We start from the raw sequence: 57671 nt of genomic DNA on the forward strand, positions 1-57671 counted from the left end.
GCTTTCCAGATCACCGACCGGGCTGGTCCGTCCGCTCGACGAATCGTCCAGCGGAGCAGCTCGGTCTGGATGAGGATCGCGAAATCCTCATCGTATCCTTGGTGGGCCATGAAGGACTTGAACCTTCAGCCAATGGATTAAGAGTCCACTGCTCTACCAATTGAGCTAATGGCCCGAGTGAATTGTCAAACCGACTGAACCTGGAACGGCTCCCGGGATCTCGCCGGAACGCTTGAGTCGCCCGTTGAGCCCGGCACGCCCGGCCTGATTCGAACAGGCGACTTTCGGATTCGAAGTCCGACGCTCTATCCAGCTGAGCTACGGGCGCTCCTGCTCGCCCCTCGGCGGGGCTCGCGGAACGCTTCTAACCGCACCGGCGGCGATATGTCAAGGCGTTGTAGCGACATGATGCGCAATTTTTAGGCCGCCTCACTCCGCGGAGCCCGGACGGACGTGCGTGCCGGGTACATCGGGGCTCCTCCCCCGTGAGGCGCACCGTCGTCCACCGTCACCCGCCGCGCGGCCACGGCCAGCCAGCGGCACGCCCTCCCGGGCGCGCCTGGGCCGACGCGGCGGCGCCGGGCCCGGGGCGGCTGCCTCCTGCTCTCCTGCTCCCGGCGCGGCTGCGCCCTGCCCGGCCGGCTGTGAAAGAAGTTCTCTGTCCGCGGCGCCGCAAGGTAGGGTCCTGCCCCGTCATGCCGCTGCTCCGCCCGCTCTCTCGGCGCTGCCTCGCGTCGCGAGGCCCCCTCGCCGCGCTCCTCCTCGCCCTCTCGCTCGCCGCGCCAGCCCAGGGCGCCCCCGCCGCGGGCGCGCAGCCGGCCGCGGCCGAGCAGCAGCCGGGCAAGAGGCCGCAGAACAAGCGCCCCGCCGCGCGGCGGAGCTCGGCCGACGGCAAAGGCGAAACGCGGGCGGCGCGCAGCGCCCGAGCCAAGGAGAAGGCCAAGGAGCGCGCCGGCAAGAAGCGCGCGGCGAGACGCGACGAAGCGTCCCGCGCGGAGCGCGGCGGCACCGACGCCGGCGCCGACGAGCGGAAGCCGCTGTCGAAGGGCGCTCCCAACCGCGGGCGGCTGACCGGCGCCGTGCGGCTCCGATCGTCGAGGCACCTCAAGACGCGCGAGGGTGCCAGGACATGGGGGCTGCCCGTGCTCGTGAAGACCCTGCGGCGCGCCGCCTTCCAGGTGGCCAAGAAGCACGGCGACTCCGCGCTGCTCGTCGGCGACCTCTCGGCCAGGGCGGGCGGCGCGCTCGACGGGCACAACTCCCACCAGACGGGGCGCGACGCCGACGTCGGTTTCTACGTCGTCAACTCGAAGGGCAAGAACCTCCGCACGGACCGGTTCGTGGCGTTCGACGACGAGGGCAACGCCATCGGCCTCCCCGGCGCGCGGTTCGACGATGCCCGCAACTGGGCGCTCGTCCAGGCGCTGCTCGAGGATCGGCAGGCGGGCGTCAAATACCTGTTCGTGACCGACGCGCTGCGGGCGCGGCTGCTCGCCCACGCCGCGAAGAAGCGCGTCCCGGCAGACCTCCGGGCCCGGGCCGCGGCCGCGATGATGAGCCCGAGGGACGCCGACCTGCACAACGACCACTTCCACATCCGCGTGATGTGCCCCCCGTCGATGCGCGGCGCCTGCATCGAGGAGTCGCTGGCCCGCCCCGCGTGCGCCGCCGACGAACCGAAGAAGGCCCTCGACTCCGCGGCGCCCGCGGCGACGGAACCGGACATCTACGGCGTGCCTTCCCGCTGACGCCCTCCGGCGCTCAGGCCCCCGGCGCGACCCCGGGCGGCGCGTCGCCGTCCGCGATCTCCACAACGACCGGCGCGTGATCGGACGGGCGCTGGAGCTCCCGCGGGCGCGTGTCGATCGACACATCGGTGCACCGCGCGGCGAGCGGGCGCGTCACCAGCGCGAGATCGATGCGGAGGCCCTTGTTGCGCCTGAACGCGCCCATCCGGTAATCCCACCAGCTGTAGGCCTCCTTGGCGGGGTGGCAGGCGCGGAACGCGTCCACGAGCCCCCATTCCATCAGGCGGCCCAGCGCGGCCCGCTCGTCCGGATGAAAGAGCACCTGCCCCTCCCACTTCTTCGGCTCGGCAACGTCGATCGCCTCGGGCGCTACGTTGAAATCGCCGCAGATCATGATCTGCTGATCCGGGCGGTAGCGGGCCTCGAGCTCGCTCCGCAGCCGCTCCAGCCACGCGAGCTTGTACGCGAAGGCCGGCGTGCCCACCGCCTGGCCGTTGGGCACGTAGACGTTGATGACCCGGATCCCCTCGATCGTCGCCGCCAGCATCCGCCGGGCGACGTCCTGCTCGTCGCCGTCGAGGCCCTTCTTCACGTCGTCGACCGAGAGGCCGAAGCGCGTGGCGATCGCGACCCCGTTGTAGGACTTCTGGCCGAAGATGACCGAGCGATAGCCCACCTCGGAGAGCGCGGCCTCGGGGAAGCTGCCGTCCTCGACCTTCGTCTCCTGCATGCAAACGACGTCGGGCGCGGCGCGGACCAGCCAGCTCGTGAGCTGCTCGAGCCGCGTGCGGATGGAGTTCACGTTCCAGGACGCGATGCGCATAGGTCCTCCGGGCGATAGCGGATGAAAAGCCGGGCGGGAAGCCTGGTCCAGGGGCACGCGCGGGGTCCACGGCGCCCGATCACAGGGCCGCCCGGATCACGTCGAAGAGGCCCTCCGGATCGTCGACATGGAGCCAGTGGCCGGCGCGCGGCAGGACGTGGACCGAGAGCCAGGGCGCGCGCGCCGCGAGCGCCTCGAAGCGGCCGCGCGAGGCCGGCGAGATCGAGGCGGACCGGCCGCCGAGCACGACATGGATGCGCCGCGGTTCCACGCCCGGGCCGGCCGGCGCCGGCGGGTCCTCCAGGACGTGCCACAGATCGCGGGCGAAATAGTCGGTGAGCAGCGCGTCCAGGATGTCGAGGTCGAGCCGGATGCGAAAGCCGTCGCCCTCGCGGCGGACGTTCATCGCCAGCCAGTCCGCGATGCCGCGGCTGAACCCGGCGGCGTGCACCGCCTCGAGGAACGCCTCGCGCGACGGGATCGGCTGCGGGATCGCGCGGAGCATCTCGAGCACGCCGGGGCTCTCCGATCCGCTCTCGCCGGCGGGCCTGGCGCTCGGGTCGGCGTCGAGGATGAAGCCGCGCTCGATCCCCGTCGGCCGTCGCTCGAGGTAGGCGAGCGCCACCTTGCCGCCGAACGAATGGCCCATCACGCCGCGGATATCGAGGCCGAGGCGGTCGCCCAGCCGGAGCAGATCCTCCGCGGCCGCCGCGATGGTGTGGGGCGCAGGCGGGCTCTGCGACATGCCGTGGGCCCGCAGGTCGACAAGGATGAACCCCCACGGCCGGGCGGCTGCGTCAGGCGCGCCCCCGGCGGATTGCGCCTCGGCGAGGCGTCGGATGAAGGTGCGCCAGTTGGCGCCCGAGCCGAAGATGCCGTGCAGCACGAGCATCCAGCGGGCAGGCGCCGCGGAGGGGGCGGAGACGAGGGCGTGGTGGGGCACGAAGCCGTCGTGTGCGTTCATGGCTCTCCGGACCGCGCGAGCGCGCGGCCTGCGCCTAGCGCTAGCATGGACCCATGGCCAAGAAGCCCCCCATCGCGCCGCCGAGCGCGGACGCCACGGAAGACGAGCGCATCCAGCCGGCGAAGCCCGCGCGGTTTCACGGAGCGGCGCTCGCCGGGGCCAGCTTCGACGACGTCGACCTGCGCGACGCGCGCCTGCACAACGTCTCGCTCGCGGGGGCCGAGCTCGACGACGTCGACCTTCACGACGCGCGCCTGCACAACGTCTCGCTCGCGGGGGCCGAGCTCGACGACGTCGACCTTCACGACGCGCGCCTGCACAACGCGACCCTCGCCGGCGCCTCGCTCGACGACATCTCGCTCGCCGGCGCGCGCATCGACGACGCCGACGCCGCCGCGACCCGCTGGTCCGACGCGAGCCTGCGCCGCGCTCGCTTCGAGGGGTCGGACCTCCGCGAGGTCGAGATCGTCGGCTGCGCGATCGACGGGCTCACCATCGACGGCGTGCGGATCGATCGCCTGCTCGAGGCGGCGAAGGATCGATCACGCGCGAGCCAGGCCCCGAAGGCCACCGAGACCGAGAAGGAAGCGCAGACGAAGAAGCCGAGAAAGGGGCGGAAACCGTAGCGCCCCACCCGCGCAGCGAGCGGGCAGCGCCCCGCGCGACAGCGGGCGGTTACGCCTCGATGAGCCCGGTGCGGACCGCGATGCGGGTCAGCTAGACCGCGCTCTTGCACCCGAGCTTCGCGTAGATGCGCACGCGGTGGGTCTCCACCGTCTTCGGGCTGATCGTCAGCCGCGCGGCCGTCTCGCGCGTCGACACGCCGGCCGCGAGCAGCCGCAGGACCTGGCGCTCGCGCGGCGTCAGCGCGTCGAGACCACCGGAGCCCTCGCTCGCCGGCTTGCGCATCGCGCGCACCACGGCCCCCGCGATGCTCGAGGAGAGCGGCGCTCCCCCGGTCGCGATCCGGCGGATGCCCTCGATGACCTCCTCGAGCTTCGAGGTCTTCACGAGATACCCCTGCGCGCCCGCGCGGAGCGCCTCGGCGACGCGGAACTCGTCGTCATAGCCGCTCAACACGAGGAGCTTCGCCTGCGGCAGCTGCGCTCTCAGCGCCCCGAGGAGCTCGATGCCGTCCCGGTCGGGGATGTTGAGATCGACGAGCACGACGTCCGGCTTGCAGCTCGCCGTCTCGCGCAGGGCGTCGGCCGCCGTCCCGGCCTGGCCCACGACGACCATGTCGGGCTCGTCCGAGAGCGCTCGAGCGAAGCCTTCGCGAACGACGGGGTGATCGTCGATCAGATAGATGTGCAGCTTGCTAGCAGGGGTTTCCGCCATGATGACCACAGGGGGATTGGAGTGTCCTTCAGACCACAATTCGATACCCGTGAGCAGTTCAAGTCAAGCTGCTCGGGTCGTCCTGGGAGGAACCTTACAGGGGTATCAGGTGCTCAACGATCTGCAAGCAGCGGCGCGGCGGCAAGCCCAATTGGTGAGGAAAACTCCGTCCTGAGCGAGTTTCGGAGCTCGACGGAGATCCGCGCGGCGTGGAATGCGCAACGCAGGACGTGACGGAAGGTGCAACGATGCGCCCAGAGCGGCCTGCGCATGCGGTCGCGGCAACCGTCTGGTATCCTTCGCGCGCCTCATGCGCCGGAATGGCCAGCGATCCAGGGAAATACGATGAGCTCGCCGGTCCCCGCTCCCGGCCCGGCCGCCACCTCGCCCTCGCCGCGCGCGGCCGCGGAGATCTTCGTCGTCGATGACGACCCCGCCCTCGTCGAGTCGCTGCTCGACCTGCTCTCCGACGAGGGCTACCGCGTTCAGGGCTTCACGCGGCCGCTGGAAGCGCTCGATCGCCTCGCCCGCGGCGCGCGGCCACGGGCGGTCCTGCTCGACTACGTGATGCCCGAGATGACCGGCGAGGAGTTCCTCGCCGCGCTCGCCGCCGCGGGCGTCGAGGTGCCCGTCCTCCTGCTCTCCGGCGTGAACGAGCCCAACATCCGCGGCGCCGTGGCCGGCGTGCTGGCGAAGCCCTTCGACGTCGACCGGCTCCTCGTCGTGCTCGAGCGCCTGACCGGCGCCGTGCAACGCTAGCGCACCGGCGCCGCGGCCCCCCGATCCCGGCTCGCACAGGCGCGGCGGCACGCTCCTCGCGTCCCCTGGCCCCGAGGAGGAGCCGAGGATGTCGTCGCTGCGCGTAGAAGACAGCGCCACCGGGCCAGCCGTCCTCGTGCGAGGCGGATCGGGCAGCCCCGCCATCGCGAACGCGCCTGCGGCCGCGATCAAGCTGCCGGCCGAGCTGCACCACCGCTTCCGCTTCATCGCGATCGACGCGGGCCTCCTCGGGGAGGCGGCCGACGGCGCCGCGGCGCTGCTCGACGCGCTGCTCGCGATGGGGGTGCGCGTGGCGCTCTTCACCGACGATGCCATGCCCCACCTCGCGCGGCGGCTCGCTCGCGGCGTGCGCGCCGAGAACTGCAGGCGGCTCTTCCTCGGCTCGCTGGACGGCGCGGAGCTCCACGGCTTCGATCGCCGCGGCGCCGCGGTCGCGCTCGCCGCCCGCGCGGAGCCGGACGGGCGCTCCGCCGTCGCCGCGCTGCTCGCTCAGGTGATCGCGCCGCTCCGCATCGAGCCGCACGATCGGCTCGCGATCTCGCCGGAATCACTCGAATCACTCGAATCACTCGAATCACTCGACGGTGCGGCGGCCTCTGCGGCGCGCGGCCTCCGCGGCGCGCCGGAGCTCGCGGGCGCCGTCCACGCGACGGCCGGCGCGCAGCGGCTCCACGAGATCCTCGCGCTCCAGCGGGATCTCGAGGGCGAGCTCGGCTCGCTCGCGGCGCCCCGAGACGCCGCGTGGCTCATCGAGGAGCCAGGGTTCGACGTCGCGCGCGAGCACGAGATCGAGTCGCTGCTCGCGATCGCCAACGGCTACCTCGGCTCGCGCGCGTCGCTGCCGGAGGGCTCGAGCGTGTCGCGGCCGGCGACGTTCATCGCCGGCGCCTTCGAGCCCTCGGCCGACGTGAGCCGCGTGCCGGAGCTCGTCATCGCCCCCGACTGGGGCCGGCTGAGCGTCGCCATCGAGGGCGAGTCGTTCTCCGCGGAGACGAGCGGCGTGCTGCACCACCGCCGCGCCCTCGACATGCGGCGGGGCGTGCTGCTGCGCGAGTGCCTGCGGCGCGGCGAGGGAGGCCACCTCACGCACCTGCACACGCTCCACGCGGCGTCGCTCGCGAACCGCCACGTCCTCATGGAAGCGCTCAGCATCACCCCCCTCAACTTCACCGGGACGATCCGCGTCGACGCGATCCTGAGCGGCGACGTGAAGAGCGCGAGCGGCGCGGCGCACTGGGCCGGCTTCGCGGCGGACGCGGGCGCGAAGAGCCTGCTGCTCGTCGGGCACACGCACGGCGGGCTCGTGACCGCGATGACCTCGCACCTGCGCGAGCTCCCGGAGCAGGCCGCGGAGAGCTCGCCCCCGCTCGAGGCCCTCGAGGGCGCGCGCTGCGAGCGCACGACGGGCGCGCGATCCATCGCCGAGCGGTGCGACGTCGGCGTCCGCGTCGCCGAGCCGCGCCGCCTCTTCCGGACGACGACGCTGCACACGTCGCGCGACACGCCCGCGCCGCGCGAGGCGGGCCAGGCGCTCCAGGACGAGCTGTCGCGCCGCGCCATGGCCGACGTGCTCGGCGAGCACACGCGGGCGTGGGCGGAGCGATGGCGCCACGCCGACGTCGAGATCGACGGCGCCCCCAGGATCGAGCGGGCGCTCCGGTTCGCCCTGTACCACCTCATCGGCGCCGTGAACCCGGACGACCCGCGCTGCTCGATCGGCGCGCGCGGGCTCAGCGGGGAGGCGTACCGCGGCCATGTCTTCTGGGACACCGAGACCTTCCTCGTCCCGTTCTACACGCACTGCTACCCCGAGGCCGCCCGCGCGCTGCTCCTCTACAGGCACCGCACCCTCGCCGGCGCGCGCCGCAAGGCGAAGGTGCTCGGCTACGAGGGCGCGCTCTACGCGTGGGAGTCGGCGGACACGGGCGACGAGACGACGCCGCCGCTCGTCGTCACGCCGTTCGGCGAGGTGGTCCGGGTGCTCTCCGGCGAGCAGGAGCACCACATCAGCGCCGACGTCGCGTACGCGGTGCACGCGTACGTCCGCGCGACCGGCGATCTCGACTTCCAGCGCGGCGAGGGGGCCGAGATCCTGATCGAGACGGCGCGCTTCTGGGCGAGCCGCGCCGAGCTCGGGCCGGATGGCCACGCCCACATCCGGCGGGTGATCGGGCCGGACGAGTACCACGAGACCGTGGACGACAACGCGTTCACGAACTGGATGGCGCGGCACAACCTCCGCGTCGCCGCCGCGCTCGTCCGGCGCGACGCCGCGCGCGCGGACGTGCTCGCGCGGCTCGACCTCCGGCCCGACGAGCCCGACCACTGGTGCGACGTCGCAGGCCGCCTGCTCCTCGGGATCGACCCGCAGACCGGCCTGATCGAGCAGTTCGCGGGCTACTTCGGCCTCGCGCCGTTCTCCATCGCCGACTACGCCGTGCGCAGCGCGCCGGTCGACGTCCTGCTCGGGCGCGAGCGGACGCAGGCCAGCCAGGTGGTGAAGCAAGCGGACGTCGTGCAGCTCATCGCGATGCTCTGGAGCGCGGTGCCCGCGAGCGCCCGGCGCGACAACTTCCTCTATTACGAGCCGCGCACCGCCCACGGCAGCTCCCTGAGCCCCAGCGCCCACGCGCTCGTCGCCGCCCGGCTCGATCTCCACGCGCACGCCGAGCGCTACTTCGAGCAGACCGCCGACATCGACCTCGGCAACACGATGGGCAACGCCGCGGGGGGCGTGCACATCGCCGCCATGGGCGGCCTCTGGCAAGCCGTCGCGTTCGGCGTGGCCGGCGTCACGCGCGTGCCGCGGAGCGCGCTCTCGGAGGCGCTCCCCCACGCGCCGCCGTGCCCCGACGAGGACGAGGCGATCGGGATCGAGCCGCACCTCCTGCCGGGCTGGCGGCACCTCAAGATCCCGATCGCCTGGCGAGGCCGCGCCCTCGAGATCCACGTGGAGGACGGCGCGGTCGAGGTCGCGCTGGAGGGGAGCGCGCCGCTGCCGATCTGCCTGCTCGACGCGGGCGCGCCCGCCTGCGCCGTGCTGGCGGAGCCGGGCCGCCGCTATGCGACGCGGCTGCTGGGCGGCCGCGTCACGCCATGGGAGGAGGTCACGCCATGCTGAGCGCCGTACGCGACGGGTCCCCGGTCGGGCTCGGGGCACCCCCGGCCGAGCTGCCCCACGAGGCGCTCGAGGGGGCCGACGAGCGCCCGCCGCAGAGCGGCCTGCAGCGCAGGAGCGTGGTCGTCGCGCTCCACGGCCGCCGCGCCCACCTCGGCGCCGTCGCGCTCGGGCGGCTCATCGCCCGCGGGCTCGAGGCCCCGCTGCGCGGGCTGTGCCTCTCCACGGAGCCGATCGACGCGAGCGAGGTGCCGGCCCACTTCGGGATCGCCCCGGAGGCGCTGCAGGGCATGGTGCTGGACGTCGAGGCGAGCGACGATCCGCCCGGCGCTCTCGCGTCCGCCATGGCGAGCTACGGGGCAGCGCTCGTGATCGTGGCCTCGCACGCCGACGATCCCACCGACGAGCGCTTCGGCGTCGGCCAGCTCGCGGCGCGCGCGCTGGAGTCCACCGCGCTCGGCGTCGTCGTCCTCCGCGAGGAGCCCTCCCCGCCGCGGCTCCAGCGCATCCTGCTGCCGCTCGACGGGAACCCCAGCACGGCCAGCGCGATCACGCCCGTCGGGGAGGTCGCCCGCAAGCTCGGCGCCGAGCTCGACATCGTGATGGTGGGCTGCGCCTCGCCGCGGGAGGCTGCGGACGACGGGCCGCCCGTGTCGACGCCCGTGCCCTCCGAGCCGGGCGCGATGGTGGCACCCCTCTACGTCGACCAGCCCCAGCACGAGTGGCCCGCGTTCACCGAGGAGTTCCTGGCCCGGTTCCTGAGCGCGATCGGGCACTGCCCCCACGGCGTCGCCACGCGGTTCTTCCTCGGCAAGGGCGAGCCGGCGGCGGAGATCGCGCGCCTCGCCTGGCAGCTGGCGAGCGACCTCGTAGTGCTGGTCTGGCACGGGCAGCTCGCCGATCACCATGGCGGCGTCATCCGCGACGTGCTCGCCCGGGCGCCGTGCCCCGTGCTGGTCCTGCGGCGCTAGCGCGGCCCCACGTGACGCGCGGCGCGCCCCGGCGGCGGCGAGGCGCTCCCTCGGCCCTCGATCCGCGCGCGGGCGCCTCGCCGGGCGGGCTCCACGCCAACGACCGGCGAAAGGCGCTATGGTGCGCCGCCATGGTCTCCCGGAAGCTGCCCCCCAGCGAGTGTCGCAAGATCGTAGAGCCGCAGAGCTTCCGCTTCTCCACGACGGAGGAGGTCGCGCCGCTGTCGGCGGGCATCGGCTCGCAGGAGCGCGCCCTCGCCGCGCTCGCCTTCGGCCTCGACATCCGCCAGCCCCGCTTCCACGTCGTCGTCGTCGGCGCGCCCGGCACGGGCCGCACGTTCTGCGCGCGCGCCGTCGCGAAGCGCATCGCGGCGAGCCGCCCCACGCCCGACGACATCCTCCTCCTGCCGAACCCGCACCGCCCGAGCGAGCCGACGGTCCTGTCGCTGCCGCCGGGCGAGGGGCGCCCCTTCGTCGAGGCGATGGAGGAGCTCCACGAGAAGCTCGTCGACGCCCTGCGCGGCGCGACCGAGGGCGAGCGCTTCAAGCAGGCGCGCGGCAAGATCCAGCGCCGGGTGAACGCGGAGGAGCGGCGGCTCGAGGAGCAGCTCAAGTCCGCGGCGCGCGAGCTCGGCCTCGACCTCGTGCGCGGCGAGGACGAGGTGCAGATCACCTCGATCGAGGACGCCGCCAACGCGCCGGACGGCGAGGCGCTGCTCGCCATCGCCGGATCCATCGAGGAGTTCGAGATGCGGCTCGCCACCGTGCAGGACGAGGCCGACGTCGAGCTGCGCGGCGTCGTGAAGCAGCTGCTCAGCGACGGGGTGAAGGCCTGCTTCCAGCCCGTGCGCGCGCGCTTCGAGGGGCGCAATGACATCAGCGCCTTCCTCGCGGACGTCGAGACGGTCGTGTCGAAGGAGTTCCGCCTGCTCGTCGACGAGGCGCGCGGCGAGGAGGGCGGCGCCACCCTCCCGCGCGGCGTGGTCGTGCCGACGCTCCTCACGGAGCACACGCCCGACTCCGGCGCCCCGGTCGTCGACGTCCCCTACCCCACGCTGACCGCCCTGTTCGGCCGCACCCACGCGCCGCCCGACTCCGGCTTCCCGCCGGAGCCCGGCTTCGCCGTCGCGGGCGCCCTCCACGAGGCGGCCGGCGGCTTCCTCATCCTGCCCGCGGGCGCGCTCCTCAAGAACGAGGCGCTCTACGAGCAGCTCAAGGCCTGCCTCCTCGCGGGCAAGTTCATCGTGCCCGAGCACAACCCGTCGTACTTCCGCGGCACGGCGGAGGAGCTGCTCTTCCCGCCGATCCCCATCGACGTGAAGGTCGTCCTCGTCACGAACCCGCAGCTCTACCAGGACCTGCACGACGCCGATCCGGAGTTCTCGCAGCTCTTCAAGGTGCAGGCGCGCTTCGAGACGACGATCTCGCTCGATCAGGCGCTGCTCACGTACCCCGCGTTCCTCGCCGGCTTCGCGCACGATCGCGGCCTCCCGCCGATCACGGCCGACGGCGTGACCGCGCTCCTCTTCCACGGCGGCCGCCTCGCGGAGAGCCAGACCAAGGTGAGCGCGCAGGTCGGGCTCATCGCCGAGGTCGCGACCGAGGCCGGCTACCGGGCCCAGCGCCGCGGCCGCAAGGTGGTCGACGGCCCCGAGGTCAACGAGGCGCTCGAGGCGGCGCGGCGCCGCGGGAGCCATTTTCGCGACCACGTGCACGAGCTGCTCTCGGACGGGACGATCCGCATCGACGTGACCGGCCGGCGCGTCGGGCAGGTCAACGCCATCTCGGTCCTGTCCGACGGCCCGCAGACGTTCGGCCGCCCCTGCCGGGTGACGGCGGTCGTCTACCCGGGCCGCGAGGGCCCGGTGAACATCGCGCGCGAGGTCGAGATGTCCGGCCCGCTCCACAGCAAGGGCGTGCTCGTCCTCACGGGCTTCCTCGCGGCCCGGTTCGCCCAGCACCGCCCGCTCTCGTTCGGCGCCTCGCTCGTCTTCGAGCAGACCTACGAGCCCATCGAGGGCGACAGCGCCTCGTCGAGCGAGCTGTACGCGCTCCTGTCCGCGCTCTCCGGCGTCCCGATCCGGCAGGAGCTCGCCGTGACCGGCAGCATCGATCAGCAGGGGAGCATCCAGCCCGTGGGCGGCATCAACGAGAAGATCGAGGCCTTCTTCGATCTGTGCGCTGCCAAGGGCCTGACGGGCGAACAGGGCGTGCTGATCCCGAGCGCGAACCGCGACGCGCTCATGCTGCGGGGCGACGTCGTGACGGCGATCGAGGCCGGCCGCTTCCACGTGTTCGAGGTGAGCTCCGTCGAGGAGGGCATCGAGATCATCACCGGCGTCCCCGCGGGCGTCGCCGACGCGGACGGAAGGTACCCGGAGGGGACCGTGTTCCACGCGGCCGACCAGCGGCTCGAGCGCTTCCACCAGGCGATCGCCGACACGCCGAAGGGCGCGACGAGCGCGGATCCTCGACGAATGCTCAGAGAGCGCTGAGGAGGACCCGTGGCAGCGAAGCGCGCGGCCGGACCCGCGCCGATCGGCGCCGGAGCCCACCGATGACGCGGCGGCTCCTCCTGCTCGCGGCGGCCGGCGCCGCGGCGGCGCTGCTGGCGTGGGGCGCGCTCGCGCGGTGGCGTGATGCATCGCCCTCGCTCGGCGCCGCCTGCGCGGCCGCCGCCGCGATCGCGCTGCTGGTCCTCCTCGGCGGCGCCGTCCGGCGGCGCTTCGCCGCGAGGCCCGGTCGATCCTGGCGCCAGGCGCCCGCGGCGCTTCGGCTCCCGCGGACGGGGCAGCCGGCCGCGCGCCCCGCGGAGCGCGCCCTGACGCCGCCGACCGAGCTCGACGACCCGCGGATCATCTACGCCTTTGCAGCCCAGGCCGTCGGTCAGTCGCTCGCCTGGGAGGGGAGCTACAAGGCGGCCGCCGCCTCGCTGCGCGACGTGCCTCGCGACTGGATACCTCCGCAGGTCCGGGTGCTCGTCATGAGCAACCTCGCCCAATGGCAGCTCTGCGCCGGCGACATCGAGTCCGCCCGGCGGCTCCTCCCGGACCTGGACGAGGAGCGCGCGCCGGCGTCGGTGCGGCCGCTCGTGCGGGGAGCGCGCGCCGCGGTGCTCGTGCGCACCGGCGACGTCGAGGGCGCGCTCTCCCTGATCGGCCTCCGCGATGGCGAGCGGGAAGAGCCGACCGAGGTGCGCCAGCGCTACCGCATCACCCGCGCGCATGCGCTCACCGCGCTCGGCGAGCCCGCCGCGGCGCGCGCGGAGCTCCGCCGGGTGGTCGATGACGTCGGCGTCGACGAGCTCTGCCGCTGGATTCCCGCGGGCGGGCCCGCCCGGGCCGCGATGATCGAGCTCATCGACGAGGGCTGACGGATCCGCGCCGCCGCGAGGCCGCGACTCGCCAAGCGCGGATCTCGGGTCGCTCGAGTCACGCGCAACTCGGATCGTCACGCCGCTTGTCAAGCGTCATTTCCCTGGTTTGTCGCGCGGGAAGCCCCCCTCTGCCGGCGCCGGGCGCTCGAAGCCCACAGAGCGCATCGTGTGCGCTTCCCCGGGGATTCCGGTTCGCGGTGGGGCGAGCCACGTTGCGAGCGCCTGGCGGCTGGTAGAAAAAGGATGCTGTACGCAAAGTGCATCGGGCCAGGTAGCCTTTTCGCGTCGACCGGGGGAGAACGCATGCCAACCTGTATGGGTGGCCAATGAGGGTGGAGGCGCCACGGGGGGTGATCGGCGGGTGTTGCACCGGTTCAACCAGCCCAACGCGCCCCATCGTGGCGACTCGCCTCGCTCACAGGAGCCCGCCCCGGAGGCTCCCGTGAACCGCCCAGCGGATACGCCGTCCCATCGCATCCTCATCGTGGACGACAGCCCCACGTACCTGAACCAGGTCGCGGCGGCGATGCGCGACGAAGGCTACTTGCCGGTGCTCGCCCACTCGGGGGAGGAGGCGCTCGCGCGGCTCACGGTGGCGCGCGTCGACGGCATTCTGCTCGACATGGTGATGCCGGGTCTGTCGGGCCCGGCCACGTGCCTCCGCATCAAGGCGAACGCCTCGTGGCGGCCGATCCCGCTGCTGATGCTCACCGGCCGCGACGACCACAAGGCGATCCTCGACGCCCTCTCGGCCGGCGCCGACGATTTCGTGACGAAGACGGGCGAGCTCACGGTGCTGAAGGCGCGCCTGCGCGCCCAGCTGCGCAGGAAGCATTACGAGGACGAGAACCGCAGGATGCGCGAGCTCCTCCTGCGCCGCGAGATGGAGGCGGCGGAGGCGCGCGCCGACCGGCGCCTCAAGCAGAGCGAGGAGCGGTTCCGACTCATCGTGGAGGGCGTCCAGGACTACGCCATCTTCATGCTCGACCCCGCCGGCCGCATCGCCAGCTGGAACCCGGGCGCCGAGCGCATCAACGGCTACCGGGCCGACGAGATCATCGGCTGCCACTGCTCGGTCCTCTTCCCGCCGGAGGACGTCGAGCTCGGCAGGCCCGCCGCGGAGCTCGAGTCCACCGTCGAGACCGGCCGCTCGATCCAGGAGGGTTACCGCGTCCGCAAGGACGGCACCCGCTACTGGGCGAACGAGGTGATCAGCGTGCTCTTCGACGAGGCCGGGCAGCTGCGCGGCTTCGCGAAGGTCACCCGCGACGTGACGGAGCGCCGCCGCGTCCACGAGGCGCAGCGCATCCTCGTCTCCGCCGGGCAGATCCTCGGCGAGTCGCTCGATTTCGAGGAGACGCTGCGGCGCGTGGTCCGCGTCGCGCTCCCCGACTTCGCGTCGATCTGCGTGCTCCTGCTGCAGGACGAGTCCGGCGCGATCGATCGGCAGGTGACCGCCCACGCGGATCCGTCGATGGCGATGGCGACCGAGCTGCTCGGCAGGATCACGGCCGACTCTGCCGGGCGGGGCATCGGCAGGGTCCTGCGCACGGCGCAGCCGGAGCTCATCCCCAAGGTGACCGACTCCTTCGTCCGCGCGATCTCGTTCGATCAGGCGCACTACGAGGCGCTGCGCTCGCTCTCGCTCGCCTCGCACCTCACGGTCCCGCTGACGGCGCGCGGCCGCACGCTGGGCACGCTCTCGTTCGCCTCGACGCACCGTCGCTACGACGCCGTCGATCTCGACCTCGCGCAGGATCTCGCGCGCCGCGCGGCGCTGGCCGTCGACAACGCCCGGCTCTACCGGGAGGCGCAGCTCGCGGTGCGCGCGCGCGACGATTTCCTCACGATCGCCTCGCACGAGCTCCGCACGCCGCTCACGCCCATGCAGCTGCAGGTCGACGGCCTCCTTCGCGCCGGCAAGCGCGGCGGCCTCACCGCCGAGCGCGCCACGCCGCGGCTCGAGATGATCAAGCGGCAGGTCGAGCGGCTCGCCCGGCTCATCACGAACCTGCTCGACATCTCGCGCATCTCCGCGGGCCGCCTGCAGATCGAGCTCGAGGACGTCGATCTCGCGGCCACGGTGAACGAGGCGCTGGAGCGGTTCCGCGAGGAGCTCTGCGCCGCCGGCTGCCCCGTCAACCTGTCGGCCCCCGCCTCGATCGTCGGCCGGTGGGATCGCCTCCGGCTCGATCAGATCGTCACGAACCTCCTGTCGAACGCCGTCAAGTACGGCGCCGGCAAGCCCATCGACGTCACGCTGGAGGACCTCGCGGACCGCGCCCGCCTGACGGTGCGGGATCGCGGCATCGGCATCGCCCCGGAGCAGCAGGCCCGCATCTTCGAGCGCTTCGAGCGCGCCGTCTCCAGCGAGAACTACAGCGGCTTCGGCATGGGGCTGTGGATCGTGCGGCAGATCGCCGACGCGCTCGGGGCGACGATCCAGGTCGACAGCCGGCCGGGCGAGGGGGCGACCTTCAGCGTCGACCTGCCGAAGGAGCCCGCCTGACGCCCTCCACGCCGCGCGGCGCGCGGCGCGCGGCGCGCGACTAGAGCGCCCGCCGCACCCGGCGGCGCTGCTCGATCATGTGCTGGGTGATCTGCTGCCTGCCCTCGGCGCGCTCCACCAGCGTCCACACGTTGTCGCTGCGCTCCCTGCCCGCGCAGTCGAGGAGCGCGTCGGCCGCCTGCTCGGCGGGGATGAGCCCGTCGTGTCGCCCCGGGAGCTCCACCACGGCCGCGCGCGTGCAGAGCCCGCCCATCGTGGCGAGCATCCGGCGCACGATCTCGCGGAAGACCGCCTCGTCGAACGCGTCGCGCTCGCCGGCGCCGAACAGGACGAGCTTGTCGAACGCCATGCGCGGCTTGCACGGGATCATGACGACCTCGCCGAGCTCGCCGGTGATCAGGCCCTGCCGCCTCAGCTCGGAGATCCGGCCGCCGAGCCGCCAGTCGCAGAGGCCGGCCACGCCGTGGGCCGGCCGCGCGTCGCAGAACGGGGCGCACGCGAGCACCTCCGAGTCGAGCTCGTCGAGGCTCTGCAGGTCGGGGGAGATGAACCGTAATTCCACGTGGATCAGACGCTGATGGCGCCCTTGCGGAAGTCGCTCTTCGCGATCTTCACGTTGACGCAAGCGGGCCTGCCGCACCGGAACGCCTCGTCCAGCGCGGGCCCGAGCTCCTCGACGCGCTCCACGCAGGCCCCGAAGCCGCCGAGCGCCTCGACCACGCGGTCGTACCGGGTGAAGTCGAGCGACGTCGCCGGCGCGCGGCCCTCGCCGTAGAGCTCCACCTGCCCCCGGCGGATCTGCGTCCAGGCCGCGTCGTTCCCGATCACGCTCACGACGGGGATGCCCTGGCGCACCATCGCCTCGAACTCGAGCGCGTGGAAGCCGAACGATCCGTCGCCGTACACGAGGACCACGTTGGCCTCTGGCCGCGCCAGCTTGGCCGCCATCGCGTAGCCCGGTCCCACCCCGAGGGTCCCGAGCGGGCCGGGGTCCATCCAGAGCTGCGGCCACTCGAGCTTCAGCACGTTCGCGGCCGTGGCCACGAAGTCCCCTCCGTCGCCGATGACGATGTCGTCCTTGCCGAGGCGCTTGCCGATCTCCGCGCAGACGCGCAGCGGGTTCGGCGGGTCGCCGTCGCTCGCGATCTCCGCCAGCATCTTCGCGCGCGATCGCTCCTCGGCCTCGCGCACGGCCGAGAGCCACGCCGCGGCCGTCTTGTCGGGCACCTCCGCGAGCAGCTGCTCCAGGACGACGCCGCTGTCCCCGTCGATCCCGACGTCGACGCGGCGGTTCTTGCCGAGCTCGCTCCCGTCGAGATCGATCTGGACGACCTTGGCCGCCGGGCTGATGGCGCGGCCGTACTCGAGGCGGAAGTCGAAGGGGGTCCCGAGCACCACGCAGAGGTCGGTCTGCGAGAGCGCGAAGCGGCGCGAGCGGCTCATGAGCCCTGGGTGCGCGTGGGGCAGGGCGCCGCGGGCCATGCCGTTCAGGTAGAAGGGCGCCTTCACCGCGTCGGCGAAGCGGCGCAGCGCGTCGCGCCGCGGCGACCACCGGAGCTGGCTCCCGACGATGAACATGGGCCGCTCGGCGTCCCTCAGCAGGGCCGCGGCCCGCGCGACGGCGGCCGGGTCGCCTCCGGGGCGAGGCGGGGCCGCGGGCGCGGTGGCGGGCGCGTCGTCGCCGGCGTAGTTCATCAGCAGGTCGAGCGGCATCTCGAGGAAGACCGGGCCTGGCACGTTCGCCTGGGCGACGCGGAAGGCCGAGTCCACGTACTCCTGGATGCGATCGGTCGAGGGGACGGAGACGCTCCACTTCGAGATGGGGCGCATCAGCTCGACGTGGTTCATGTCCTGGAGCGAGCCCATGTCGGCGAGGGCGCGCGGACCGGCGCCCCCGAGGACGACCATCGGGACGCCCGCGCGCTGGGCGTTGGCGACGGCCGTCACCACGTCCGTCACGCCCGGCCCCGCGGTGACGGCGCACACCCCCGGCCTCCCGGTCACCCGCGCGTACCCGTCGGCGGCGTGCCCGGCGGTCTGCTCGTGTCGCACGTCGACCACCCGGATGCCGTCATCCAGGCACCCGTCGTAGATCGCCTGGATGTGCCCGCCGCACAGGGTGAAGAGGTGCGTCACCCCGTGTCTCGCGAGGGCCTTCGAGACAAGCCTGCCGCCGTGCACCTGCGCCATGGGGCCGGCATATACCATGTGCGACCCAGCGTCCTGCCGGCGAGCGGTCGGCTCGCGCCGCCGCCCGGGCGCGAGCGCGCGCCGCCCCGGCCACGCCGCCGGCCCGGGCCGCCCGGCGCTCCGAGCCGGCGCTCCGGGGACGAGCCCCGGGGCCACGCCTCGACGGCGGCATGACCGTCGCGCTGGGGCGCCGCGTCGAGGTGTCCACTCCTCGAATCATCACCGGAGCTGGGGGGTCGTGTCCGCCTGAAACCCTCATTGTCCGGGTGGTAGGCAAGTGTTCTTCCTAACCTCCCGACCTCGTCTGAGCTCTCTCGGGATCAGAGCACCACCCGCTTTCTGGCGCGCGCCGCCTTCATGATGGGTGATCCACGCTATCGCCCGATCAGGTCGGCTATCCGACCGCCGAGAAGGATAACCCCCCTTCGCCGGGCGTTGCTGTAAAAATACAGCTCCGCTACAGCGCCGACTCCGACCTTGGACGCGAGGTCGTCGCCCAACCGCGACGGCCGACGCCTTTGCGATCACGACCCCGACGCTGTTCTCTTCTATCCGGGCCACGAGATGATATAGTTGGAACCTTATTGCAGGTGCCTGCTCGACACTGCCACCTCTCTCGACCTCTCCCCGGTGCTCCTTCCCTGCAGCCGCCGGCCTCGGAGAGGGTCCGGCTCTCTGCCGTCGGGGCCATCGCGCCGCCGGCGGTCGCCTCCATCGTCGGCGCTCCCCGTAACCTGGCGGAAACAATTCGGAGGGGGCTGGGTGGGTGGAGCCCCCGAGCTTCTGTGAGGAACGTAACCGGTTCAGAGCCGCCGCGGCGGTCGGCGGGCGCTGGGTGGTTGGCAACACAGGGCGTGTCGAGCTCGCCGAGCCCTCGCGGAGCGCGCGCGGCGCGTCCTGTGGCGGCGCCTGGCGCGCGGCGAGGGACGGCCGCGGCGACGGGGCGGCGGGTCCGGCCGACGGCGGCGCTGGCGCGGCTCGCCTGCCGCGTGGCGACGACACACGATCTCCATGACGTGTGCTCGCCAACTCCTTTGCGGCGTACCGGCCTCGACGGGCTGGAGGCGTGGAGCCGCCGCGGCGATCTGGGCAGCGTCAGGGGTGGACACGAGCCATCTTGTGCGGCGCCCTCGTGGACGCTGCCTTCACAACCTACGTCCCGAGCGGCGTCTACCACGTGTGCGCCGACTTCACCCGTCCGGGCCTTCCTGACACCGGATCGCCGTGTTGCTTTCACACGTGTGCGCCGAGACCTTCTCCGTCCATGGCGCATCATTTCATCACCGCGCGATCGCTCAGGGCATCACGCACTCCTGTTGCAGCGCAAGAAAGGCCGAATTCTCGGCGATGTTGCGCGCGGCCCCGCGGGGTTCTCGTGCGCTGGCGCCTCGCCCTCTCCCAGCGTTCATTTCAAATATCCTGCGCTCACAGAACGTTACCCAATACACCAAAATCACGCGTGACTGCTTACATGAGCTGGCGAGCTTGTTGTTTTTTATTTCGGGAAGGCTCTGTATCGGTTATGCGGGATAAGAGGACGCGCAATCGCGCTTCGCTGGAGTAGCATCGTCCTATGTCGGAGCCCCCTAGTAGCAGTCAGTTGATCCGGATACCCATGGTGCTGGCGCTCGACTGCAGCCCCCATTTTCTGGCTCGTTGCCGGAGGGTTGCAGCGCGGGCTCGTTTCCTCGTCCGCTCCTGCGATGCGGGCTCGGCGTGGGGGGTGGCCGTCCGCCTCCGGCCGCTGGCCATCGTCTTGCCGAGCCACTTGCACGATCGTGCGCCGAAGACCTTCGAGTTGCTCGCGGAGGACGCGGGAGCGCGCCTCGTCGTCGTGGAGTCCGAGCAGCTGCCCTCGGGCGAGCTGGAGGGCCACATCACCTACGCGATCGGCGAAGCGAGCCGAGCGCGCGGCGCCTAGAGCGACGGTCACCCGCTCTGCTCTGCATGGTGCAGAGGTGGGCGGAAACCGCTGTAGAGCGGGGGTGCAGGTTCGTGCGCTGCGGGCTCGGCCGCCGGGCAGGCGCGGCCCGTCGACAGGCAGGCGGCCCGCCGCCGGGCGCCCCGGCCGCGGGCCTCAGTCGACGCGGACGCCCGCGGTGAAGTGAAAGCCCCATGTGTGGTCGAGCGGCGGGCCGAGCTCCTCGTCGAAGGGCAGCAGCAGGCCCGTCCGGAGGAACGCGAGGTTGCGCTCGATCGCGAGGAAAGGCTCGACGGCCAGGACATAGAGATTGCGGGCGACGGCGTGCCGGATGCTCACGTTGTCGAACGTGGGCAGCGCCATCCCTTGCACGCGCACGCCGCCGCCGATCCCGTGGCCGATCTGGAGCTCCACGGCGTGCTGGATCGCGACCTCGTACTCCTTGTTGCGAGCGAGCGGGATGTAGAGCACCGGCTCGATCTGGAAACGCCCGATCATCAGTGAGCCGACGTGGGCCTCGGCGCCGAGGCGCGCGTGGATGGGGAGGATGCTCGGGAAGTACTCGTGGAGATCCCAATACGCCCGGCTGGCGCTGACGGGCTCGTAGCTGGCGTGGTGGTGGGTCTTGCCCGAGAGCGTCGCCAGCCCGACGTCGCCGCCCACCGTGAGCCAGAACGTCCGGCCGACGCGGGCGACGTGATGGGCGCCGAGCGTCACGTTGCCGAGCACGGCGTCGGTGCGCTCGGCCATCGCGAGCCCGAACGGGAGTCGGACATCGAGGAACGTGTGCTGGGCGAACGGCATGCGGGCGAAGAGGGCGACCGCGAGCCCGGAGACCTCGCCGTCGCCGCCGGTGAACGAGGAGGTCTCCAGGCCGATCGCGCCACGCCGGCTCAGCGGGACGGCCCCCTCGTCGATGGTTCTGCCGCCCGACCCGCGCGCGGGCGGCGGCCCAAGCTCGGTGTCCGAGAGGGACCGCGCCCAGTGCGCCGGCGTGCTGCTCTTGCCGCCCGCCTCCGCCCCGCCCGGCTTCCGGTCAGGCGGCGCCGAGTCCGGGGGCGGCCCGGCAGCTCCCGGCGCGGTGTGCGCCGCTTCCGGCGCGAGCGGCGGGGCGTCTGGCTCAGGTGCGCCTGCTCCGGGCGCGCCGAGCGCCGGGGGCTGCGGCGGCCCGCCGGGCAACGGCGCCGCGGGCGGCTGCGGTGTGCCTGAGGCCGGGGGCTGCGGCGCGCCGGGCGCCGATGTCGCGGGCGACGGCGGTGTGCCCGGCGCCGGCGTCACGGGCGGCTGCGGCGTCGCTGGCGGCTGCGGCGTGCCCGGCGCCGGAGGCGGTCCCGCCGACGCGGAGGGCGCAGGGCCAGGCGCCGGGCGAGGCGCCGCGGGCTGCGCAGCGGACGACGCGACCGCGAGGGTCGCCGCCAGCCAGGAAAGCGAGGACAAGACCAGGATTCGACGTGGCATCGTGTCTCCTTGGAGCGCGCATCCTATCGTCTCGGGGGGCGCGCGCGGTCTGCTCCGGCGAGCGCTGGACGCGCCTCCGGTGGCGCGACCGCCGCCCCGCAGCGCCAGCGCCATCCGTCGCAGCGACACGGGCACGGGGCGACCCGGAGGCAGAGCCGAGCGCCGCGCGGCGCCCGGCCGCGGAGCGGCGGCGCGGGGCCGGGCCCTGCCGCGCGCCGCTACAGCAGCGCGGCGAGGGCGGCCGCGAGCCGCTCGTAGTGCGGCCTGTCGTTGTAGATCTGGGCCGAGATCCGGAGGTGCCGCCGGGGCGACGCGGGCCAGGCGAACACCGGCACCTCGATCCCCCACCGCTCGAGCAGCGCGTCCTGGAGCGGATCGAGGCACAGCCGGGACGACGGCGCGTCGGGGAGCGGCACCGTCGCGAGCGCGCCGATCATCGCGTCGGGGCTCGGCGGCATGCAGCCGAGCGCCTCGCACAGGAGATCGCGCGCGGCGAGCGCCGTCGCCCGGTTGTGCGCCTGGAGCGCGGGCCAGCCGCCGGGCACGAGCGCGGCCATGGCGCGGAGCGCGTCCGCGACGCAGAGCGCCGCGCTGGGGTCGGCCGTGCCGGTCCAGTCGAACTCGAGCAGGAAGCGCGACCTGTCGGTGCGCGGCGAGTTGGCGCCGTGGCTGATGGAGAGAGGGCGGACCGCGCCCTGCTTGTCCCGCCGCACGTGGAGGAACGCCGCGCCCTTCGGCGAACAGAGCCATTTGTGGCAGTTGCCGGTGTAATAGGCCGCCCCGAGGGCGCGGAGATCGAGCGGCACCATGCCGGGCGCGTGCGCGCCGTCGACCAGCACGTCGACGCCGCGCTCCGCGAGCGCGGCGATCAGCGAGGCGACCGGGAACACGAGCCCCGTCGGGCTCGTCACGTGATCGACGAGGACGAGCCGCGTCCGCGGCCCCACGCGCGCGAGCACCGCGTCGACCACCTGCTCGGGCGCCTCGATGGGGAACGGCACCGGCGCGACCACGACGCGCGCGCCAGCGCGGGCCGCGACCGCCTCGGCCGCGTTGTTGCAGGCGTTGTACCCGTGATCGGTGATGCAGAGCTCGTCGTCGGGTCGCAGCGAGAGCGACCGCAGCACCGTGTTGACCCCGACTGTCGCGTTGGGGACGAACACGAGGTCGTCGAGGTCAGCGCCGGCGAAGGAGGCGAGCGCGCCTCGGGCCGCGTCGAGCAGCGGCCCGAGCTCGCGAAGGAAGAACCGGACGGGCTCGCGCTCGAGCTGCTCGCGGTAGCGCTGCTGCGCATCGAGCACCGCGCGCGGGCAGGCGCCGTACGAGCCGTGGTTCAGGAAGGTGACGGCCGGGTCGAGCGACCAGAGCTCGCGCACCGCGGCGGCGCGCGACTCCGGGAAGGCGTTCGGGTTCATGGCGAGGAGCGGGCCCCGAGGAGGCGGCGTGCCGGAGGGCCCGGAACAATGTCGCGCGGGCTCCGACCCCTGTCGAGGGCCACGCGAGGAGCAGCTCCCAGTCCATGATGGATTGTATCGTCAATGTTGAATCATGGATCAACCATGACCGGGTGCCGCCGGTCGTGCAGAGCCGGTCAACCCGTCCATGATGGACATCGCGTCCGGTCGTCCCATGACGGACAGCGCATCTGCCTCTCATGATGGACACCGCACCTGCCATCCCACGATGGACATCCCATCTTCAATCCCATGATGGACACCGCACCTGCCCACCCTGACGGCCCGTCATCGACGGGCACGCATCAGCGGCGACACGCAGGCATCAGCAGCGGGCAGGCGTCAGCGGCGACATCAGCGGCGACAGGCAGGCATCAGCAACGGGCAGGCGCCAGAACGGGCAGGCGCCAGCGGCGCGCCTCGGCGGCGGCGCCGGATCAGCGGCCCGACCAGACCGGGGAGGCGCTGTTCATCTCGAGCGCCTCCATGCGCCGCGCCGCGGGTGAGGGCGGGGCCGCCGCGGCCGCGCGCGCGGTCTTCCGCGCGCTCGCCACCGCCGAGGCCGCCTGGACGGCGCGCTCCTTCTCCTTGTCCGACCGGGCGCGCGCCGCCTGCTGCCGGAGCCGGTCCTCCGCCGCCGCGAGCTTCGCCTCGGCGGCGCCGAAGTTGCCCGCGCTCACCTCCTGGGCCGCGTCGAGCTGCATCATGCCCGCCTCCATCACCGCGGCGATCGTCTGGGTCTTCTCGTTCTGGTGCGCGGCGACGAGGGCCGGATCGCTCGTCACATCGTAGCGGGCGACCACCTCCTGCACGCGCGGGAGATTGCCGCTCTCGGCGTCGCGGAAGTGGAGCCGCACGCTCGCCAGCGGGTGGGAGCCGGCCGCCGGCGCGGTGACCCGCGCCCGCACGAGCATCTCGCGGTGCTGCCCGCCGAACATCGTGCCGAGCAGCACCCGGAGCGCGTCCCCGGAGCGCTCGGTGCGCTCGTTGGGGACGTCGAGCAGCTCCACGCCGGGCGCCGGGACGATCTCGACGAACGCGCCCGTCGCCGCCGTCGTCTGGAGCAGGGCGAGCTCGCGCTCGAGGACGGAGGACATCTCCCGCGCCTCGGTGAGGTGGTACAGCCGGCCGCTGGAGCCGATGGCGAGCGCGTTGAGCGTGCGCTCGTCGTAGTCGGCCCCCACCCCGATCGACGTGATCTGCACCCCGTGCGCGGCGCCGCGCTGGGCGAGCGCCCCGAGGATGTCGGGAGAGGAAGGCCCGATGTTCGCCTGGCCGTCCGAGATGAGCACCACGCGCCGGACGGCGTGCGTCGACGGCGCGGCGAGCGCGTGCTGCTCCGCGAGCGTTAGGCCAGCGAAGAGGTTGGTGCTGCCGTCGGGGCCGAGCGCGGCGATGGCGCGCGCCACCGCGGGCCGCGTCGACCGGCCGAGCACCGTCGGCGAGACGCGCGCCTGCGCGGTGTCGGCGAACGACGCGACCGAGACGAGGTCGCCGTCGGGGAGCCTGTCGACGAACGCCTGCGCCGCCGCGCGGGCGTTCTCCATCTTGGGGCCTTGCATCGAGCCGGAGGCGTCCACGAGCAGCACGACCGCCGCCGGCGCGCGCGGCTGTCCGCGGGCCGCGCGCGCCGCCGGGACATCGATCCACACGCCGAGCTGCGTCTCGCGCGTCCCCGGCAGCGCGAAGGCGCTCGCGCCCGCGGCGCCGATCCAGACGCCCTGGTTCCCCGCGGGCGCCGGCTCCGGCCGGGACGACGGCACGCCGGCCGCCGCCGCAGAGGGCTCGTCCGGCTCCGCCGGGGCCGCGGCCACGGCGACCGGCTTCGCCGCCTCCTCCCGCGCCGCCGCGCCCGGCGCGGCCGCCGCCGCGGCGCTCGCGCCCGGAGGCGCCGCCGCGCTGGCCGCGCAGCCCAGAGCCGCCCATCCCATCAGCAATCCAGCGAGCATCGTCCGCATCGAGGAGCTCCTTCCGCCGCAAGCCATGGCGCGGCCCACGGGGGGACCCGCGTCCCTCCGCCGCGATCTCTCGGACCCCGCAGCGCGCGGCTTCTACGGACCGGGCCGAGAAAAGATCTCCGGGAGAGCCGGCGCCCGCATCACCGCCGCCGGCCCTCGCACCGGCGAAAGGCCGCCGCTCCGCGCCGGGAGCCCCCGACGAGCACACATCCATGGGTCGTCCCTGCCTGACTCCAGGGCCCATCTCGAGATCTCGCGAGATCCGCGACTCCCGACGTCCCTCTGTCGGTGGTTCAGGTCTTGCTCACTCACGACCGTCGACGGGCGATCGCCGGAGCGCGGCGCCCGGACACGATGCGCCGCACGGAGCGGCGATGCCGGAGGAGGTCGATCCGATGCAACTCGCGCGAAGCAAATCTCCAGCTCTCCTCGCCGCGTTCGCGGCGGTCTTCCTCGCTGTCGGGAGCCTCCTTGCTTTGCCGGGCTACACGCTCACCGGCACGGGCGTCCGCGTGAGGACCATCGGCGTGCTCAACATCGATGTCTATCGGATCAGCCATTACATGGATCAGCTCCCTGCCACGAGGTCCAAGGAAGCCGTCATCGACATGGACACGGGGAAGAAGTTCGTCTGGACGATGCTTCGCGACGTCGACCGCGCGAGCATCGTCAAGGCGCTGCGGGAGGCCTATGCGTTGAACCAGTACACGGACACGCCGAAGATCGAGAGGTTCGTGGCGGCGTTCGAGGGAGACCTCAAGTCGGGAACGGAGGTCACCATCGCGTACGACCCGCGCGCGAAGGCGACCACCGTCACGGTCGCCGGCGGCGGGACGGCGACCGTGGCGGGCCTCGATTTCATGAAGGCCACCTGGCGGATCTGGCTGGGCAAGATCGATCAGCCCACGTTGAGCGACGAGCTCATCGCCAGGCTCCGCTGAGGCGGGCGAGCCGCTGTCAGTCCGACGGCTTGTCGCGCACCACGAGCACCGACCGGTTCGTGTGGTTCACGACCTTCGCCGCCGTCGTGCCGAGCACCTTGTCGATGCCCGAGTAGCCGTGCGACCCGATGACGATGAGATCCGCGTTCTCCTCGTCGGCCGTCCGGCAGATGACCTCCCAGGCGACGCCGACGTGGATCACGACCTTCGCGAGGAGCTCGGGCGGCACGTCGCGCGTAAGCTGCGAGAGCTCCTCGCGGTCGCTCCGCTCCAGGATCTCGGGGACGCGGGTGGGCGACTCGTTCAACGCTTCCGCGGGCAGGCTGTGGTGCAGCCCGATCGCGCGCACGAGCACGAGCTTGCCGCCGAGCTTCTGCGCGAGATCGACGCCCTCCGCGAGGACGAGCGACGCCTTGGGGGAGCTGTCCAGTGCAACGAGGATGGTCCGGGGGTGCTTGAGACTCATGGCGTCCGCCTTTCGTGCGGTGACGTTCCGCACCTTTTTAGCCGACCTGGCGCCGGACGCGCAGCGCATCGCTCGGCGGCGGCGCTCCACGCCTCCGCGCCGCCTCCGCGCCGGCCCGGCCGCCCGCGCCGAGCGCCGCGGACGGTGCGTCCAGCGTGGATCAGGCGCGGATCGTCACGCCATGGCCCCGGTCGTCCGTGAGGATCTCGAACGCCGCCCGCCGCGCCGTCGTCAGGGTCTCGATGCCGACCTCGCGGCCCAGGCTCTTCCGCCGCAGGGTGACGGTGCAGGCCCCGATCTTGGTGTTCAGGCAATGCTTCACGCCGCCAGGAGGGTTCCTGTAGGCCAGGCCCACGAAATCGCCGGCGGACGCGGAGATCTCCCCCTCGACGCTCAGCCGATCGGTCTCCGTCCGGAAGCGCCAGGTGAAGTAGTCGAACGAGGCATCGGCGCGGACCGACTGGACGAGCGAGCTGAGCGCGATCTCCTCGCCGCCGTGCCGGAGGACCAGCGGCGTCATGTTCGGCGTCCAGAACGGTCCGACCTTCAGTCGGGCCGTGGCGACCTCGAGGAAGCTGTCCGGGTGGCTGTCGAACCCGGCGACCTGCCCCCAGGCGTACAGGTCCGTGTGCTTCGTCCCCCAGTTGTGGTTCTGGCTGCCCACCCAGCCCGAGACGTCCACCGCGCGCCCGGCCACGCGGAGGAGGCCGCTGTAGACGGCCATCGGCGCGCCGACCAGCGCCTTCGCCTTCGGCAGCGGGGCGCCGTAGAGGGCCTCCGGGAGCAGCAGAAGGGGCTCCCCGCCGCCCTCGTAGGCGAGGTCCCACGTGATGGCGTCCTCCCCCTCGCCCGCCGCGCCGGTGAGCCTGCCGAGGCTCAGCCGGGCGCCGTCGATGGCGACCGACAGGCTGTCGCGGGCGAACGAGCAGCGCCCGGCGAACGGGACCTCGCGCTTGGCGACCGCGTGGCGCCCCGACTCGCCGTCGAAGTAGACCGCCCAGAGCTCACCCTCCGCGGCCTCGGGCCGCCCGGCCGGGCTGAACAGCGTGTACCGGATCCAGAAGGCGAGCGGCCGCGTCGGGTGGTTCGCGCGCTGGAAGAAGCTCTCGTAGAAGCCGCCCCGCTGCCCCGGCCGGTAACGCGCGTGGTTCGCCCGCTCCCGGATCGTCCTCACCTTCGCGACCACCATCGATCCCCCCGCTCCTCCAGCCTAGTGCCCCCGCTTCGACCCGCCGCTGAGAAGATCGCCGATCACCCGCTCCAGATCGTCGAGCGAGATCGGCTTCGCGATCTTCGGGTTGTCCACCCGCTCCACGAACTCCCGCGCGCTCGGCGTGAAGGCGCCGCCGGACATGAAGGCCATCTTCGGCAAGAGCTGCGGGAACCGCTCGCCGATCTCGTCGTACAGGGCCATCCCGCTCATCTGCGGCATCAGGAGATCGCAGACGATCGCGTCGATCCGGCCGCCGCGGTCCCGCAGGAGGTCGAGCGCCTCGTGGCCGCTCTTCGCCACGAGCACCTCGTGCCGCTCCTCGAACGCGCGCGCGAAGGCGTTGAGCAGCATCGGCTCGTCGTCGACGAACAGGATCGTCCCGCGCGACGACGCGCGCGGCGGCTCCGGCGGCGGCCGCGGCGCGGGCAGATCCGTCGGGTTGAGGCCGGTCAGGCGGATCGTGAAGACGGTCCCGACGCCGGGCGTGCTCGACACCGTCATCGTGCCGTGCTGCTCCTCGACGATGTTGCGCGACACCCAGAGCCCGATGCCCGGGCGCGCGCTCTCCTCCTTCGTCGTGAAGAACGGGTCGAAGATCCGCTCGACGACCTCCGGGGTCATCCCGCGCGCGTTGTCCTCCACCTCGACGTGGTGGACGCCGGCGTCGAAGCGCGTCGTCACGCGCACCATGTTCTCGTCGCGGGGGCGGTTCGGCATCGCCTGCGCCGCGTTGATGAACAGGTTCACGAACACCTGCGAGAGCTTGCCCGGATAGCCGACGAACGGCGGCATCTCGCCGTAGCTGCGCTCGATGCGGCAGAGCTGGCTGAGCTGCGGGCCCGTCATGCGCAGCGCGAGCTCGATCACGTCGACGAGATCGACCCGCTCGGGCTTGCGCTCGCTGCTGCTCGAGAAGAGGTTGAGGTCCGTCACGATGTCGCGCATCCGCTCGACGCCGGCGAGCGCCTCGTGGCACGAGCGATCGATGAGGTCGATGGCGCGCAGCAGGTCCTCGTACGAGCCCGAGGCGACCGGGCGCGCCGCCGAGACGAGCTTGTGCGCCCCGCTCCGGATCTGCTCCAGGTTCGCCATCACCCACGCCATGGGGTTGTTGAGCTCGTGCGCGACGCTCGCCGCGACCTGGCCGATCGAGGAGAGCTTCTCGCTGTGGAGGATCTGCGCGCGGCGCGCGACCTCCTCGGTGACGTCGCGCATGAGCGCGAGCGAGGCGTCCTCGCCGTAGAGCCGCGTGATCCGGACCGTCATCACCTTGGTCAGGCCGGCGCGCGTCCCGCAGCGGATGGTGGCCTCCCTCGGCGCCTCGGCCCGCGACGCGGACAGCACGAGCGTGCGCAGGGCCGGCACGTCCGCCGCGACCGCGAGCGCGGTGATAGGCCGGCCGATCCACGCCTGCCGCGAGTGCCCGAAGAGCGCCTCGAACCGCACGTTCAGCCGCGTCAGCATGCCCTCCTGGTCGATCGTCGCGAGCACGTCGGACGAGAGCTCGACGATCTCGCGGTAGCGCTCCTCGGAGGCGAACAGCGAGCGCTGGGCGTACGCCTCGGCGAAGCGGTGCTCGAACTGGAGCAGCAGCGCGTCGACGGCGCGGAGCACGTCGATCGAGGACGAGCCGTCGGCCTCGGCGTCGTCGTGCGTCGTGTCGAGCACGCCCGCGACCGCGGTGCGGAACTCGGACGCGGCGATCAGCGGAGCGCTGATGGAGTACCCGGTCGCGTAGCGCTGCTCGACCAGGTGCGTGATGAACTCGTCGAGCAGCGTCTCGCTGCCGTCCTCGAGGATCCTGGTGAACGCGGCGAGCCAGGAGCGCACGTTCTCCGTGACCTCGCCCACGGGCCGGTCGGTGTACCGGCCCCGCTCCGGCGGCAGCGCCAGCACGTTCTCGATCCAGTCGTCGATGAGCTCGTCCTTGTGCCGCTTGCAGAGGTCGAGGAGCCGCCGGCGCGCGAGCGCCATCGACGTCTCCGCGTTGGTCGGCGGCCCGTGGACCTGCGAGCGCCGCTCGCCGTCCCCCCCGCCGCGCGCGCCCCGCGACTCCGGGACCTGCGAGCGCCGCTCGCCGTCCCCGACCTGTGAGCGCCGCTCGCCGTCCCCCCCGCCGCGCGCGCCCCGCGACTCCGGGACCTGCGAGCGCCGCTCGCCGTCCCCCCCGTTGTGCGCGCTCTTCGCTTCCGGAAGCTCACGCTTGGCTTCCTCGTCCGCTGCCATCGCTGTTACCTGCCGCGGAGGACCTCGCAGCCCATGAACGCACGGAGCGGCTCGGGCACGACCACCGTGCCGTCCGCCTGCTGGTACTGCTCGAGGATCGCGATGACCGTCCGCCCCACCGCGAGCGCCGACCCGTTCATCGTGTGGACGAGCCGCGGCTTCGCCTTCGGCTCCGGCCGGTAGCGGATCTGGGCGCGGCGCGCCTGGAAGTCGCCGAAGTTCGAGCAGCTCGAGATCTCGCGGTACACCCCCTGGCCGGGCAGCCACACCTCGAGATCGTACGTCTTCTGCGAGCCGAAGCCGAGATCACCGGTGCAGAGCGCCGACACCCGGTAGTGCAGGCCGAGCCGCTTCAGGACCTCCTCCGCGTGCGAGGTGAGCAGCTCGTGCTGGCGGGCGGAGTCCTCCGGCGCCGAGAACCGCACGAGCTCGACCTTGTCGAACTGGTGCTGCCGGATGAGCCCGCGGACGTCGCGCCCGTGGCTGCCCGCCTCGCTGCGGAAGCACGGCGTGTAGGCCGCGTAGGCGATCGGGAGCGACGCGCCGTCCAGGATCTCGTCGGCGTGCAGGTTCGTGACAGGGACCTCGGCCGTCGGGATGAGGTAGAGGTCATACGCCCTCTCCGGGTCGCTCTTCTGCGTCTTGAACAGGTCCTCGGCGAACTTGGGCAGGTTGCCCGTGCCGAACAGCGCCGTGTCCTTGACGAGGAAGGGCGGCAGCACCTCGAGGTAGCCCTGCTCGCGCGTGTGCAGGTCGAGCATGAACGAGATGAGCGCCCGCTCGAGCCGGGCGGCGGCGCCCATCAGCACGGTGAAGCGCGCCCCCGAGAGCTTCGCCGCGCGCTCGAAGTCGAGGAGGCCGAGGGCCGTGCCGATGTCCCAGTGCGACTTCGGCGCGAACGAGAAGCTCGGCTTCTCGCCCCACGCCCGGACGACCACGTTGCCCTCCTCCCCCGCGCCCACGGGCACCGACGGGTCCGGCAGGTTGGGCACGACGGAGAGCAGCTCGGTCATCCGCTTCTCGAGCTCGGAGACGACCTGCTCGGCCTCCTTGATCCGCGTCGACAGGGCCTTCAGCTCGTCGCGCTTCTGCGCGAACTCGGGCGATTTCTTGTCGAGGCGCGCCATCGCTTCGTTCGCCGCGTTGCGCTCCGCCTGCCACCGCTCGAGCTCCTGGATGTTGGACCGCCTCGCGCTCACCGTGGAGGCGAAGTCGTCTCCGAGGCTGGCGGCGGCGGCGGGCGAGCGAAGGGCGAGCGCCGCGCGCACCTCATCGAGGTGCTCCGCGACGTGGCGAGGATCGAGCATACCCCAGGGTCTAGCCGAAGCCCGCACGCGCGTCAGCAGCCGCGACGCGCCGCTCCGCCCCGAGGATGGGCCCGCCCCCCGCCAGACGCTCGGGCGGGGAGCGGCGCGCAGGGAGGCGCTAGGCGCTGGCGCCCAGGCTGCGCAGCACGAACTGGAGAATGCCCCCGTGCTGGTAGTAGTCGACCTCGTTCGGCGTATCGATGCGCGCGGTGACGGTGAAGGTCTTCTTCGCCCCGCCTTCCCCGGTCGCGACGACGTTGAGCTTCTTGCCCGGCGTGAGGTTGTCCGAGATGCCGTCGATCTCGAACACCTCGCGCCCGGTGAGCCCGAGGGTGGACGCGTCCTCGCCCGGCGCGAACTCGAGCGGGAGCACGCCCATGCCGACCAGGTTCGACCGGTGGATGCGCTCGAAGCTCTTCGCGATGACCGCGCGCACGCCGAGCAGCTTCGTCCCCTTGGCCGCCCAGTCGCGCGACGACCCGGTGCCGTACTCGGCGCCGGCGATCACGAGCAGCGGCACGCCCTCGGCCTTGTACTGCATGGCCGCGTCGTAGATCGTGGTCTTCTCGCCGTCGGGCAGGTGCACCGTGATCCCGCCTTCCTCGCCGGGGCGGAGGGCGTTCTTGAGGCGGATGTTCGCGAACGTGCCGCGCATCATCACCTCGTGGTTGCCGCGGCGGGCGCCGTACGAGTTGAAGTCCGCGGGCGCGACGCCGTGCTCGACCAGGTACTTCGCGGCGGGGCTGTTCTTGGCGATGTTGCCGGCCGGGGAGATGTGGTCGGTCGTCACCGAGTCGCCGAGCAGCGCGAGCACGCGCGCGGCCCGGATGTCGGTGAGCGGCGCCGGCTCCTTCGACAGCCCCTCGAAGAACGGCGGCCTGCGCACGTAGGTCGAGCCCTCGTCCCACACGAACGTCTGGCCGCCCGGGACCGAGAGCTTCTGCCACTCCTCGTCGCCCGCGAAGACGTTCTCGTACTGCACCTGGAACTGCTCGGGCCGCACGGCCGTCCGGATGGCCTCGCTGACCTCGGCCGAGCTCGGCCAGATGTCCTTGAGGTACACCGGATCGCCGTTGCGATCCGCGCCGACCGGCTCCTTGAAGAGGTCGGCGTCGACGTCGCCCCGCAGCGCGTACGCGACGACGAGCGGCGGAGAGGCGAGGAAGTTCATCCGCACGTGCTGGTTGATGCGGCCCTCGAAGTTGCGGTTGCCCGAGAGGACGCTCGCCACGACGAGATCGTTGTTGCGGATCGTGTCGCCGATCACGTCCGGCAGCGGCCCGGAGTTGCCGATGCAGGTCGTGCAACCGTAGCCGACCAGGTGGAAGCCGAGCGCCTCGAGGTACGGCAGGAGCCCCGCCTGGCGCAGGTAGTCGGTGACGACCTTCGACCCGGGGGCGAGCGACGTCTTCACCCACGGCTTCACCGTGAGCCCGCGCTCGACGGCCTTCTTCGCGAGCAGGCCCGCGCCCAGCATGACCGCCGGGTTCGACGTGTTGGTGCAGGACGTGATCGCGGCGATCACGACCGAGCCGTGGCGCAGCGTGTAGCGCGCGTCGCCCTCGGTGATCTCCGCGGGGCGCATGACCTTCTCGAGCGCGGGCGCGCGCGCGGCAGCATGGCCGGCCCCCTCCTCGAGGAACGCCTTGACCGCGGGCGCGTCGGCGGCGGCGAACTCCTTCTCGAGCATGCCCTGGAGCGAGGCGCGGAAGGTGCGCTTCGCGTCGCGCAGCGGGACGCGGTCCTGCGGCCGCTTCGGGCCGGCGATCGACGGCACCACGTCGCCGAGGTCGAGCGAGAGGGTGTCGCTGAAGACCGGGTCCGGGGTGCTGTCCGTGCGGAACAGCCCCTGCTCCTTGTAGTAGGCCTCGACGAGCGCGACGAGCTGCGCGGGCCGGCCGGTGAAGCGCAGGTACGCGATCGTCTCGTCGTCGACGGGGAAGAAGCCGATCGTGGCGCCGTACTCGGGCGCCATGTTGGCGATCGTGGCGCGGTCCGGGAGCGAGAGCGCGCTCAGGCCGGGGCCGTAGAACTCCACGAATTTCCCGACCACCTTCTTCTGCCGCAGCATCTGCGTCACCGTGAGGACGAGATCGGTCGCGGTCGCGCCCTCGGGCAGGCTGCCGTGGAGCTTGAAGCCCACGACCTCGGGGATGAGCATCGAGAGCGGCTGGCCGAGCATCGCCGCCTCGGCCTCGATGCCGCCGACGCCCCAGCCGACGACCCCGAGCCCGTTGATCATCGTGGTGTGCGAGTCGGTGCCGACGAGCGTGTCCGGGTAGACCAACGAGCCCTGCCGCATCACGGCGCCCGCGAGGTACTCCAGGTTGATCTGGTGGCAGATGCCCTGGTCGGGCGGCACCACGCGGAAGTTCGTGAACGCCTGCGCTCCCCAGCGGAGGAACGCGTAGCGCTCCTCGTTGCGCTCGAACTCGAGCGCCGCGTTCACCTTCACGGCCGTCGAGGACGCAAACTTGTCGACCTGGACCGAGTGGTCGATCACGAGGTCGACGGGCTGGAGCGGGTTGATCTTGAGCGAGTCGCCGCCGAGCTTCGCGAGCGCCTCGCGCATGGCGGCGAGATCGACCACGGCGGGCACGCCGGTGAAGTCCTGGAGCAGCACGCGCGCGGGGTGGAACGCGATCTCCTGCGAGGGGCGGGCCTTCGGGTCCCAGTTGAGGACGGCCTCCACGTGGTCCTTGCGCACGACGCGCCCGTCCTCGTGGCGGAGGAGGTTCTCCAGGAGGATGCGGAGCGAGAAGGGGAGCTTGTCGATCGACGCGCCGCCTTGCGCCAGCGAGGTGAGCTTGTAGTAGGTGTATGTTTCGGCTTGAACCGTCAGCGTGCTCTTGGTGCCAAAGCTGTCGACCATGCGGCCTCCTCCAACGTCCGGAGCGCCCTTGTAGGCGCCCCGAAGCCGCTAATCTAGTCCTATGTGCGCGCGCTTCACCCTCGCCGTGCCGGACTTTGCGACCCTCCTGGCGATGCTCGAGCCGTCCTCTGGCGCGGGCCGAGCGCGTGGCGGTCCGGCTCGGTCGATTGCCGCTGATCCGGAGATTGCGGCGAGGTTTCGGCCTCGTTTCAACATCGCACCTGCGACCGTCCACCCGGTGCTGCGCGCGCGGGACGGCCGGCGCGCGCTGGTGGCGGCGACCTGGGGCTTCGTGGCGCGTTTCGCCAGGGACGGCGCCGGGCCTTCGCTCCTGGCCAACGCGCGCGCCGAGAGCGCGCGGGCGAAGCCGACGTTCCGCGAGGCGTTCGCGGCGCGCCGCTGTGTGGTGCCGGCGGACGGCTTCTACGAGTGGACCGGGCCCAAGGGCGCGCGGCGGCCCACCTGGTTCCACCCCGCGGAGGGCGGGCTGCTCCGCCTGGCGGGGCTGTACCAGCCGGCGAAGGACCCCGGCGCGGGCGAGCCCGACGTCCGGTTCACGATCCTGACCACCGAGGCGAACGCCGACGTCGCGCCGATCCACGACCGCATGCCGGTCCTGCTGGGCCCCGGGGACGTCGACCTCTGGCTCGGCCTCGGCGACGGCGCGGACGCGGATCGGGCCGAGGCGCTGCTCCGGCCGGCGCCTCGCGGCGCCCTCGCGGCGCGCGCCGTCTCCCCGCGGGTCAACTCGGTCGCGCACGACGACCCCGCCCTGCTGCAGGAGCTCGCGGCGGAGGCCGCTGCCCCGAGGGCCCCTGCCCCGAAGGCCGGCGGCACGCTGCCGCTGTTCGATCTCGACGGCGGCGCGAGGCCCGCCGTCCCCTCCGGCCGGACCTCGCGCCGCTGAGCTGCGGCAACGTGCGTCGATGTGCGCTGGCTGGCCTGCGACGCTCAGCGCGCGGAGGCGTTGCTCGCGCGACCGCCCTTGCGGCCCGTGCGGCTGGTCTTCGCCGGTCGGCTCGGCTTGCGCGCGGGCGCGGCTCGCCCGGTCTTCGCGGGCGCCGTGGCCGCTGCCTTCTTCCGTCCGGTCGTGGTGGTGCGGCGCCCCTTCTGCGCGCCCCGCGCGGGCTCGGCGCGCTGCGTCGACGCGCGCTTCGGCGCGCGCTTCGCGGGTGGACGCTTGGCCGCCGCCTTGCGCGCCGACGGCTTCGCCGCGCGCGCGCGGCGGCCGGCGGTGGCGGCGGGCATGCTCTTCGCGACGTTCCGAGCGAGGAGCGCCTCCACGTCGCTCTTGCGCACCTGGCCGAAGCGCGCCTCCAGGCGGCTGCCGAGCTCCTCGAGGCGCGCGGCGCCCATGGCGCTCTCGACCTGGGGGAAGAGCTGCTTCTCCTCCTCCTCGACGTGGTGCTGCACGAGCTCCTTCAGCACGCCGAGCCTGGCGTGAAAGGTTTCGTCACCCGGCTCGGTGCTGAGCAATTTCTGCAACATGACGTCGACGAGCGCGTGCTCCTCGTACGAGGTCGGGATCAGGGGGGACGCGCCGAGCGCCTCCCGGCTCTCGGGGTAGAAGAGCTCCTCCTCGATGGCCGTGTGGCTCACGAGGGTCGCCACGAGCTCGTCGCGGAGCGCGCTGATCTCGTCGCTGTCAGCCTGCGACATGCGCTCGAAGAGCTCCTCGACTTCCTGGTGATGCTCCTTCAATAGGTCGGTCGCCTTCATGCGGGGACTCCTTCACGGAAAGATGAAGCGCCGTCGAGGCGCTTGGCCTGTGCGGTCTGCGGGTCTGCGCGAAGCATGCCAGGCGAGAGGGGCGCGCGAAGCGAGCGCACGACGCGCACGCGCGGGCGCGGGCGTACGTCGATCGGCCAACCCGCGCGGGGCCTCGCGGCGCGCGCGACGCGGGGCGTGCTGCCCCGCAGCGAGGCATCATGGCGCCGCTGGAGCGTGATCGCGCGCGGCGTGCGCGATGTCGCGGACGCCTCCGCCCGCGCAGGGCGCCGGCGCGCCGCCGGGCGCCGTCAGCGGGCTCTCCTCGGCTCGCAGGCGCGGGCGCAGGTCGATCGCGCGGGCCTCAGTTCGCGCCCCATACGTTGAGCACGGCCGCCGTTTCGGCGTCGATCGTGGCCGGCTCCCGTTGCGCCGCGGGCGCGCGCACGGACAGGTCGAACGTCACGGTGCGCCGGAAGAGCGACACGGTGGCGAGGGGCATCACCTCGCGACGGTTGAAGGCGCAGGTCGGGTCCACGTCGAGGTCGCAGAGAAAGGGGGGAACGCCGAGCCGACCCGAAAGCACGAGGTTGCCCCAGCGGGTGGAGTAACGATCGCCGAGGGCGGCGATCTGGGGGCCGCGCTCGACGCCCTCGAGGCCGGAGGCGACCGCCGCCAGATCCTTGCCGAGCGGCTTGCGGGCGAACGAGAGGCCGAGGGCGGCGATCACCGTGCGCGCGACGTCGATGATCTCGGTCGGGGCGGCGACGCGCTGGCCGGCGTACAGATCACCGGGAAAGTGGACATAAAGCGGGAGCGTCAGGACGGGCTCCTGGAGGTCCATGCCCTCGCCGAAGAGCACGGCGTCGGAGCGCCCGCTGGCCAGATCGCCGGTCACGATGAAGAGGGTCTCGTCCCACAGGCCGGCGGACTTGAGGGTCCCGATGAGGTTGCCCAGGGCGCGGTCCTGGCCGGCGAGGGCGATGGAGAAGAGGTCGCGGATCCGGTCGCGATCCTCGGGGCTGAGCACATCGCGGCGCCGGTTCCTCAGCCTGGCCAGCACCTGGGCGGCGCGGCGCGGCTCGACGGGGCCGGCGTATTCGGCGGGCTTGAGGGCGTTCAGCTCCTTCGGGCTGACCTCCCAGGGCGGATGGCCGCCGCGCGCGTGGACGAACGCGAGGAGGCGGTTGGACGCGTCCTGGCGGACGGTCTCGCTGATCCAGGTGGCGGCGGCGTCGATCGGGGTGGTGGCGGGCTCGCCGCTCGTCGGGGGGTGCTCGAGGACCCGGGACCAGCCGGGTCCGAAGCCGAACGCCCGGAACGTGGTGGGGACGCCGGTGAAGAACCCGGTGCGGATGCTGCTGTCGCTCGCGATGGCGCCGATGGTTGTGATGCGGGCGGGGAGGCGGGCCCCGGCGTCGGCGACGGTATGGGCCGGCGGCGGGAGACCGGTGAGCAGCGACGCGGCCACGGCGGACACGACCGTGCTCGGCCCGCGGTGGTGATCGAACGTCGTCGCTGACGTCGCGAGCTCCGAGAGCGTGGCGAGGTGCGGCGCCGGGCGACCGCTCCAGGGGGGCAGATCGGGCCGCTCGACCCCGTTCAGGGCGACGATCACGACCGCGCGCGCTGCGGGCACGGACGGCGGCGGCTCCGGCGATCCGGCGAGGAGGGGGTCGCCGAAGAGGATGCGTCCGCCGCGGGCCGCGGCGGCGGCGCGGAGCTCGAGGGAGATGAGGGACCCGGCGAAGGGCGCGAGCGGCAGCTCGACGTCGGTCCAGGTCGCCTTGTCGCCGCCCTCGACGTGGACGCGATGGAGCACGAGGGGCTCCTGGCCGTCGCGGAGGACGCGGATCTCGGCGTCGCCTCCTTCCGAGCCCAGCGCGCCGATGGAGGTGTGGAGGCGGGTCACCCTGGAGGGGCGAAAGGCGCAGCGGACCGCGCCCGGCGCGCGCAGCGCGATGGACCGGTGGGGGACGCCCGACAGCGCGGCGGCGGGCGCGACGACGTCGCGCAGGGTCGGGGGGCCGTACGTGGCCGGGTCCTCGTCCGGGATGCCCACGCGCACCCAGTCGACGTCGGCGAACGACTCCCCCGCGCGGAGCCGGCCGGAGAACTGGAGCGTGAGGGTGTGCAGGCCGGGGTCGGCGGGGAGCGTGGTGGTCGGGGTCGAGGCGATGCGGATCTGGTCGCGCTGGAGGCGGAGCGTCCCGAGCAGCTGGTCGTCCAGGGAGACGGTGGCGTACCTGGAGGTGAGCCCGACGGCCCGGGCGGACACGAAGATGGGGCTCGCGGACGGCAGGACGAAGGTGAGCTTGATCTGCCGGTCCGAGATCCGCGCCCAGGTGGATCCGTTGTGCTCGACCGCCTGGATGCCGGTGGGCACGGTGCCTTGCCACGCGAAGCGGCCGATGAGCGCGCCTGCGCCGGTGTCGAACAGGAGCCCTCGGTGCTCGAGATCGCAGCTCGGCAGCTCGTCGATGAGGTGCACGGCGTCGCGCGCCGGCGGCGGAGGCGTCGCCTGCGGGCTCGCGGACGCCGCGGCCGGGGCGTCCGAAGGCAGATCGCGGGTCGACGTCTCGCACCCGGTGCAACCGGAGAGGAGCGCGGCCGCGGCGGAGGCGAGCGCGAGCGCGGCGGAGGGATGGCGGGGTCGGATCACGCGGGCGCGCACGGGGCGTGCTCTACCACGAGCGGGGATCGCGCGAGGTCCTCACGGTCGTGGAGCGCGCGAGCGCGCCCCGCGGCGCGCGCGGGACCCTCCTGGTCTCGGCTGCCGTGGAGGCGGGCTCGTCCTCGGCGCATGTTCAGCCAAGCTGGCGCACCATGGTCACCGTGACATTCTACCGGAGTGGGGTGGAACGACGAGGGGGACGGGCGTTTCCAGGCTCTCCTCGCGGCCGAGGTGGCTGGGGGACATTGACGGACCCCAGCGCGCGGCGCGCTCTCGTCTGCTCGAGGATCGCGATGCCGACGGATGGCCATGATGTTCAGCACGATGTTCAGAAGGAGATGCGCCGCGGCAGCGCTGGTGGCGATGCTCGGGAGCGGCTGCGGCGGCGCTCCAGCGGCGCCGGCAGGCAGCCCCGCAGCTCCGACGGCCACATCCGAGGCGAGGGCTGCGCCCGCGCCTCCCGGCGAGGCGGCCGAGCCCTTCGCTCGCGTCCACAACAAACTGAGCACGTGGCCCGGCCTCAGGGATCCCAGGTTCGACGATGTCCGCGCCTCGCTCCAGCGCGGAGAGGCGCCGATCAGCCCGGTGCTTCTCCTCGTGAGCGGCGTTGAGGAGAGCGGCTGTCCTGCGCTCGGCGGACAGCCACGCCCCGACGAGCGCCCCACCCGTCAGCGCTACCTGTACGTCGCCCTGGTCGGCTGGCAGGTCGTCGTGGCGTACCTCGACGAGCGCTTCGAGATCCTGAGCATGGCTCACCACGCCGGGTCCCAGGGCTTCTCGGTGGCCCCGATGGCGCCGCGCGAGCCCGAGGGGGATACCTGCGTCGTCCTGGTCGCGCACGAGCACGCCGGCACCGGCCTGGACCGCGACGCGATCCTGCGGGTGAACCTCGCGGGTGACCGGGTTCAGCTGCAGCCGATCGCCCTGCGTCCGCGCGGGAGCCCGCCGCGGCCCGAGCAGCCCTAGTACTCCAGCCAGCGGCCCCGCCCCAGCCTCACAGGGCGTAGAGGATGAGGAGCCACGGCCGGGTGTTCGAGACCGAGGCCTTGGTCATGCTCTTGATCCACGCCGGGCCATACACCTCTTTGCTGGCCCCGCTGAGGTCGCTCACCGTGATCAGCCCGCCGCCGCAGTCGTAGCCAGCGCAGGACTCACCCTTCTTCGGCATCCGCTTGGGCGAGAACCACTTGATGGCCCCGCCGGTGATGTCATTGGACATCGGGAGCTGGAGCACCGCGCCCGCGATGGCTACGGCGGAGGCAGAGCCGGCCATACCCGAGGCGTCGCCGAAATGAGCGCGCGCCGTCGCGACGGAGCCGGTCCCCAACCGAGCCATCTGATTGCGCACGGCCCAGGCGATCGCCGTGCGCTCGGTGGCGTTCCCCTCCTTCATCTCCGAGTCGATGATCCGGGCGAGCGCCTTGACGTTGGCCGACGTGAAGTGGAAGTGCGATTTCCCCGGTCCCGAGAACGCGCGCGCGCCGACCGTGACCGCGGGCGAGACCAGCTTGCTCCCCTGAGCGAACAGCTTCGTCTTGCCGCTGTTGGTGTACCCGAAGTGGCAATCGGCGAGCCGGTGCTGGTAAACCCCGTCGTTGACGACGTAGGTACCGACACCGGTGAACAGCTTCTTCCCGTTCCACTTCCGGGCGAATTTCTTGAGCTTCCGGCCGGTGAACCGATTGCTGCCGAGGTTCTTCCCCCCCGTCGTCTCGAGGATGCTTTGGGCCTCGCCTACCGGCTGACAGGCGAAGGTGACCGTGAAAGTGACGGTGTCGCCGGGCTTGTCGATGCGGGTCGGCCTCACCGTGTGATCTGCGATGACGCTCTTGGGATCGGTCTTGCTCGAGCACGCCTTGATCGTGCCCTTCGCCGGCTTCTTGGGGCTCGGGGCCTGCGGCGCAGCCTTCCCACCGGGGCCGGGGGACGCCATGGCGTCCGGCGTCGGCGCAGCGACCGTATCGGGCGCCTCGATCTCGGGCGCGAGCTCCTCCTCCTCGCCGGCGCCCTCAGCGCCGCCGATCTCCTCCTCGATCTCGTCGATGGGAGCCACGTCCTCGTCGATAGAAGCCACGTCTGCCGCGGCTGGCTGCTCATCCTTGCTGGCCGCCTCCGCGCCCTCCTCGGCCGCCTCCGCACCCTCCTTGGCTTCCTCTTCGACGCTGACGCGCTGCACGCGTGCCGGCGTCGACCCGTGCTGCTGCACGACGTGGGTCAGCTCGTGCGCGAGCAGGCGCCGGCCCTTCTCTTCCTGCGGCGCATATTCACCCGCGCCGAAGACGATGTCGCTGCCGAAGGTGTAGGCCCGGGCGTGGAGGCCCTTCGCCGAGCTCGCGGCCTGTGCGTCGGCGTGCACGCGCACCCGGCTGAAGTCATACCCGAAGCGCGGCTCGAAGAAGTCCCGCTCCGCCCGCGGCAGCGGCTCTCCTCCTCGCTCGGCTTCGCGAACGGCGGCCCCTGTGTTCAGCGTCGCGCAGGCGTCCGCCGAAGGCGCACGCTTGGTCTGGAGGGTCTTCTCCTCCTCGCAGTCCGCGCACATGCGCTGGATGGCGACCGGCGCCGCGCCGATCGGCGCCGGCTTCGCCATCCTCATCACCTTGTCGGCGACCTCGTCCGCCTCGCGCTCGAACGGGTCACCCGGCGAGCTGACGGTCGCCTTCCGCTGGATCGGCGGCGGCACGCTGGCAATGCGGGTGAAGTCGAACGATGGACAGGACGTGATAGGCCGAGACGCCTCGGGCTCCACGCCTGCCTCCGAAGCATTGCGCCCGATCCTTGACCAGGACGCGCTGGAACGCCGCGAGGCGTGCTTCGGGCCCGGAGAGTGCGCTGCCGATAGTTGCGGTTTCCGGTCGAACGTGAACATGGAGGAACCTCCCGGATGTGCCCGGCCCGAGCCTACCAGCGCTCGGCGGGCGTGCCCACGGAGCTGCTCCCGTCGCGGGCGCTGTCCCGCCGCCTGCGAGGAGAGGCATCTCTTCATCCGTGAAGTCGCCGTGGGTTCCTCCCCGGCAACGCCGGGGGGACTCCCGCGGGACACTAGAATCGACAGCTGCCCGCGCAGCGGCCTACGACGTTCCCGGCGCCGCATCAGAGTCTCTGTCAGCGGCCGACATCGCTCCTGACGCCGCGTCGGAAGCCTGCTCGCTGGCCGACATCGCTCCTGACGCCGCGTCGGAAGCTTGCTCGCTGGCCGACATCGCTCCTGACGCCGCGTCGGAAGCTTGCTCGCTGGCCGATATCGCTCCTGCCGCCGCCGCGCTCGATTGACGAGCTCGTCTGCCCTTCTTAGTGTTCGCGTTCCTCGACGCTCGCCGGCGTTTCGCCGGCTGCGCTCGAAGGAACAACGAGAGGGGAACCCATGGCCATCAACACCATTCATTACGACGACTCCCTCGATCTCATCTGGAGCGTCCTGGTCTACGAGGAAGCGCGGCTGCTCAAGGACAGGAACGCGAGCGACCTCGCCTCGGAGGCCGGCGCGCTCGTGGAGCGCTGGACTCGGGTGAACACCGGACAGCGGAGCGCATGGCGCGCCGAGATCGTCGCGCAGGCGGGCATTGACGCCGAGGACGACATGCTCGACGACACCGTCGACGAGCTCGACAACGAGCTGCTCCGGACCTTCCGCGATCGGGACGCGCCGCAGCGCAAGCGCTACTTCAAGAAGGCGCGCCACGAGATCGTGCGCCTCGGGCTGGAGAGCGAGATCGAGGTCGTGCGCGCGTGGCCGGCGTCGCTCAAGACCGAGGGCGAGCCCGCCCTCCAGGCGCTCGGCGCTCGGCTCGAAGGGGACATCGCCCGCGGCGACGCCGCGGTCGAGGAGCGGCAGCGCGCCGCCGCCGCCACCGCGGACCAACGCGTGCGCGAGATCGTCCGGTTCGTGGACGACATCAACGCCGCGCGGCGCACGCGCTACGGCCTGCTGATCCAGCGGGCGGAAGAGCGGAGGCTGCCGAAGGACTGGCCGGGGCGGTTCTTCAAGAAGAGCACGCAGGGGCCGAAGAAGGTCAAGTCCGCTCCCGCCGTCGAGAATCCGCCGGCGTAGCGCGGCGCCGCGGCGCCGCGGCGCTCAGCGGCGCCACGGCGGCGCGGCACGCAGCCCGCGCCGCGCGCCGCTCAGCGGCGCCACGGCGGCGCGATGCGGAGCCGGGTGAGGCGGCCGGCCTTGACGACCGCGAAGCGCACGCGCTCCTCGTCCCGGAGCTTCGCCCGGATCTCGTAGACGCCGTCCTTGGGCGCCAGCGGGAGCTTGACGCTGCCGGTGCCGACCTTCCGCCCGTCCACGAAGAGCGTGTCGCCCGCGCCGGCGATCACCTCCAGCATGCCCTGCCCCTCGGGCACCTTGTGCCCGGCGGTCAGCGGCAGATCCTCGGGGAGCACGGGGTTCGACGTCGTCTCGCCGATCGGCCCGGCGACAGCCGGGGCCGGCGCGGCGGCGACCGCCGCCGCCACGACCGCGCCCGACGAGCCGGCGGCGGCCGGCGCGGCAGCGCCGGGCGCGGCAGCGGCCGCGGGCTCCGCGGCTGGCGGGCTCGGCTGCTCGGGGGGCGGCGGGGCGCCCTGCAGCTCGTGATCCCGCGACAGCCGCGCGGCCACCGCGAAGACGAACGCCGCCACCGCGAAGAGGACCCACATCGTCGTGCGGTTGTCGCGGGCGGGCGGCTGCGGCGTCGGCACGTAGGCCGACGGGCGGCGCACGCGGCGAGGCGTGGGCGACTCGTCGATCGCGGGCGCGGGCGCGGGGGCCGCGAGCCGCGCGGCGGGCGGCGCCGCTGGGACCTGGAGCGCCGCAGGCGCCGGCGCCGGCGCCTCGACGACGGGCGGCGGCGGGAGCGAGCCCAGCGTCAGCAGCCGCTCGGGCTTCGGGTACTCGAGCGCGGGCAGCGTGGCCTCCGGCCTGCGGGGCGCCGGGGCCACGCCAGGCACGGCCGGCGTCATGCCCGCCAGCACGGCGGCCTCGAGCTGGGAAGTCCACGGCGGGCGCGCGCTGCTCGCCTCGCCTCGCAGCTCGGCGAGATCGCTCGGAACTCGGGGGTTGACCAGCGCGCTGGCGAGCGCCCTCGCGTCTTCCTGGCGCGCGCTCGCGAACGCCGTCTCCTCGTCCTCGACGTCCACCACGGACAGCACGGAGACGGACGCCGACGACTCCGGCGCCGACGCCGCCGGGCCGGACACCGGCGCCGCCGAGCTCGGCGCAGCCGAGCCGCGCGCCGGCATGGCCGATCGCGGCGCCACCGAGCCGGGCACCACCGTGAGCTGATCGTCGGTGAGCTCGACCGAGGCGCGCGACGACGCGGCGGCGGCGTCGCCGGCGAGCTCCGGCGGCAGCGCCGCGACCGGGGCGGCCCGCTCCGGGAGGCGCCGCACGCCGCGGAGCGTCTCCTCCTCGTAGGCCACGGCGGGGGCGAGCAGGTCCTCTCCCTCGCGGCCGATCACCCGGCGCACGCCGCCGCGCGCCGCGACGTCGTTCAGCACGTCCTCGACGAGGCCCGCGGCGAACTCCCCCGAGGTGATGACCGATCGCGGCGACGTCCCCCGGGCGAGCGCCCTCAGGAGCGAGCGCGCCGGCTCGGGCGTCGCGTCGGCGGTCGCGCCCATCCCCTCCAGGTCGAGGACGACGCGCTCGACCTGCATCAGCGGCGGCCCGTGGAACAGCCGCTGGGCGGCCCGGGCCGCCGCGATCGCGGGCAGGAGCTGCTCGGCGAGCGTCCCCTCGAAGCCGGGGCGCGGCGGCGCCGCGAGCTCGCTCTCCGGCAGAGGCGCCACCACGAAGCGGCCGGAGCCGACGCCGAGCAGCGCCGCGAGCACGGAGGGGCCGCGGTGGAACGTCCCGTCCTGCGCCGTCCGGGTCGCGCCGGCGGGGCGGCCGTCCTTGAGCAGCACCTCGTACAGGAACGCGGCGTCCCGGACCGACACGAGCGCGTCGGGCCGGCGCGCGCACGAGAGCGACAGCAGCGTCCGCGTCGTCATGCCGTCGAGCCGCCCACGGACCTCGCCGCCCGTCGCGATGCGCTCGGCGACGCGCCGCCTGCCCCGCAGGACCTCGTGCACCCGCTGCACGAAGGCCGCGGCGCTCTGCTCCTTGCGGAGGTAGCCGTCGGCCTGGGCGCCGAGCTCGCGGAGCCGCTGGAGCAGGTCCTCCTTCCAGGAGAGCAGGATGACCGGCACGTCGCGCAGCGCGACGTCGCGCTTGAGCGCGCGGCAGAGGGCGAAGCCGTCGAGCCGCGGCATCAGCACGTCGCTCACGACGAGGTCCGGCGTCGTCTGGTACGCGAGGTCGAGCGCCCGCGCGCCGTCGTGCGCCTCGTGCACGTTCGCGCCCGCGGCCCGGAGCACGCCGGCGAGGAACCACGTCACCGCCGGATCGTCGTCCGCCACCACGATGTCGATCGCGTCGAGCGCCGCGTCGCCCGGCGCCGCGCTCGACGCGATCGGCGCGCTGATCGTGCGCGCCGGCGACCTCGCGCGGATCTCGCTGTGCAACCGCGAGCGCTCGCCCTCGGGCGCGCTCGGCGCGCTCATCCACGGGGCGAGCGGCAGCGCGCCCTCCGGCCCGTTCGGCGAGAACCGCACGTCGCCCTGCGAGCGGATCGTCACGAGATCGCGGATGCGCGCCACCGCGCCCCAGAGCGCCGCGAGGACCTCGGCGCCGTCGCCCAGATCCACGTTCGCCCCGCGGCTCCTCGGCTCGGCGGCGTCGCAGAGGCCGCGGCGGAGCTCGTCCGCGAGGCGCGCCCCGAGCTCGTCGAGGCTGACGGCCCCGAACGGCCCGCGCACGGCGCGCGCGGTCTCGGCGCGCACGCCGGCCACCGCTGCCTCCGCGGCGGCGCGCCGGAGCGCGTCCGGCGACACGGGCTTCGGCAGCGCGCGCGCGGCGCCGAGCGCCACGTAGGGGGCCGCGTCCTCGGGCCGCGCGAAGCGGCCGACGGCGACGACGGGGACCAGGTCGGTCAGCGGATCGGCGGCCAGCGCCTCCGCCAGCCCGCGCGCGCCCGGCATGTCCGCGTCGAGCAGGACCAGATCCGGAGCGAAGGCCCGCGCGAGATCGATCGCCGTCTCCACGTCGTCGGTCCGCTCGACCTCGAACGACGGCCCGGCGTCGGCGCCCGCCGGGTCGAGCGCCTCGGCGAGCGGCGCGGCGCCCACGACGAGGACCGTGATCGGCGCGTCGATCGACGCGGCCGGCGCGGCCTCGGCGGGGGGCGCCTGCTCCACGCCGCGCGTCGAGGACGCGCGCGCTTCCTCTTCCTCCTCGAGCGAGAGCGGCTCGGCGGCGAGCGCGCGGCCGTTGCTCACGCCCGCGATCCACGTCGTGGCCTGGCCCTTGGCCGCACCCGCGCCTTCCGGCCGCGCGCTGGCGCTGCGCGCGTTCGGCTGCTCCGCGGCGGCGCGCGCGCGGGGCGGCGCCGGCGCCGGCTCGAGCGGCGCGGCGGCGCGCGCGGGCGCCGGCGCCTGCTCGCCCATGGCCGACTGCCCCCAGGCCAGGGCGGGCAGCTCCTCGAGCAGCTTCCGCAGGGCCGCCGCGGCCTCGCCGCTGAGCCGCGCGCCGTTCGCGGCGGCGAGCTGCGACTCCCCTTCGGCGAGCCGCTCGGCGACGCGCACGAAGCGCAGGAGGCGCGCCCCCGCGCCGAGCGAGTGCACGCGCCGCTTCAGCTCCTCGACGAGCCGCGGCGCATCGCCCTCTGCCTCGATCCGCCGGACCATCTCGCGGAGCTCCGCCACGCGGCGACCCAGGTTCGCCACGAACTCGGCGCGCGCTCCGCCCAGCCGCTCGTGCCGAGCCTCGCTCGCTGGATTGCTGCGCGGCCCCGCGTGCTCCACTGCCCTCGATCCTACGCCCATTGGCGGTCCCGTATCACAGGAGGATCGGACACCCGAACTTCTCGGCGATCGCGCCCCGGCGCCCGTGGCTCCCGGCCGCGCGCCCGCGCCCCCAGGTCACCTCACGGCGGCCCCAGCTCGGCGGCGATCTGCTCCCGGACCCAGGCGCCGGCGGCGCGCGTGCCGAGCGTGCCGCCCACATCGACCGTGCACATCCCCTGGTCGAGCGCCTGGGAGACCCAGCGCTCGATGCGGCGCTCTTCCTCGGGCCACCCGAGGTGAGCGAGCAGCAGCCCCGCGGTGAGCATCGCCGCGAACGGGTTCGCGATGTCCTTGCCGGCGAGCGGCGGCGCCGACCCGTGCACCGGCTCGAACAGCGCGACCCGCGCCGGATCGGACGCGTGCACGTTCGCGCTCGCCGCCATGCCGAGCCCCCCCTGCAGCGCCGCGCCGAGATCGGTCACGATGTCGCCGAACAGGTTGTTCGTCACGATCACCTGGAATTGCCCGGGATCCTGGATGACGTACAGGCAGAGGGCGTCCACGTAGACGTGGTTCGACTGGATCTCCGGATACTGGGCGCGCACCTCGTGGAAGACGCGCAGCCAGAGCTCGTGCGCGTGCCGCATCGCGTTCGACTTGTCCGCCATCGTGACCCGCGTCCGGCCGTTCGCGCGCGCGTAGTCGAACGCCGCGCGGATGATCCGCTCGACGCCCTTCCTCGTATTCACGTCCTCGTTGATCGCGACCTCGTCGGGGGTGCCGCGTTTGAACTGCCCGCCCATCCCGACGTAGATGCCCTCGGTGTTCTCGCGGAACACCACGAAGTCGATGTCCTTCGCCGTGCGGCCCTTGAGCGGCACCAGCCGGTCCGACAGCGCGCGGACGGGCCTCACATTGGCGTAGAGGTCGTAGCCGAAGCGCATGCCGAAGAGGATGTCGCGCGCGTGCTCCAGGTTGGGCACGCGGGGATCACCCAGGGCGCCGAGCAGCACCGCCGAGCACTCGCGCTGGATGGCGATCTGGATCTGGTTGGGGAAGGTCGTCCCGTCGCGCAGGTACCGGTCGGCGCCGAGATCGAGCTCCCAGAGGTCGATCGGCAGCCCTGCCCGCTCCTGATAGAGCTCGAGCAAGAGCTTCGCCTCGGCGATGACGGACGGGCCGATGCCGTCACCGCCGATGATCGCGATTTTCTTCTTCTTTTTGGTTGCCACGAGGTCGCGCTCCCGGTCAGCCGAGCGCGCGTTCGACCGGCACGTACTCCAGCCGGTGGGCCGCCGCGACGGGGCCGTACGTCACGTGGCCGCCGTGGGTGTTGATGCCGAGGGCGACGGACCTGTCGGCCTTGGCCGCGGCGACGATGCCCTGGTTGGCGATCGCCACCGCGTAGCCGATCGTCGTGTTCGTGAGCGCCCAGGTGCTCGTGTGCGAGACCGCGCCCGGCATGTTGGTGACGCAGTAGTGGACGACCCCGTGCACCTCGTAGGTCGGGTTGTCGTGGGTCGTCGGGCGGCAGGTCGCGATGCACCCGCCCTGATCCACGGCGACGTCGACGACGACCGTCCCTCTCTCCATGCGGCGGATGTGCTCCTCGGTCACGAGCTGGGGCGCCTTGGCGCCGGGCACGAGCACCGCGCCGACCACGAGATCGGCGCGCTCGCACATCATCTCGATGTTCTCCGCGTTGGAGTAGAGCGTCTCGATCGCGCCCCCGAACACGTCTTCGAGGTAGCTCATCGTCTCGGCGCGGACATCGAGCACGGTGACCTGCGCCCCCATCCCGACCGCGATGGTCGCCGCGTTCCGGCCGACCACGCCGCCGCCGAGGATCGCCACGCGGCCGCGCCGCGTCCCCGGCACGCCGCCGAGGAGCACGCCCTTGCCGCCCCGCTCTTTCTCCAGGCACGAGGCGCCGACCTGAACGGCCATCCTGCCGGCCACCTCGCTCATGGGCCGCAGCAGCGGCAGCGAGCCGTCCTCGTGCTGGATGGTCTCGTACGCGACGCCGGTCACGCCTCGCCTGGCGAGCTCCCGCGTGAGATCCGGCTCGGCGGCCAGGTGCAGGTAGGTATAGAGGAGGAGACCCTGGCGAAAGTGGCCGTACTCGGCGGGGAGCGGCTCTTTCACCTTCACGACCATGTCGGCGCTCCACGCTTCCGCCGCCGACCGCGCGATGAGGGCGCCCGCGCGTCCGTACGCTTCATCGGAGATCCCGCTGCCTTCGCCGGCGCCGGACTCCACGAGGACCTTGTGCCCGTGCCCGACCAGGGCCCGGACTCCCGCGGGCGTCATGCCGACGCGGTACTCACGTGTCTTGATCTCCTTGGGGACTCCGATAAGCACGATCGCGCTCCTCTCCTCGCCGAACTGCTGAAGCGAGGCGTGTGCGACGATAGCAGAAACCTGCCCACGCAAAGCCGTGAGCCACCGAGTCAAACACCGGTTTCCGAGGCGAGAAACCCGGAAGATCCGTTCTGAATCTACGTTTTTGTCGGCCGGTCACACGCCCGCGGCGGCCTCGAGCGCGGCGCGGACAAGCAGCGTGATCTGTCCCGGCGAGGCGAGATCGAGCGGCCCCATCATGGCCTCTGCGTCGAGCAGCAGGAGCTCCAGGGCCTCGCAGTGCGCCGCCAGCGCGTCCTCACCGCCGTCGCCGAGCCGGACGACCGCGGCCGCGCCGTGCAGGGCGAGCGGCCAGGCTGGCGCGAAGCTCTCCTCGATGGGGAGGCCGACCAGCGCGAGCTCGACGCCGTCCCCGAGCCGGATCACGCCGAGCGGCCTCGGGATCGCCGCCTGCGGCGGAGGCTCGGCGGGGACGATGGCGTCCCCGATGCGGCGGACCGCATGAGACAGCGTCGCCATGCGGCGCGCGCTCGCGGCGATGACGAGGTGGGGCGGCGGGGCGAAGCCGGGCCGGGCCAGGCGGGTCACCAGGGACCGGAGGACCGGAAGGTGCTCCGACGGCGCGAACGGCGTCGTGAGGTCTGCGAGCGAGATGCGGCGGATCTTCCCGGAGGCCGTCAGCTCCATCAGGACCTCGAGGATCAGGAGATCCGGCCCGCTGATCTCGTCGAGCAGTTCGTCGAGGTTGTGCGGCATCTGGAGCAGCGCCGTCAGCTTCTCGGCCACGGCCGCGCGCTCCGCCGGCTCCCCGAGGGGCGCCGGCGGCGACGTCGTCGGGGTGCGCAGCGCCTCGAGCCGGAACGCGGCCGGCTCCGCGGCGCGGAGCGTGGGCGGCGGCGGCATCGACCCGCCGCGGCTGCCCTTCACGTCGCTGGCCGGCGTCGGCGCGGCGGTGAAGTCGGGCAGCGAGGACATGGCGCTCGCCAGGGGCGCGGCGCTCGCTCGGTCCGCCGCGGCGCTGTCGCCGAAGGTCGCGTCGACGCTGAACGGCTCGTGGTCCGGGAGCGGGGACAGGTCGAGATCGTCGCTCGCGGGCTCGGTGACCAGGAAGGCCTCACCGGCCGGCGCGAGCTCGGATCGCCGGCGCTGAACCTCGTCGACCTGGCGGAGCGCTTCCATCAGGAGGCGGGAGGTCGGCGCCATGATGCGGCGCACGCTCGCCGGTTCGCCGGGTGAGAACGCGAAGTGCCCGTCCCGCTCGCCGAGCAGCCGGTAGAGCGCCTTCTCCCCCTCGAGGCGGCGGTAGACGGCATCGATCACCTCCCCTGCCAGGAGCCGCAGCTCCCCTGCCCCGGTCGGCGTGGTGATGCCGAGGGTGCCGCTCCGGCGGTTCATCGCGAGCAGCTGGAGCAGGTCGACGAGCGGGACCTGCTGGAGGTCGCCGCGGATCTCCTGCGGCACCGTCGGCTTGGAGCCGCGCGGCGACGCCTCGGTGATCCGCGAGACGATGTGATCGACGTCGCCCCGCAGGACCTCGTCGAAGCCCAGATCGCCCTCGGCGCCGTCGACGAGGAAGAGGATCGGGGTGTCGGCGAGGTCGGGGACGGCGGCGAACGCGTCCGCGAGCGCGTTGTCCTCGTCGAGCGCCCTGGCGGCGAGCACGACGTCGGGCCGGCGCTTGAACGCCTGCTCCACGGCTTCGAACGCGCCGTTCGCGTTGGTCACGGTGAGACCACGCGCCCTGAGCGCCGACGCGAGCGCGCCGAGCGCGTCCACGTCCGAATCAACCAACAGCACCCTGCGAGACACTGGATCGGCGCCCTCCGAGTCAGCCGAAGACCCGCAGCCCGGCCGCGCGGCCGAGCCGCTCGGCGAGGAAGTCCGCGAGCAGCGGATCGGCGGCGTGGATACCCTTCACGAACCCCCCCTGATTGCGCCCTACCAGGGCATACGCGCCGTGCTCCGCGAGGACACAGAGCGCCTCGATGTCGTCGCACCCTGGCGAGGAGCGGAGGTCGACGGTGTGCACCACCACGTCGTCGCGCGGCGAGGCCAGCTGCGCCTTGACCTGCGCTCCCAGGCTCAGCCCGTCGTGGTGAGCGACCAGCAGGAACACGGCGCCCCCGCGGAGCGCGTTCCTGACGACCGACGTCGCGAGCAGGATCGTATCGGACACCGACAGATCGAGCGCGCGAGGCGCCGAGATGGCGGAAGCTCCGCCGGGCGCGGGGGGCTCCCGGACGAGGAGGCTGACGATCTCGCCGATGCTCCGCCGGTCCTGAGGGACGCGGTGGACGATCGAGGACTTGGTGGCGTCGGCGCGCCGCCGGGCGATGCGGAGCAGCTGAGCGAGGCTCTGGCCGTCATGGGGGAAGGTGGCGACCCCGACGAGCAGCCCCTTCGGCAGGTACCCGGCCCGCTTCTCGCTCTCGGCGACGTGCGAGAGCATCCGTCGATGGCAGGCGTGGGCCTCCAGGGCGGCCGTCTCGGGCATGAGCAGGTGGAACTCGTTCTCGTCGACGCGGGCCAGGATGTCGGTGTCGCGCACGGCGCGGAGCAGGTGCTCGACGACCTGACCCGGGTTGTGCGTGGTCGCCGGGGGCGCCGGCGTGGTCCTCCAGAAGGCGAGGTCGCCTGGGCGCTCCGGTGCGGCCGCCGCATCCGGCTCGATCACGATGGTCGCGATCGTGAACCGGCGGCCGTACCGCCTGGCCTTGTCGATCTCCCGGCCGGCGACGTCGACGTAGTAGGCGAACGAGTAGGCGCTCGACGCCGGATCCTTCATCGCGGCGCCGCCCGCCGAGCGTTCGCGCTCGCCGAGGAGGGCGAGCGCCGTCGTCGCCTGCGTGGCGAGCAGCTTGACGAGGCCGTCGAGGAGCGGGGCGCGCCGCGGGGTCGAGGCCGCGCTGTCCGGGCGCCTGACCGAAGGGAACGCGGAGCTGCGGCCGGGCTCCTTCTGGAGAAGGAGATGCCCCGCGGCGAGCTTGCGGAGCGCCAGCGGGACGACGATGAGCTGCTCGCGCCGGGCGAAATCGAGGATGTCGGTCTCGGTCCCGTAGGCGGGCGCGCGATCGAGCGGCCGCATCGCCGCGGAGCGGACCAGCTCGCTGGAGCGCTCTCCGGCGGCCAGGTAGACGGCGGCCGCCGCCGCGCCCGTCGCCTCGACGAACACCTCGGCGAGCTGCTGGGCCGCCGCGTTGCGGTCGCGCGCATCGGCGAGCTCGGCCACGCGGGCGATCCACCCGGCAGCGCGCGCGCTGCGCGCGGCTTCCTGCTCGAGCTGCATCCGGAGCGCCCGCTCGGCGAAGCGCAGGCGCACCGAGCCGACCGCGTTCAGCACCTCGTCCCCGCCGAGCGGCAGCAGGAAGAGCCCGGCGCCGCCGAGCGCGACCGCATGGGCGCCCGCCTCGAGCTCCGCCCGCGTCGCCAGCGCGAAGACGGTGGCCTCGGAGGCGAGGGCTTTCAGGTGGTGGACCATGGCGAGGCCGGCTCCCTCCCCGAGCCCGACGTCGATGAAGGCGACGTCGGGCGCGGCGGTCTCGGCAAGGACGATCCCCTCGGCGAGATCGCCGGCGAGCATCAGCTCATCGGACGTGATGACCCGCGAGAACAGCGTGCGGGTCGCCTCGTCGGCGATGACGGCGAGCACCTTGAGCGAGAACTCGTGGGCCGGCGCCCGGCCAGGACTCCAGACCCCCTCGAGCGAGGCGGTCACGCGATCACCACCTCGCCCGAGAACGCCCGGCGCGCCGGGCCTTGCATGAGCAGCTCCAGGGATCCGGGGGCGACGGTGATGCGCAGCGAGCCGCCCGGCAGCGCCACGCGGAGAGGCGCCCCGTACGGCGCGCGGCCCTGCGCGCACGCCGCGGCCGCCACGGCGCAGGCGCCCGTGCCGCAGGCCAGCGTGCGGCCCACCCCGCGCTCCCAGACGGTCACGTCGATGCGCGCGGCCTCGCCGTGCTCGGCCGGTCGAACGCGGCAGAACTCGACGTTGATGCCCTCGGCCGGCGTGGTCGCGACGATCGGCCCGAGCTCGTCGATCGCGTCCTCCGTGTAGGGATCGAACGTCACCGCGTGCGGGTTGCCGACGTCGACGCAGGCGAACCGGTGCTCCGCGCCGAGCGCCGTGACGACGAGCGTCTCGCCCATGCGGGCCCGGCCCATGCCGACGAGCACGTCGAAGCGATCGCCCGCCCGTGTGACCTCGCACCGCTTGTCGCCGGCGTCGGTCGCGATGGTGACCGCCTTCTGAGGGGTCCCGCGGGAGACGAGGTAGGCCGCGACGCAGCGGATCCCGTTGCCGCACATCTCGGGGCGGCTCCCGTCGGCGTTCCAGACCTGCATGCGCGGCTGCTCGCGCTCGATCACGAGCACGCCGTCCGCGCCGATGCCGAACCGCCTGTCGCAGAGGCGCCGCGCCGCCTCGGCGGTCATCGGGACCGCCTCGACCAGGATGAAGTCGTTGCCAAGACCTTCCCACTTCTCGAACCGGACGACGTTTTCCTTCATCGCTTCGCCCCGGCGAGCCGCTTTCGCGCCTCGGCTTCCTTGAGCCCGCGGACGGCGACGACCTTGCTCCTGCCGCTCGCGCCGAGGGCGATCTGGACATCGCTCTTGCGCACGTCGAGCGCGCGCGAGAGCAGCTTGACGAGCTCCGCGTTGGCGGCGCCCTCCACGGGCGGCGCGGTCAGCGACACGTCGAGCGCGCCCTCGCGCACCCCGACGATGGCCGAGCGCGACGACTTCGGGCGCACCTGGACCGAGATGCGGACGCCTTCGGCGCGCTCGGTGATCGCGAGGCGACTCCACTCGCCGACGGCGCCGCTCTCCTCGGGTTTGCTCATCTGGCCGGCGGCATCGTAGCGTATCTGGGGCTCACGCGTGGTTCCCGCGACGCGCGGTGACGTCGCTCGCCGGGCGGCCATCGCGAATTTGCCGCTCTGCGGCCCGACCCGCTACTCTTTTCGCCCCGGCCGTGGATCGGCTCGCGCAGTACGATCCAGCAGGGCGACTTGCGCCAGCGGCTGTCGTTGTTCGTCGCTGATGCTCATTTCCGCGGTGGAGGCGTTTGCCATGACTGATGAAGGAGAAGGATCCGTGAACGCAGCGCCCGGCCTTGCGAGGAGGTTGTGGGCGCTCGCGCTGCTCGCGACGTCGGGTGGGCTGCTCGGGTCTGCATGCGCCGACAACGAGAGCAGCCTGTTCATTCGCATGCGGATGGCGGAGAAGTCAGAAGAGGGGCGGTGCAACGCGACCTGCAGCCCCAGCGAAGCGTTCTGGACCGAGGACGCGGTGGACGCCGCGTTCCAGAGCAGCCACTCCGCGATGCTCCTGGTGGGCAACCAGATCGTGCAGCGCGGCGACTCGGACGTCCTCCGCACGGAGACGTCGCGCGTCCAGCTCTACGAGGCCGAGGTCCGTGTCGTTGACATCGAGGGCAACGATGTGACGCCGGGGTACGTCGTTCCGATCACGGGCACCGTCGACCCGGGTGCATCCAGCGAGCCCGGCTACAACTGCGCCGATGTCCTTCTGCTCGACGGCGCCACGATGGACACCCTGCGTGGGCAGGCCGCGCAGCGCGGTAGCGACGTGCAGGTGTGGGCGACCGTGGTGGTGCGCGGCAGGACGCTGGGCGGCCAGGAGGTCGAGACCACGGAGTGGACGTACCCCATCCGGGTCTGCTTCGGCTGCTCGTGTGTCGACACGGCGCCGTCGGAGTGCTGCGAGAACCCTGCGGGTGAGGACTGCGAGGAGGCCGACAAAGCCGAGGCGACCTGTCCTGGCGCGCTGGGCCCTGTGGACTGCCGCGCCGTCAGCACGACCTGCGCGAACTACCTCCAAAGCTTCGGCTTGTAGCGCGCTCTCCGGGGGCGCTGGCGCGAGGCGCGGTCAGCGCGCCGGTTTGGTGCGACGCACCGGGGCCGCTTCGGATGACGGCCCTTTCGCAGCCTCGAACAAGTAGACGAACGGGAGGCTGAGCAGCGCGAGATCGAGCTGGGCCGCAAGGACGACCGCGGTCTCCTTCGAGGGTCCGAGCCCGAACCGCAGCTGCGCGAGCAGCCCTGTGCTCATCCCGTAGCGCGAGTGGAAGTTGTAGCTGCGCGCCCCCCAGAAGACAGCGGCGGCGATCCCTGGCTCCACGGCGTCGGCGTCCTCGCTCCACCGGCCGTAGACGCCGGTGGAGAGGACGAGCGGGAACGAGTCGTGGACGGGCGCGAGCACGGAGACGCCCGCGCCGGTCTGGAGCTCGTCGAACGCGTGGGTGAGCACCTCGACGTAGGGGCCGACGCCGAAGTCGTCGTTGGCAGCGCGGCCGAAGAGGACATCCCCGCGGAGCCCCAGGTGGAAGACCGTGGAGTCCCACAGCTGGCGCTCGAGGCCGACGCCGGCAAGGCCAACGGTGACGCCGGCGCTCGCCTGGGGCTCGGCGCGGGCTGTGCCGTGGAGGAGAACGGCTCCGAGGAGCGAGGCAACCAAGGCAGCTGGGCGGCCCGCGGTGGCCATGATGGATCGATGCTACAGGGCGCTGGCAGGGAGCGCGCCTGAATTCGGCTGCACGGAGCTTCTGCCTTGCGTGAGGCTCTCCGGAGCCCTCCGGAGCTCGCCTTCGCGTCGCGTCCGTCGCCGGTGAGTCCCGCCGTTCGCACCGCGCACCCCGCCCTGCGCGCCCGCTAGCGTTCATGGTAGCGTCCGGGGGCAATGGCGCGACGCACAGTGCAGCTACGGGTAGGAGGTCAGACCTACCGCGTGGTGACGTCCGCGAGCGACGAGGAGCTCCAGCGGCTCGCCGCGGTCGTCGATCAGAAGCTCGCCACCGTTGTGCCCGCCGGCCGCGCCGTGACCCCCCAGGCCATGTTGCTCGCCGCCATCGCGCTCGCGCACGATCTCGAGCAGGAGCGGACCCGGGCGTCGGTCATCGCGGGGCGCGCGCGGGACGCATTTGGCCGTATCCTGCAGCGGGTCGACGCGGTCCTCGGCGCCGGTCCCGAGTCGCCCTCCTCCAGCGGAGCGAACGACAGCACGCGCTGAGCTGGAGTGCCCGTACCTGGCGGGGTCCCGCTGAGCGGCCCTGCCGCTGACTGGAGATGGCATGCCTGCACCCACGGATGAAGCTTTCCAGGCCCTCGACCCCACGCCTGGAGGCGTGGACGCCCTTCGCCATCTCCAGGACGAGCTCTCCGAGATGGAGCGCGCCGGCTTGCTGCGCACGCCCCCTGCTGCCCCGGCTTCCGACCGGCTGCTGGTCCTGTGCTCCAACGACTACCTCGGCTACGCCGGGCTCGCCTTGCCTTCCGAGGTCGGGACCGCGAGCGGTGCGGGGGCGTCTCGCCTGGTGAGCGGGACCCACGGGGCCCACCTGATGGCCGAGAGGGAGCTCGCCGCCTGGCTGAGCGTGGAAGCGACGCTGCTGTTCTCCTCGGGGTATGCGGCGAACGTCGGCACCGTCGCTGCGCTGGCCAGGCCGGGAGATGTCGTCGTCTCGGACGCGCTGAACCACGCGTCGCTCATCGACGGATGTCGTCTCTCGGGGGCGACGGTCGAGGTGGTGGGCCATGTCGACGTGGAGGCGGTGGAGAGCGCCCTCGTGCGGGCCAGGGGCGCGCGCCGCCGGTGGGTGGTGACCGAATCGCTCTTCAGCATGGATGGCGACACCCCCGACCTCCCCCGCCTCCGTGAGCTCTGCGATCGTCACGATGCCGCGTTGATCGTGGACGAGGCGCACGCCCTCGGTGTTTTCGGACCGCGCGGGGCCGGCCTCTGCGCCGAGGCCGGGGTTCGCCCCGACGTGCTCATCGGCACGCTCGGCAAGTCGCTCGGGCTCCACGGCGCCTTCGTCGCGGGCTCGTCGACCTTGCGAACCTACCTGTGGAACCGCGCCAGGAGCTTCGTTTACTCGACCGGCATCAGCCCCGTGGTGGCGCTCGCTGCGGTGGAGCGGGTCCGCCGCGCCGCCGCGGACGACCCGGCTCGGGCGCGCCTGACGATGATCACCCGCCGGCTTCGCTCCGGTCTGCTGGCGCTGGGAGCCGAGCTGCTTCCTGGCTCCTCGGGCCCGATCCTCCCCTGGCTTCTGAAGTCGCCGGGGGCCGCGGTGGAGATGTCTCGGCGCCTCGCGAGCGAGGGCGTCCTCGTCCAGGCGATCCGGCCGCCGACGGTGCCTGCAGGTACGTCGCGGCTTCGCATCGTGGCGAACGCGTCGCTCTCCGAGTCGGATGTCGAGCGTGCCCTCGCAGGATTCCGGGAGGCGATGCGATGAGAGGAGTTCCTGTTTCACGTGAAACAGGACGGATCCGGGTCGCGGTGGTCGGAACCGGGACCGGGGTGGGCAAGACGCACGTGTCGGTCGCGCTGGTCGCAGCGCTGGCAGCTCGCGGCGACAAGGTCTGCGGCTTGAAGCCCATCGAATCGGGCATCGACGGCACCTCGACGACCGACGCCGAGCAGCTGGCGCTCGTCAGCTCGGTCCAGCCCGAGCCAGCACCCTACCGCTTCGCTGAACCGCTCTCCCCTCACCTGGCAGCGCGCCGTTGCGGATGCGCCATCTCGCTGGACGTCGTCACCGCGTGGGTCGACAGGCAGTCCGCTCCCGTCGCGATCGTGGAGAGCGCCGGCGCGCTCCTCTCCCCGCTCGGACCAGGACTGACGAACGCAGACCTCGTACGCGCGCTCTCTCCCGATGCCGTCGTCCTGGTCGGCCTGGACCGGCTGGGCATCCTTCACGAGGTCGCCTGCTGCACGCTCGCCCTCCGGGCGCTCGCGCCTGGTCTTCCGCCAGCCGTGATCGTGCTGAACCCGCCGGCAGTCCCCGACGCATCGACCGGCACGAACGCGGGGGAGCTGGCCGCGCTCGGCATTGCTTCCGGCGCTGTCGTGATGCCGCGCGCCGCTCCAACCGCGCCGGCATCGCTGTCAGCGGCGCAGGTCGCCCTGGCGCGTCTCGCGCTGTCGTAGCGAGACGTCGTCACGTTCGAGGGGTGGACAGCCCCGAGGTCGTGAGAAATCGAGCCGAGCTACCGGACCCGAGTACCCGGTCCTGAGCTCTGGCCCGAGACCCCGCTCGGGGGTGGTGGGGTTCTTTGGGCGAAAGGAGGGTCTTTTGAACCGCCAAGACGCCAGAAGACGCCAAGAAAAACACAAAAATCTTGGCGTCTTCTGGCGTCTTGGCGGTTCCCGCATTCTGGCAAGGTGGGGCAATTACCCCACCACCCCGCTCGGCGGGGTTCGCAGGACTTCCGAAGGACCGGCCCGCCTCGTCAGGAGGCGCTGGTGACGATGCGGCCCCGTTCCAGCACCAGACGGGCGGCCGCTCGCTCCCGGAAGACCTCCGGCTCGTGGGACACCACGACCACCGCGGCGCCTCGCTCCACCTCCGCGTCCACGACCGCGAGCAGTCGCGCCACCCCTGCGCGGTCGAGGCCCGTGGTCGGCTCATCCAGCAGCACCAGCGAAGGCTGGTGCACCAGGGCTCTCGCGAGCGCGATTCGTT

42 protein-coding genes and 2 tRNA genes (1 of these 44 cut by a window edge) are annotated in these 57671 nt (G+C 72.8%); 17 read left to right on the forward strand and 27 right to left on the reverse strand.

The annotated features are described in order from the left end of the window. Positions 1–99: 99 nt before the first annotated feature. Positions 100–175 (reverse strand) — tRNA-Lys (locus tag WMF34_RS41255). Between the two features lie 79 nt (positions 176–254). Then, positions 255–328: transfer RNA gene (locus WMF34_RS41260), tRNA-Arg, on the reverse strand. Positions 329–695: 367 nt separating this feature from the next. Here WMF34_RS41260 and WMF34_RS41265 point away from each other — a divergent pair. Further along, positions 696–1748 (forward strand): penicillin-insensitive murein endopeptidase, encoded by a 1053-nt coding sequence (locus WMF34_RS41265; RefSeq protein ID WP_012240724.1) that lies wholly within the window; start codon positions 696–698, stop codon positions 1746–1748. A 13-nt stretch (positions 1749–1761) separates the two neighbouring features. Here the strand turns inward: WMF34_RS41265 and xth are convergent, their stop codons facing one another. Together xth and WMF34_RS41275 are read right to left on the reverse strand one after the other, a co-directional pair. Continuing rightward, positions 1762–2571 carry an exodeoxyribonuclease III gene (xth, locus tag WMF34_RS41270; protein ID WP_012240725.1) on the reverse strand — a complete coding sequence of 270 codons (810 nt, stop codon included), beginning with the start codon at positions 2569–2571 and terminating at the stop codon, positions 1762–1764. Positions 2572–2650: 79 nt separating this feature from the next. After that, complete coding sequence (locus tag WMF34_RS41275; protein WP_012240726.1) at positions 2651–3535, reverse strand: alpha/beta fold hydrolase; 885 nt, start codon at positions 3533–3535, stop codon at positions 2651–2653. A 53-nt stretch (positions 3536–3588) separates the two neighbouring features. Here WMF34_RS41275 and WMF34_RS41280 point away from each other — a divergent pair, with 53 nt between their 5' ends. Beyond that, positions 3589–4161 (forward strand): pentapeptide repeat-containing protein, encoded by a 573-nt coding sequence (locus tag WMF34_RS41280; protein ID WP_437991215.1) that lies wholly within the window; start codon positions 3589–3591, stop codon positions 4159–4161. A 91-nt stretch (positions 4162–4252) separates the two neighbouring features. Here WMF34_RS41280 and WMF34_RS41285 read toward each other — a convergent pair whose 3' ends face one another. Then, on the reverse strand, positions 4253–4873 hold the full coding sequence (locus WMF34_RS41285; RefSeq protein WP_437991216.1) for a response regulator: 621 nt from the start codon (positions 4871–4873) through the stop codon (positions 4253–4255). Positions 4874–5218: 345 nt separating this feature from the next. On the opposite strand from WMF34_RS41285, the gene WMF34_RS41290 reads away from it, so the two are divergent. The 6 genes from WMF34_RS41290 (at position 5219) to WMF34_RS41315 (ending at position 15627) form a co-directional block, all read left to right on the forward strand. Continuing rightward, positions 5219–5632, forward strand: a complete 414-nt coding sequence (locus WMF34_RS41290) for a response regulator (protein ID WP_012240729.1) — start codon at positions 5219–5221, stop codon at positions 5630–5632. An 88-nt stretch (positions 5633–5720) separates the two neighbouring features. Then, the gene (locus tag WMF34_RS41295) at positions 5721–8774 is read left to right on the forward strand and encodes a glycoside hydrolase family 65 protein (protein ID WP_437991217.1); all 3054 of its coding nucleotides are present in this window, start codon (positions 5721–5723) and stop codon (positions 8772–8774) included. Further along, positions 8768–9742, forward strand: a complete 975-nt coding sequence (locus WMF34_RS41300) for a universal stress protein (RefSeq protein WP_044967060.1) — start codon at positions 8768–8770, stop codon at positions 9740–9742. The genes WMF34_RS41295 and WMF34_RS41300 overlap by 7 nt, the downstream gene beginning before the upstream one ends. Before the next feature lie 131 nt (positions 9743–9873). Further along, positions 9874–12237, forward strand: coding sequence for an AAA family ATPase (locus tag WMF34_RS41305; RefSeq protein WP_012240732.1), 2364 nt, complete (start codon positions 9874–9876; stop codon positions 12235–12237). 62 nt (positions 12238–12299) lie between these two features. Then, positions 12300–13115, forward strand: coding sequence for a hypothetical protein (locus WMF34_RS41310; protein ID WP_437991218.1), 816 nt, complete (start codon positions 12300–12302; stop codon positions 13113–13115). A gap of 445 nt (positions 13116–13560) precedes the next feature. After that, positions 13561–15627, forward strand: a complete 2067-nt coding sequence (locus tag WMF34_RS41315; RefSeq protein WP_437991219.1) for an ATP-binding protein — start codon at positions 13561–13563, stop codon at positions 15625–15627. Between the two features lie 40 nt (positions 15628–15667). Here the strand turns inward: WMF34_RS41315 and WMF34_RS41320 are convergent, their stop codons facing one another. After that, the gene (locus WMF34_RS41320; RefSeq protein ID WP_157907274.1) at positions 15668–16189 is read right to left on the reverse strand and encodes a M17 family peptidase N-terminal domain-containing protein; all 522 of its coding nucleotides are present in this window, start codon (positions 16187–16189) and stop codon (positions 15668–15670) included. Between the two features lie 5 nt (positions 16190–16194). After that, positions 16195–17817 carry a thiamine pyrophosphate-binding protein gene (locus WMF34_RS41325; RefSeq protein WP_437991220.1) on the reverse strand — a complete coding sequence of 541 codons (1623 nt, stop codon included), beginning with the start codon at positions 17815–17817 and terminating at the stop codon, positions 16195–16197. Between the two features lie 1723 nt (positions 17818–19540). Here WMF34_RS41325 and WMF34_RS41330 point away from each other — a divergent pair. Then, a complete protein-coding gene (locus tag WMF34_RS41330; RefSeq protein WP_437991221.1) occupies positions 19541–19738 on the forward strand; it encodes a hypothetical protein in 198 nt (65 codons plus the stop codon). Positions 19739–19894: 156 nt separating this feature from the next. On the opposite strand, the gene WMF34_RS41335 is transcribed toward WMF34_RS41330, so the two are convergent. The 3 genes from WMF34_RS41335 to WMF34_RS41345 all read right to left on the reverse strand — a co-directional run bounded on the left by WMF34_RS41335 (position 19895) and on the right by WMF34_RS41345 (position 24608). Continuing rightward, complete coding sequence (locus tag WMF34_RS41335; RefSeq protein WP_437991222.1) at positions 19895–21196, reverse strand: hypothetical protein; 1302 nt, start codon at positions 21194–21196, stop codon at positions 19895–19897. 218 nt (positions 21197–21414) lie between these two features. Then, entirely contained in the window at positions 21415–22611 is a 1197-nt protein-coding gene (locus WMF34_RS41340) for an aminotransferase class V-fold PLP-dependent enzyme (protein ID WP_437991223.1), read from the reverse strand. Positions 22612–23087: 476 nt separating this feature from the next. Continuing rightward, positions 23088–24608, reverse strand: a complete 1521-nt coding sequence (locus WMF34_RS41345; RefSeq protein ID WP_437991224.1) for a vWA domain-containing protein — start codon at positions 24606–24608, stop codon at positions 23088–23090. A 395-nt stretch (positions 24609–25003) separates the two neighbouring features. Here WMF34_RS41345 and WMF34_RS41350 point away from each other — a divergent pair, with 395 nt between their 5' ends. Continuing rightward, positions 25004–25549 carry a chalcone isomerase family protein gene (locus tag WMF34_RS41350; RefSeq protein WP_012240741.1) on the forward strand — a complete coding sequence of 182 codons (546 nt, stop codon included), beginning with the start codon at positions 25004–25006 and terminating at the stop codon, positions 25547–25549. 16 nt (positions 25550–25565) lie between these two features. Here the strand turns inward: WMF34_RS41350 and WMF34_RS41355 are convergent, their stop codons facing one another. The 5 genes from WMF34_RS41355 to acnA all read right to left on the reverse strand — a co-directional run bounded on the left by WMF34_RS41355 (position 25566) and on the right by acnA (position 33633). Beyond that, a complete protein-coding gene (locus WMF34_RS41355) occupies positions 25566–26015 on the reverse strand; it encodes a universal stress protein (RefSeq protein WP_157907276.1) in 450 nt (149 codons plus the stop codon). A 160-nt stretch (positions 26016–26175) separates the two neighbouring features. After that, positions 26176–27204, reverse strand: a complete 1029-nt coding sequence (locus WMF34_RS41360) for a hypothetical protein (protein WP_437991225.1) — start codon at positions 27202–27204, stop codon at positions 26176–26178. Positions 27205–27225: 21 nt separating this feature from the next. Continuing rightward, the gene (locus WMF34_RS41365) at positions 27226–29454 is read right to left on the reverse strand and encodes an ATP-binding protein (RefSeq protein ID WP_012240744.1); all 2229 of its coding nucleotides are present in this window, start codon (positions 29452–29454) and stop codon (positions 27226–27228) included. Positions 29455–29459: 5 nt separating this feature from the next. Continuing rightward, a complete protein-coding gene (gene serS / locus WMF34_RS41370; RefSeq protein ID WP_012240745.1) occupies positions 29460–30761 on the reverse strand; it encodes a serine--tRNA ligase in 1302 nt (433 codons plus the stop codon). Between the two features lie 118 nt (positions 30762–30879). Further along, the gene (acnA, locus tag WMF34_RS41375) at positions 30880–33633 is read right to left on the reverse strand and encodes an aconitate hydratase AcnA (RefSeq protein ID WP_012240746.1); all 2754 of its coding nucleotides are present in this window, start codon (positions 33631–33633) and stop codon (positions 30880–30882) included. Between the two features lie 61 nt (positions 33634–33694). Here acnA and WMF34_RS41380 point away from each other — a divergent pair, with 61 nt between their 5' ends. Further along, positions 33695–34540, forward strand: a complete 846-nt coding sequence (locus WMF34_RS41380) for an SOS response-associated peptidase (protein WP_437991226.1) — start codon at positions 33695–33697, stop codon at positions 34538–34540. 44 nt (positions 34541–34584) lie between these two features. Here the strand turns inward: WMF34_RS41380 and WMF34_RS41385 are convergent, their stop codons facing one another. Further along, a complete protein-coding gene (locus WMF34_RS41385) occupies positions 34585–35352 on the reverse strand; it encodes a hemerythrin domain-containing protein (RefSeq protein ID WP_437991227.1) in 768 nt (255 codons plus the stop codon). 352 nt (positions 35353–35704) lie between these two features. Then, a complete protein-coding gene (locus WMF34_RS41390) occupies positions 35705–38002 on the reverse strand; it encodes a sulfatase-like hydrolase/transferase (protein ID WP_437991228.1) in 2298 nt (765 codons plus the stop codon). A 336-nt stretch (positions 38003–38338) separates the two neighbouring features. Between WMF34_RS41390 and WMF34_RS41395 the strand changes: the two genes are divergently transcribed. Then, complete coding sequence (locus WMF34_RS41395; RefSeq protein WP_437991229.1) at positions 38339–38980, forward strand: hypothetical protein; 642 nt, start codon at positions 38339–38341, stop codon at positions 38978–38980. Positions 38981–39008: 28 nt separating this feature from the next. Here the strand turns inward: WMF34_RS41395 and WMF34_RS41400 are convergent, their stop codons facing one another. After that, complete coding sequence (locus WMF34_RS41400) at positions 39009–40760, reverse strand: eCIS core domain-containing protein (RefSeq protein WP_437991230.1); 1752 nt, start codon at positions 40758–40760, stop codon at positions 39009–39011. 615 nt (positions 40761–41375) lie between these two features. On the opposite strand from WMF34_RS41400, the gene WMF34_RS41405 reads away from it, so the two are divergent. Then, on the forward strand, positions 41376–42062 hold the full coding sequence (locus WMF34_RS41405; protein WP_437991231.1) for a hypothetical protein: 687 nt from the start codon (positions 41376–41378) through the stop codon (positions 42060–42062). Between the two features lie 71 nt (positions 42063–42133). On the opposite strand, the gene WMF34_RS41410 is transcribed toward WMF34_RS41405, so the two are convergent. The 7 genes from WMF34_RS41410 to WMF34_RS41440 form a co-directional block, all read right to left on the reverse strand. Continuing rightward, entirely contained in the window at positions 42134–45838 is a 3705-nt protein-coding gene (locus tag WMF34_RS41410; protein WP_437991232.1) for a response regulator, read from the reverse strand. Positions 45839–45960: 122 nt separating this feature from the next. Next, on the reverse strand, positions 45961–47052 hold the full coding sequence (locus tag WMF34_RS41415) for an isocitrate/isopropylmalate dehydrogenase family protein (RefSeq protein WP_012240760.1): 1092 nt from the start codon (positions 47050–47052) through the stop codon (positions 45961–45963). Between the two features lie 16 nt (positions 47053–47068). After that, positions 47069–48181, reverse strand: coding sequence for an alanine dehydrogenase (gene ald / locus WMF34_RS41420; protein WP_012240761.1), 1113 nt, complete (start codon positions 48179–48181; stop codon positions 47069–47071). 156 nt (positions 48182–48337) lie between these two features. Next, positions 48338–49957, reverse strand: coding sequence for a DUF4388 domain-containing protein (locus tag WMF34_RS41425; protein ID WP_044967072.1), 1620 nt, complete (start codon positions 49955–49957; stop codon positions 48338–48340). A gap of 52 nt (positions 49958–50009) precedes the next feature. Next, positions 50010–51896, reverse strand: a complete 1887-nt coding sequence (locus WMF34_RS41430) for a diguanylate cyclase domain-containing protein (protein WP_012240763.1) — start codon at positions 51894–51896, stop codon at positions 50010–50012. After that, positions 51893–52690 (reverse strand): diaminopimelate epimerase, encoded by a 798-nt coding sequence (dapF, locus tag WMF34_RS41435; RefSeq protein WP_012240764.1) that lies wholly within the window; start codon positions 52688–52690, stop codon positions 51893–51895. Before dapF ends, WMF34_RS41430 begins: the two co-directional genes overlap by 4 nt. Beyond that, positions 52687–53025: a DUF167 domain-containing protein gene (locus WMF34_RS41440; protein WP_157907278.1), complete on the reverse strand. Its 339-nt coding sequence runs from the start codon at positions 53023–53025 to the stop codon at positions 52687–52689. The genes dapF and WMF34_RS41440 overlap by 4 nt, the downstream gene beginning before the upstream one ends. A 253-nt stretch (positions 53026–53278) precedes the next feature. Between WMF34_RS41440 and WMF34_RS41445 the strand changes: the two genes are divergently transcribed. Next, positions 53279–54040, forward strand: a complete 762-nt coding sequence (locus tag WMF34_RS41445) for a hypothetical protein (protein ID WP_157907279.1) — start codon at positions 53279–53281, stop codon at positions 54038–54040. Between the two features lie 33 nt (positions 54041–54073). Here the strand turns inward: WMF34_RS41445 and WMF34_RS41450 are convergent, their stop codons facing one another. Further along, complete coding sequence (locus tag WMF34_RS41450; protein WP_012240767.1) at positions 54074–54688, reverse strand: hypothetical protein; 615 nt, start codon at positions 54686–54688, stop codon at positions 54074–54076. 195 nt (positions 54689–54883) lie between these two features. Between WMF34_RS41450 and zapA the strand changes: the two genes are divergently transcribed. From zapA to bioD, 3 genes are all read left to right on the forward strand, one after another. Continuing rightward, entirely contained in the window at positions 54884–55213 is a 330-nt protein-coding gene (zapA, locus tag WMF34_RS41455; RefSeq protein WP_012240768.1) for a cell division protein ZapA, read from the forward strand. A 61-nt stretch (positions 55214–55274) separates the two neighbouring features. Further along, the gene (locus WMF34_RS41460) at positions 55275–56441 is read left to right on the forward strand and encodes an aminotransferase class I/II-fold pyridoxal phosphate-dependent enzyme (protein WP_437991233.1); all 1167 of its coding nucleotides are present in this window, start codon (positions 55275–55277) and stop codon (positions 56439–56441) included. Between the two features lie 44 nt (positions 56442–56485). After that, positions 56486–57136, forward strand: coding sequence for a dethiobiotin synthase (gene bioD / locus WMF34_RS41465; protein ID WP_157907280.1), 651 nt, complete (start codon positions 56486–56488; stop codon positions 57134–57136). Between the two features lie 302 nt (positions 57137–57438). Here the strand turns inward: bioD and WMF34_RS41470 are convergent, their stop codons facing one another. Further along, positions 57439–57671: the end of an ABC transporter ATP-binding protein gene (locus WMF34_RS41470; RefSeq protein ID WP_437991234.1), read on the reverse strand. Its footprint extends 424 nt past the window's final position; 233 of the gene's 657 nt are visible here — the last part of the coding sequence; the start codon falls outside the window, past its right edge; its stop codon occupies positions 57439–57441.

The sequence above is a fragment of the Sorangium sp. So ce145 genome (genome assembly GCF_051525985.1).
GTDB classification, from domain to species: Bacteria; Myxococcota_A; Polyangia; order Polyangiales; family Polyangiaceae; genus Sorangium; species Sorangium cellulosum_B.

Excerpts from the sequence above, each read along its gene's own strand:
- WMF34_RS41265 (WP_012240724.1), top strand. The coding sequence starts at position 696 with ATGCCGCTGCTCCGCCCGCTCTCTCGGCGCTGCCTCGCGTCGCGAGGC.
- xth (WP_012240725.1), bottom strand. The coding sequence starts at position 2,571 with ATGCGCATCGCGTCCTGGAACGTGAACTCCATCCGCACGCGGCTCGAG.
- WMF34_RS41275 (WP_012240726.1), bottom strand. The coding sequence starts at position 3,535 with ATGAACGCACACGACGGCTTCGTGCCCCACCACGCCCTCGTCTCCGCC.
- WMF34_RS41280 (WP_437991215.1), top strand. The coding sequence starts at position 3,589 with ATGGCCAAGAAGCCCCCCATCGCGCCGCCGAGCGCGGACGCCACGGAA.
- WMF34_RS41285 (WP_437991216.1), bottom strand. The coding sequence starts at position 4,873 with ATGGCGGAAACCCCTGCTAGCAAGCTGCACATCTATCTGATCGACGAT.
- WMF34_RS41290 (WP_012240729.1), top strand. The coding sequence starts at position 5,219 with ATGAGCTCGCCGGTCCCCGCTCCCGGCCCGGCCGCCACCTCGCCCTCG.
- WMF34_RS41295 (WP_437991217.1), top strand. The coding sequence starts at position 5,721 with ATGTCGTCGCTGCGCGTAGAAGACAGCGCCACCGGGCCAGCCGTCCTC.
- WMF34_RS41300 (WP_044967060.1), top strand. The coding sequence starts at position 8,768 with ATGCTGAGCGCCGTACGCGACGGGTCCCCGGTCGGGCTCGGGGCACCC.
- WMF34_RS41305 (WP_012240732.1), top strand. The coding sequence starts at position 9,874 with ATGGTCTCCCGGAAGCTGCCCCCCAGCGAGTGTCGCAAGATCGTAGAG.
- WMF34_RS41310 (WP_437991218.1), top strand. The coding sequence starts at position 12,300 with ATGACGCGGCGGCTCCTCCTGCTCGCGGCGGCCGGCGCCGCGGCGGCG.
- WMF34_RS41325 (WP_437991220.1), bottom strand. The coding sequence starts at position 17,817 with ATGGCGCAGGTGCACGGCGGCAGGCTTGTCTCGAAGGCCCTCGCGAGA.
- WMF34_RS41335 (WP_437991222.1), bottom strand. The coding sequence starts at position 21,196 with ATGCCACGTCGAATCCTGGTCTTGTCCTCGCTTTCCTGGCTGGCGGCG.
- WMF34_RS41340 (WP_437991223.1), bottom strand. The coding sequence starts at position 22,611 with ATGAACCCGAACGCCTTCCCGGAGTCGCGCGCCGCCGCGGTGCGCGAG.
- WMF34_RS41345 (WP_437991224.1), bottom strand. The coding sequence starts at position 24,608 with ATGCGGACGATGCTCGCTGGATTGCTGATGGGATGGGCGGCTCTGGGC.
- WMF34_RS41350 (WP_012240741.1), top strand. The coding sequence starts at position 25,004 with ATGCAACTCGCGCGAAGCAAATCTCCAGCTCTCCTCGCCGCGTTCGCG.
- WMF34_RS41355 (WP_157907276.1), bottom strand. The coding sequence starts at position 26,015 with ATGAGTCTCAAGCACCCCCGGACCATCCTCGTTGCACTGGACAGCTCC.
- WMF34_RS41360 (WP_437991225.1), bottom strand. The coding sequence starts at position 27,204 with ATGGTGGTCGCGAAGGTGAGGACGATCCGGGAGCGGGCGAACCACGCG.
- WMF34_RS41365 (WP_012240744.1), bottom strand. The coding sequence starts at position 29,454 with ATGGCAGCGGACGAGGAAGCCAAGCGTGAGCTTCCGGAAGCGAAGAGC.
- serS (WP_012240745.1), bottom strand. The coding sequence starts at position 30,761 with ATGCTCGATCCTCGCCACGTCGCGGAGCACCTCGATGAGGTGCGCGCG.
- acnA (WP_012240746.1), bottom strand. The coding sequence starts at position 33,633 with ATGGTCGACAGCTTTGGCACCAAGAGCACGCTGACGGTTCAAGCCGAA.
- WMF34_RS41380 (WP_437991226.1), top strand. The coding sequence starts at position 33,695 with ATGTGCGCGCGCTTCACCCTCGCCGTGCCGGACTTTGCGACCCTCCTG.
- WMF34_RS41385 (WP_437991227.1), bottom strand. The coding sequence starts at position 35,352 with ATGAAGGCGACCGACCTATTGAAGGAGCATCACCAGGAAGTCGAGGAG.
- WMF34_RS41395 (WP_437991229.1), top strand. The coding sequence starts at position 38,339 with ATGTTCAGAAGGAGATGCGCCGCGGCAGCGCTGGTGGCGATGCTCGGG.
- WMF34_RS41405 (WP_437991231.1), top strand. The coding sequence starts at position 41,376 with ATGGCCATCAACACCATTCATTACGACGACTCCCTCGATCTCATCTGG.
- dapF (WP_012240764.1), bottom strand. The coding sequence starts at position 52,690 with ATGAAGGAAAACGTCGTCCGGTTCGAGAAGTGGGAAGGTCTTGGCAAC.
- WMF34_RS41440 (WP_157907278.1), bottom strand. The coding sequence starts at position 53,025 with ATGAGCAAACCCGAGGAGAGCGGCGCCGTCGGCGAGTGGAGTCGCCTC.
- WMF34_RS41450 (WP_012240767.1), bottom strand. The coding sequence starts at position 54,688 with ATGGCCACCGCGGGCCGCCCAGCTGCCTTGGTTGCCTCGCTCCTCGGA.
- zapA (WP_012240768.1), top strand. The coding sequence starts at position 54,884 with ATGGCGCGACGCACAGTGCAGCTACGGGTAGGAGGTCAGACCTACCGC.
- WMF34_RS41460 (WP_437991233.1), top strand. The coding sequence starts at position 55,275 with ATGCCTGCACCCACGGATGAAGCTTTCCAGGCCCTCGACCCCACGCCT.